Genomic DNA, 54920 nt, shown 5'->3' with positions numbered 1-54920 from the left:
GTTTCATCCTGACGGTTCGGGTTCACGACGGCCACACAGTCGGGCAGGGTCTCGCCGCCCAAATGGTGATCCAGAACAATGACTTCGGCCCCTTTGGCTGCCGCGATAGGCCCGTGGGACAGCGTCCCGCAATCCACGCAGACGATCAGGTCGTGATCCCGCGCAAGCGCCTCCATCGCGGGCTCGTTGGGGCCATAGCCTTCATCTATCCGGTCCGGAACATAGAGCGTGGCCTGACGCCCGATCTGCCGCAACCAGTCCAGCAACAGCGCGGCCGAGCTGCCCCCGTCCACGTCGTAATCGGCGAACACCGCGATCCGCTCCCGACCGCGCGCTGCCTTAAGAAACCGCGCTGCGGCGGTCTCCATGTCCTTCAATTTGTGCGGATCGGGCAACAAGTCGCGCAGCTGAGGCTCCAGAAACCCCACCGCCTCATGCGCCGGCACCCCGCGCCGCGCCAGCACGTTGCACAGGGGCGCGGGCAGGCCGGTCTGTTGCGCCATCGCCTCGGCCATCCGCGATACGGCGGGGTCGGGCCCCACCCAGCGACGGCCGCTTGCCGATGTCTCTACGCCCAGAAAGGCCATGCTCCCTCCTGCTTCTTTCTGACCGAAATACTCCCGCCGGAGGCGTGCTCCGTCGCCGCACTCGCTGCCGTCAGACGGTCTCGATGCGCAGCGCCACGGGCGCTTCGGTTACCACGTCGGTTTTCTCGATCCCGGTCAGGGCCACGTCCAGCTCGGCCCGGGTGGTCTTGTGCGTCACCAGCAGGACCGGAGCAATATCGTTCACATGGTCGTACTGGCGCATCCGGTGGATCGACACGCCTGCCTCTCCCAGGATCGAGGCGATCTTGGCCAGTGCGCCGGGTTTGTCACGCAGTGACAGGCGGATGTAGTAGGGGGCGGCCAGAACCGATTGTGCGCGCTGTGCGGCCACAAGGCTGGTCGCAGGCTGTCCGAACACCGGATAGCGATAGCCGCGTGCGATGTCGCAGATGTCGCCCAGAACCGCGCTGGCGGTCGGGCCTTCGCCCGCTCCGGCGCCACGCAGGACGATCTGGCCGACGCTGTCGCCCTCGATCACCACCATGTTGGTGCCGCCTTCCAGCTGGCCCAGCGGGCTGTTGGCGGGCACGAGGCACGGCGACATGCGCTGTTCCAGCCCGCGATCGGTCATCTGGGCGACACCCAGCAGCTTGATGCGATAGCCCATGTCGGCGGCCTGACGGATGTCCTCCAGCGCGATGCGTTGGATGCCTTCCAGCTCTACGCCGTCGAAATCGACCTGAGTGCCAAAAGCCAGAGCCGACAGCAGCGACAGCTTATGCCCGGCGTCGATGCCGCCCACGTCGAGGTTGGGGTCGGCCTCAAGATAGCCCAGCTTGTTGGCCTCATCGAACAGGGCGTTATAGCCTTGGCCGGTGGCCTCCATCCGGGTCAGGATGTAGTTGCAGGTGCCATTCATCACGCCCATGACGCGGCTGATCTTGTTGCCTGCCAGCCCTTCGGCCAACGCCTTGATGACGGGGATGCCCCCGGCGACGGCGGCCTCGTAGCGGATCACGGAACCGGCGGCCTCGGCCTTTTCGGCCAGCATCTGGCCGTGCAGAGCCAGCAGCGCCTTATTGGCGGTGACTACGTCCTTGCCCGCATCCAGTGCGGCCTGGATCGAGGCTTTGGCGGGCCCGTTTGAGCCGCCCATCAGTTCGACATAGACATCCACGTCATCGCGGCGGGCCAGGGCGACGGGGTCGTCCTCCCAGCCATAGCCGGACAGATCGACGCCGCGGTCTTTCTTGCGGGTGCGCGCCGAGATGGCCGAGATGGTGATCTCGCGCCCGGTGCGCATGGTCAGGAGGGTCGCCTGCTGTTGAATGATCTTCACGACACCGGCACCCACGGTACCCAGCCCGGCAATGCCCAGACGCAAGGGTTGGCTCATCGAAGCCTCCTGACACTTGTTGTTATTCGACCGGGATGTACCGTGACTGACGGACCCATGCAACGCGGCAATTCACGATTTGCCGGGCGGAACGGGGCTATGAGCACTATTCGGGCGACTTATTCCTGCGACTCGTCCTGCATCTGGCGGGCGCGGGCGCGCAGGGCCGCGGCGCGGGCTTGCAGGGCGGCGTCCGTGGTGGTGATCCTGGTGCCGTCCGCCTCGTCCAGCAGCGGGCCAAGGGGAACCAACGCGGGGAAGGGGGCTGCCTTGGCCGCAGGGGTGATGTGCTCGTCCAGCTCGGGCGGGCGGGCGCAGGCAGCGCAGAGCAGCAAGGGCAGAAGTAGGAAACGCATCCGGCACCGTTGGTTGACACCCCTTCTATCTGCCCTGAAATGGTATCATTGTGCAAGCATCGGGCGGTTCGCTATATGCCGTCGCCAAACCGGCGGTTTCGCTTGGATATGAACGGATGTTCATATAGAACGGGCGCATGGCTAGAACTGCGGGTTCACACTCTGAAATCACCGGACCGCGTGTTTTGCAGGCGGCGCTGACGCTGTTTGCGCGGCACGGGTTTGCAGCCGTCTCGATGCGGCAGATCGCGGCCGAGGTCGGGGTGCAGGCGGGGGCCTTGTACAATTACACGCCCGACAAACAGACGCTGCTGTTCGACCTGATGCGCACGCATATGGAGGGGCTGCTGGAGGCGTGGGAGGCCGAGAAATCTGACGGCGACGCGACCGAGCGCCTGCGCCGTTTCACCCGGTTCCACATCACCTATCACCTAGAGCGTCCGGACGAGGTGTTCATCTCGTACATGGAACTGCGCAACCTGACGCCCGAGAATTTCCGCGAGATCGAGGCGCTGCGTCGCAAGTATGAGACCGAGTTGGAAAAAATCCTGCGCGATGGTCTGGCCGAGGGCGTGTTCAACGTGCCCGATCCGCGCGTTGTAACGATGGCGGTGATCGCGATGGTGACGGGTGTGACGACATGGTATCGCACCGCCGGTCGCCTGTCAGTCGAGGCCGTGCAGGACATCTATTGGCAGATGGTGCAGCGGGCGGTTTCTGCCTGACCCCTCGCCAAAGCTGCGAATTGGCGCTAAGTCCGGCTAAACACATCCGGAGGATCCCATGCAGACCGCAAAATCACCCATGGCCAGCGTTACGGCCTCTGTTCCGCGCCGTTGGTTGGGGATCGGGATGTTGGCCTTTCTGGGCGGGATGCTGCTGTACATCGCCTTTGCCACGCCGCCGCAGCTGATGTGGCAGGGGTTTCTGGTGGCGCTAGGGCTGGCCGCCCTTTGGCTGGCCGAGAAGATGCGCCGCGCGACCGAGTTGACCATTCACCTGACCGAAGACGGGCTGTTCGACAGCACAGGCGCCTGCATCGCGGAAATCGGTGCAATCAAACGGGTCGAGCGGGGAACCTTTGCGATGAAGCCGTCGAACGGGTTCATGCTGCGGCTGGATACCCCCGGCCACCGCGCGTGGAACCCGGGTATCTGGTGGCGTATGGGCAAGCGTGTGGGCATCGGTGGCGTCATGCCGGGCGCGCAGACGAAAATCATGGCGGACATGCTGGACGCCATGGTCGCGGATCGTCAGGCGCGCTGACGCTTAGCCGTTCGACCAGGGCAACAGCGGCGAGAAACGCGGGCTGGTGAAGACGAAGTTGTACATGTCCCGTTCGGCCAGACCGACGTTGAACGGCGGGGTGTAGTGGCTCCAGGTTTCGACCAGGATCAGGCGCTCGTTGTCGGCCATGATCGGAAGATCATTCGTCAACGCTGCAAGATCGTTGTTCGTCAGTTCGGTCACACCACCGCGCGTCTTCGACCAATCGCGGATATAGGCGTCGTCCTCTTCGTCCCATTGCAGCACCGTCACGCGCATCTTGGTGTTGCGCGCGGGACCGGCCAGATAGTCGAACAGGCTTTTCATGCCATCCAGATAGTCGCCGTCGATCGAGTTCGTTTCACGGGACAGCATGTCGCCGACGGTGTAGGCGGCCTTGATGTTGATGCTGTTCTGCCGGTAGGCGTCAAAAAACACGAAGGACGCCAGAAAGGCCCAGAACAGGATCGGCAGGGCGATCACGGCCTCGATGGCAACGGTGCCCTCGGTTTCGCCGGCAAAGCGGGCGATGCGGTTCTTGAATGCGGCTTTGAGCTTGGACATTAGTTCGGCTCCTGCACGAAGGCGGCTTTGGCGACCAGAGCGGCCATGCCAGCGGCGTCTTTGCTGAGAGTCTTGCCCAGTCCGGCGCCCGGGAACACCGGTTCGAACTTGGCACAGGCCCGCAGCAGCATCAGTTCGTTTTCCATACCGTTGACGAAGTTGCGCACCGGCTGAACGTCTTCGGACTGGTCGGTGCAGTCAAACTCGTCCTCGGGGTCGTTCCAAGCGCGAGGGTCGATCACCAGCATTTCCAGACGCAGGTTGGTTTCGCAGTCCGGAATGACCGGAGCGCGGGAACAGACGCGGGCCTTGATCTCGTCATGCTGCGGTGCACTGCCGGTTTCCAGGCGGATTTCGCGCACGGTCAGGTCCAGCGCGCGCTCCAGCATGGTTTCGCGCATGGTGATCAGCGACAGTTCGAACGCCGACAGCAGAACCCCCAGAAAGAAGGGGAACACGATGACGAATTCCACCGTTGCCGTGCCGGAGTCTCCGTGCGTGAAGCGCCGAGCAAAGGACTTGATGCGTGTCATTGGACCAGCCTCAGCTTGCGGATGGAGGATGCGATGGACGAGAAGGCGTCTTCGATTTCCAGCCCGTCCACGTCAAAGAAATGCCCGTCCGAGCTGGCGCAATCCTGCAGCACCCTCTGCCCGGCATTGGGGGCTTCGAATCCGATCGTGTAGACGATGATACCTTCGTCCTTGGCGGCGTCGCAGATGTGTTTGGTGCGCTGGTTCTTGACGGTCGAGTTGATCGAGCTGAACGCAGCCTGGTACCAGGTGGCCCATGCGTTGCTCATGTCGGCGTAGTTGTAGGTGGCGTTCCAGGCCAGCGACACGCGGTTGAACAGCTCGGGGAAGGTCAGGCGAACGGCGGTGCCGGGTTCTTCGGTTTCGACACAGGTCGTGGTGGTGCTGCCTTTATTGCCCTTTTTGCGATAGTCGCGCTGACCGTAGACCGTGGTGCATTCCTCGTACGTGCCATTGCCATACGGGTGGTCGAACCATTCGTTCAGGTGCGGCCAGTAATAGCTTTCGTCCGAGTTCGAGTTGTTCGCGTTGCCAGAGGATTGGTAGACCGAATAAACGTCTTCCTCTGCGTTGTAATAGACCGGCGAGTTGCCCGTGCGCATGGACGGGTTCAGCAGATACTGGTCGGTGTTCTGACCGTCGGTCATCAGCACGATGATCTTCATGATGTTGCTGGAATAGGCCGTCGGGCGACCTTCGAAGGCCGAGCTGACAACGCCGTCTTCGATCAGTTCGCTGACAAGGTCATCCATGCTGGGGTCCAGCAGCAGCGTGCCCCACTTCATACCGATGTCGATCGAGGTGTTCCCGATTGCATCGAGGTTGTCGATATAAGTGGTCAACGCATCCACATCCGAGGACAGCGGCATGATTTCGCGCGACGGGTCCACCGGGCAGACCGGCTGCTCGATCGGATCCTCGGTATAGGTGAACGGGTCGAAATGGGCGGTGCGTTCCAGCACACCTTCGTCATGCAGTTCGGTTCTGCTGAACTCGTCCGCGTTGAAGTTGACGCAGTGGGAATAGGAATGTTCGTTCGAGACGTTCAGGTGGTCCAGGATCTGGGCACCGGCGCTGACCTGGGTCGCGTAGGGAATGATCGAGATCGACACATTACCGATGTCGGACGAGGTCAGCAGCGTTTCGACGAATTCGGTCGCCGCAGGCTTGAGGTTCGCCAGACGCGAGTTGCTGTTCATGGAGCCCGAAACGTCCAGGATCAGCGACACTTCGAGGCCATCGATGCTCTCCATGGCGGCGCCATTGGCGGCGGCCGTCAGCGTCTCGATGCCCAGCATCTTCAGGAAGAAGGTGTTGAAGGTGGTTTCAGCCGTTGCTGCCACCCGCTTTGAGCCGATCGAGCTGGTGATCGTGACGCCGGTCAGGTATTCGGACAGGCCGGCCTTGTCGAAATAGTCGTTCACCACGACCTTGGCGTCCAGCGATTGGTCAAGGTCCGCCGCGGCCAGAACAGCGCGGTCCAGAGTGTTTTGAAGCCGCGAGCGGTCCATCTCGAAGCGCATGATGTCGATACCGACACCACCGATCATCAGCATCAGGATCAGCATCATCAGGGCGAAGGCAACCATCACGCCGCTTTCGTCGTCGCGGAAACGCTTCAGATGCTGAAAGCCCGCCTTGCCGGCCAGACGGGGCCAAGCCATTTGGTGATTTTTCTGCTTCTTCGTCTGCATGATCTGCTTCCACGTTGTCTGCCTTCGCAACGCCGGGGCGTAAAAAGACTCGGACTTCATCAGACAAATGTATTGCTAACCAACGTGGCACAAATGAGGCGTGAACCGGGCATTGCTGGACGATTGTCCTAGCCTTTTCCGATATTTACACAGGTTCCACAGGAATTGTTTCCGTCCGCCGGCCAATCATTACGTGTTTCATGTCTGTTTCGGTTACTGCTATTCTGCGCCGCAGTATGGTGTAGGAGCTGTGGAAATGTCGGAAAATGGCTTGGAATTAGGCTGTTCCTGCGGCGCGGTTGCGCTGCGACTGGAGCCGAAGGGCGTGGCCACTGGCTCGCGGCTCAGATGCTATTGTATCGATTGCCAGACCGCTGCGCGCTATCTGGGCTATGCGTTGCCAGCCCATGGCGGCACGGAGTTGATCCAGAGCACGCCGGATCGCGTCTCGGTCCTCAAGGGGCAGGACAAGCTGGGCATCCTGCGCCTCAGCCCGAACGGGTTGATCCGGTGGTACGCGACCTGCTGCAACACCCCGATGCTGAACATGATCCGCAAGCCGGGGCTGCCTTTCGTCGGCTTGGTTCTGCACGACGCAGAACTGCAACAGGCCGATAGACAGATGGGCCCCAACCGTGGCCATGTGTTCACTAAACACGCCCGCAAAGGGCAGGGCGCGCCCGCGAAGGACGTGAATTTCAACAGCATCGGGCTGAATATCGTCAAGCGGATGTTGGGCGCCTACCTGACGGGGCGGCACCGCAAGAACCCGTTCGTCAGCCCCACCGGAGGCTGGCCGGTGACGCCGAAAGTCCTGACCATCGAGGAACGCGCCGCCGCTTCCAAAGCCGTTGGCACTGGCTAGGCGGCTCTGTCCGTGCCCCTTGCGCTGGTCCGGTGTGGCTGGCATCTAGGGGCATAGAGTTTCGGAGGAGCCCTCATGCGACAAATCCTGCCCATTACCCTTGCCGGTTTGATGGCGCTGTTGCCGGTGGCGGTGCTGGCGGAGTCCAAGGCTGAGAAAACCGAGCGGTGCTCGATCCAGGCGGGGATCGTCGAGGCCGCGATCTCGCACCGTCAGGCCAACCGCAACCAGAACCGCGCCACGCGCAAGATCATGAATGCGGACCCGATCAAGGGAACTAAGTACGAAGCGAATGTCGACGTTCTGGTGGCGTGGATCTATTCCCTGCCTCAGGCGCAACTGACGCCCGATACCACGGCGACCTTCGAGAAAGCCTGCCTGGACTACAAATCCTGATCCCGCATCGGCGGCGTTTGCAAGCTGCCGTCAGAGGTCTATATTCGCCCCATGAGCCTCCCGCCCGGATTCTTGGATGAACTGCGCAACCGCATCAGCCTGTCTCAGGTGGTGGGGCGCAAGGTCATGTGGGATGCGCGCAAGTCCAATCAGGGCAAGGGCGACATGTGGGCGCCGTGCCCGTTCCACCACGAAAAAACCGCGTCTTTTCATGTGGATGACCGCAAAGGTTATTACTATTGCTTTGGCTGCCACGCCAAGGGGGACGCGATTTCCTTCGTGCAGGAGACCGAGAATGTCGGCTTCATGGAGGCGATCGAGATTCTGGCCCGCGAGGCCGGGATGTCGGTGCCCAAGGCCGACCCCAAGGCGCAGCAGAAGGCCGATCGCCGCAGTCAGCTTGCCGAGGTGATGGAACAGGCGGTGCAATTCTACCGCCTTCAGCTGAAACGCGGCGTGGCCGAGGATGCGCGGGCCTATCTGGCGCGGCGCGGTCTGGCCGAAGCGACGCAGGACCGGTTCGAGATCGGCTTTGCCCCCGATGGCTGGCAGGCACTGTGGGATCATCTGGCGGGCAAAGGCGTGGCGGAGGAGCTGATCCTGGGGGCAGGGCTGGCGAAACCCTCGACCAAGGGCAAGCGGCCCTATGACGTGTTCCGCAACCGCATCATGTTCCCGATCCGCGACCCGCGCGGGCGCTGCATCGCGTTCGGTGGGCGGGCGATGGACCCGAATGACAACGCCAAGTACCTGAACTCGCCCGAGACCGAGCTGTTCGACAAGGGGCACAGCCTCTATAACCACGGACCCGCGCGCGAGGCGGCGGGCAAGGGCCAGCCGTTGCTGGTCGCCGAAGGGTATATGGATGTGATTGCGCTGTCCGAGGCGGGGTTCGGCGCGACCGTCGCCCCGCTGGGGACGGCGATCACTGACAACCAGCTGCAACTGCTGTGGCGGATTTCGTCCGAGCCGGTGATCGCGCTGGATGGCGACACGGCGGGACTGCGGGCGGCGATGCGGGTGATCGACCTGGCGCTGCCGCTGCTGGAGGCCGGCAAATCGTTGCGCTTTGCCCTGATGCCCGAAGGCATGGACCCGGACGATCTGATCCGCGCCAAGGGGGCAGAGGCCGTCCAAAATGTGCTGAACGCCGCGATCCCGATGGTGGACCTGCTGTGGCGGCGCGAAACCGAAGGACGCGTTTTCGACAGCCCCGAACGCCGGGCCGCGCTGGACAAGGCGCTGCGCGAGAAGATCAAGCTGATCCGCGACCCCTCGATCCGCGCGCATTACGGCGAGGCGATCAAACAGCTGCGCTGGGAGCTGTTCGGACAGTCCCGCAAGAAACCGGGGGCGCCGCGGCGCGACTGGCGGTTGCCACCCATTCCGGTGCCGGTGCAGTCGACGCGCAACTCTTTGCTGGTGGCTGCGGGTGAGCGGGCCGAGGAACGCGTCCGCGAGGCGGTGATCCTGGCGACGCTGATCCGCAATCCGTCGCTGCTGCGCGAGTTCGAGGCGCAGATCGAAACGATGGCCTGCGCAGAGCAGGATCACGCGCTGATCCGCGATACTCTGCTGCGCGAGGCGCATCGCGACGGACCGGACGATCTGGAAACGCGGATTTCGCAGGCAATGGGGCCGGGAGGGCTTGAAACCTTGTTTGCGCTGCCCCATGTCGCCATAACGCCGGCCTTGCGCCGGGTCGGGGATGAGGAAGCCGCGCGCCTGACCGTGGCCGAGGAACTGGCCAAACTGAAGGCGCAGCGCGGCCTGACCGAGGAGATCGCCGAAGCCATCGAGGAAATGTCCGGCGTGGCAGACGAAGCCGTGACATGGCGGCTGGGACAGGCGACCGAGGCGCGAAACCGTGCCCTGCGCAGCCAGAACGAGGACAAGGCGGAATACGATGTCGGAGAGAACGGCGCGCGAATCAACCGCTCGGAGCGGGCCGCGCTGGACGATCTGATCAGCAAGATTTCCCTCACGAAGCGGCACTGACATGCGTTTCGACGGGGAAAAGGAAAGAAAATCAGGTATGACGGGTGTCCGAATCACCCGGACGCGTTATTGATTCGGGTCAGCGAATCACTTGACCAGACAAACGCCGCAAGCATTCGCACCGTGCAGGAGTAACAGATGGCCGTAAAAGAAACCGACGACGACAAGCCCGAAGATCAGGAAGCCGAGGTTTCCCTGGACATGAGCCAGGCCGCGGTCAAGAAGATGATCGCCGAGGCGCGCGAGCGTGGGTACATCACCTATGACCAGCTGAACCAGGTCCTGCCGCCGGACCAGGTGTCCTCGGAACAGATCGAGGACGTGATGTCGATGCTGTCCGAAATGGGCATCAACATCATCGAAGATGACGAAGTCGAAGAAGAAGAGGCCAAGTCGACCGCGGTTGTGGACGTGTCCTCGAACCGGGGCGAGGTTGCCCTGTCTTCCGGCACGACCGAGAAACTGGACCGCACCGACGACCCAGTACGCATGTACCTGCGCGAGATGGGCAGCGTCGAACTGCTGAGCCGCGAGGGCGAGATCGCCATCGCCAAGCGGATCGAAGCCGGGCGCAACACCATGATCGCGGGCCTGTGCGAAAGCCCGCTGACCTTTCAGGCGATCACCATCTGGCACGAGGAACTTCTGTCCGAAGACATCCTGCTGCGCGACGTGATCGACCTCGAAGCGACCTTTGGCAACCAGATGGGTGACGAAGAAGACGATACGCCGGTGATGGACGCGGCCAACGTTTCTTCGGCTCCGAAAAAGACCAACAGCGACGAACCCGAACTGGACGCCGACGGCAACCCGATCCGCAGCGATGACGACGACGACGACGACGACCAGACCTCGATGTCGCTGGCTGCGATGGAATCCGCGCTGAAGCCCAAGGTTCTGGCGACGCTGAGCCGAATTTCCGAGGATTTCGAAAACCTGTCGGAAATGCAGGACAGTCGGATTTCGGCCACGCTGAACGAGGACGGTTCGTTCTCGGATCAGGACGAGGCGGTGTATCAGAAACTGCGCGCCGAAATCGTCGAGCTGGTGAACGAACTGCACCTGCACAACAACCGGATCGAGGCGCTGATCGACCAGCTGTATGGCATCAACAAGCGCGTCATGCAGATCGACGGCGCGATGGTCAAACTGGCCGACCAGGCCCGCATCAACCGCCGCGAATTCATCGACGAATACCGGGGCCGCGAACTGGACCCGAACTGGCTGGAAGACATGTCCCAGAAATCGGGGCGTGGCTGGCAGATGCTGATGGAACGCTCCTCGGACAAGATCGAGGAGCTGCGCAACGACATGGCGCAGGTCGGTCAATACGTCGGTCTAGACATCAGCGAATTCCGCCGCATCGTGCAACAGGTCCAGAAGGGCGAGAAAGAAGCCCGCCAGGCCAAGAAGGAAATGGTCGAGGCGAACCTGCGTCTGGTGATCTCGATCGCCAAGAAATACACCAACCGCGGCCTGCAATTCCTGGACCTGATCCAAGAGGGCAACATTGGCCTGATGAAGGCCGTCGACAAGTTCGAATACCGCCGTGGCTACAAGTTCTCGACCTACGCGACCTGGTGGATCCGTCAGGCGATCACGCGCTCGATCGCGGATCAGGCCCGCACGATCCGTATCCCGGTCCATATGATCGAAACGATCAACAAGCTGGTCCGCACCGGCCGCCAGATGCTGCACGAGATCGGCCGCGAGCCGACCCCGGAAGAGCTGGCCGAAAAGCTGCAAATGCCGCTGGAGAAGGTCCGCAAGGTGATGAAGATCGCCAAGGAGCCGATCAGCCTGGAGACGCCGATCGGGGACGAGGAAGACAGCCAGCTGGGCGATTTCATCGAGGACAAGAACGCGGTTCTGCCGCTGGACTCGGCCATTCAGGAGAACCTGAAAGAGACGACGACCCGCGTTCTGGCCTCGCTGACCCCGCGCGAGGAACGCGTGCTGCGGATGCGTTTTGGCATCGGCATGAACACCGACCACACGCTGGAGGAAGTCGGCCAACAGTTCAGTGTGACCCGCGAACGTATCCGTCAGATCGAGGCCAAGGCCCTGCGGAAACTCAAGCACCCCAGCCGCAGCCGCAAGCTGCGCAGCTTCTTGGATCAGTAAGAAAAGGCGCCCTTCGGGGCGCTTTTTTCATCGCGCCAGCCCCGCATGATCACACGCAACTGTGAGCGCGGATACGTTGGCCATTGGGCGTTTCCGGGCTATGCTTTGACACGTCCCCTAATGACCGGAGCAAACCCATGATGTCCCGTCTTGCCCTTGCTGCGACCGTTGCGATGCTGATGGCCCCTGCGGCACAAGCACGCAACATGGAGGACTTCATGACCGTCAAGGAATTGCCGGGCGGGCAGGAGTTTGAGGTGCTCAACCGCCCCGGTGCGGGGCCCGCGCATTTCTGGTGCGCGGCGGGCGCACATGCGCAGCGTGATCTGGGGTTGGGGCCGTTGGCGCGAGTCTATCTGGTGCAGGGCCGCGCGCCCTCGACGATGCAGCCGGGCTGGCAGGCGGTAACCTTTACCGTCAATCCCACGCACGCGGTCGTCGCGATGCTGCCCGATGGCGGTGCGTCGGATCTGGTGCTATCGCTGAAAAAGCAGGGCTATGCGCTGTCGACGGACTCGGCTCGGCAATATTGCTTTGACGGTCCTGATATCAAACTCCCCTGACATCGGGCTGCCCGGCGTGGTATCCCGCCGCAGGAGGTGCCGATGCAAACCGTTTTCGAGATCGCGACGCGCGGGCAGGGCCTGTATGAATTCACCCGTGATGTCACCCGTTGGTGTGCGGGTAATGGCGACGGGTTACTGACGCTGTTCGTGCGGCATACCTCGTGCAGTCTGCTGATCCAGGAAAATGCCGACCCCGAAGTAAAAACCGACCTGCGCGCGTTCTTTGCGCGACTGGTGCCTCCGACGACGGACCCGTCGATGGCCTATCTGACCCACACTTACGAAGGCCCCGACGATATGCCCGCCCATATCAAGGCGGCGATGATGCCGGTGTCACTGTCGATCCCGGTGGCGAATGGGCGGCCGGTGCTGGGCACTTGGCAGGGCATTTACCTGTTCGAGCACCGCGACCGTTCCCACACAAGACAGGTCGCGGCGCATCTGTCTTGACGCTGTCCATCTGCCCTGGGCCTGACCGCGAAACCGCCCTTCGGGGCGGTTTTTTCGTTGGGCAGCCCACGGTTTAGCGGTGCAAATTCCCCTCTACCCAAATCCTAGAGGCTCCCCTATAGTGGCTGTGGATAAGTTGGGAAAATACCCAACATCAAAGAGGCGGTGAATTAGAAGGGGGCCGGCAATGCGTTGCCCGTTTTGCGGAAATATCGATACCCAGGTGAAGGATTCACGACCGGCCGAGGATCATGTCTCGATCCGGCGGCGGCGGTTCTGTCCGGCCTGCGGTGGGCGTTTTACGACCTATGAGCGCGTACAGCTGCGTGATCTGGTGGTGATCAAATCCAATGGCCGTCGCGAGGATTTCGACCGCGACAAGCTGGAACGATCGATCCGGATCTCGATGCAGAAACGCCCGGTGGACCCCGAGCGGATCGACCAGATGATCAGCGGCATCGTGCGGCGTCTGGAAAGCATGGGCGAGACGGATATCTCCTCGAAGGTGATCGGCGAGATCGTGATGGAGGCTCTGCACCGGATCGACACCGTGGCCTATGTGCGTTTTGCCAGCGTTTACAAGAACTTCCAGGCAGCCGACGATTTCGACAAATTCGTCGCGGAGTTGCGCCCCAGCGGTCATAGCGAAGAGTGAGCGACGATCTGCGCTACATGCGGTTGGCCCTGAGTTTGGGCCGACGCGGGCAGGGTAACACCTGGCCGAACCCCGCTGTGGGCTGTGTAATCGTGCGTGATGACCGCATCGTCGGGCGCGGATGGACCCAACCCGGCGGGCGGCCTCATGCCGAAACGCAGGCATTGGCGCAGGCGGGTCAGTTGGCGCACGGGGCCACGGCCTATGTCACTTTGGAGCCTTGCGCCCATCACGGGCAGACGCCCCCTTGCGCTTCGGCGTTGATCGAGGCCGGGGTGGCGCGGGTCGTCTCGCCCATCGCGGACAATGACCCGCGGGTTTCGGGGCAAGGGTTTGCCATGCTGCGCGCGGCAGGGATCGCTGTCGAAACCGGGCTGCTGGAGGCCGAAGCCGCCCAGGATCACGCCGGATTTTTCCAACGCAATGAACAAGGTCGCCCGTGGCTGACGCTAAAGCTCGCCAGCAGTTTTGACGGGCGGATTGCAACGGCCAGCGGGGAAAGCCAGTGGATCACCGGCCCGTCGGCCCGCCATCTGGTGCAGGGGCAACGGGCGCGGCACGACGCCGTGATGGTCGGGGCCGGGACGGCGCGGGCGGATGACCCCTCGTTGACGGTGCGGGATTTCACGCCCAGCCGTCAGCCAGTGCGCGTCATCGTCTCGCGCCATCTGGATTTGCCGCTGATGGGGCAGCTTGCCCGAACCGCGCGCGAGGTGCCGGTGTGGATTTGCCACGGGCCGCATCCCGATCCGCTGCTGTACGATACCTGGGCCGGTCTAGGCGCGACGCTGCTGGAATGCGACCTAGTGGGGCGCCAGATTGACCCCTCTTCGGCCCTTCGGCAGTTGGGCAAGCAGGGGCTGACCCGTGTGTTTTGCGAAGGCGGCGGGATGCTGGCGGCGTCGCTATTGTCCGCAGGTCTGGTGGACGAGCTGATCGGGTTCACGGCAGGGGTCGCGCTGGGGGCTGAGGGCCGTCCGGCCATCGGTGCGCTGGGGTTGGATCACCTGTCGCAGGCCCCGCGCTTTTCGCTGGCCGAAAGCCGTGTGATCGGGAACGATATCCTGCACCGCTGGGTTCGCGCGCACCGCTGACGGCAGGCCGACTAGCGCCAGAGATGCGCAAATCCGGCGAAAATCCCTTGAAGTTTGGCCAGAATCCGCAGGCTGGGTGTGCTTGGGGCGTAGCCGTCGCTCAGGCGGTCCACGATCACCTCTACGGGGCAGGGAAGGCCGGTTTTCGGATCGCGGTAGCGCGGATAATCCACCAGAACGGCGTGCACCAATCCTTCGAGTGACACGTTGAGACGCCGCCACGGGGGAATAGGGGCCAGATCCCGGGTCAGTCCCCAGCCGGCATAAAACGGCGTGCCGAGGGTGACCACCTCGACCCCTCGCAGCAATGCTTCGAACCCGAGGGTCGAGGTCATCGTCCAGACCGCATCGACCTGGGGCAGGATCGCGCCGGGGTCCGTGTGGGACAAGACGCAATCGGCCAGCCCGTCGGAGTCGATTTCCCCGGGGCGCAGGCCTGCTTCGACATCGGGGTGGGGTTTGAACAGGATAACGGCGTCGGGGTTGGCGTTCCGGGCGGCCTGAAGCAGGGCCAGGTTGGTCTTCACACTGCTTGCGCCCAACAGGATCGAGGCGTCATCCTCGACCTGCCCAGGCACAAGAATGCGCCGTCCGGGGGGCAACTCGGGCAGGGTGCCGCCTTGGTTGTACTTGCTCAGGCCGCGCGCGGTGATCCGCTCGATCAGGTCGCGGGCGCGGTCGGCCTGATCACCACGCAGCTTGGCCCGCGCGGCAATGTAGCGGTCCAGACGGCTTTCGCGCGACGGATCGTAGTAGATGCCCAGATCGTCACAAACCAGGCTGAGGGGAGGCACCAGTTGCGCCCCCAGCCCCTGCGAGCGGAGGAAGCCGTCCTCGACCCGAACCGCACCGGGTGCGTTGTCCGACTGATTGGCCCAGACCATGTGCCGCCGCCCATCCCGGGGGGCGCGATTGGAAAACCGCACGGCCCGTTCAGACCCGAAAAATCCGTTGATCGCGCTGCGTTTCCACAGGCGCATTCCGGTGGCCTGCCAGCCATGGCGATCCTCTTGCCAGGCGCGAACGCGCGCCTCCAGCCCGTCGATGACCTCTTCCAGCTCGCACAGGCAGTCGCGGTAGGGGTCGTACCAGATCGGATACAGGATCATCGCCGCCGCAAACAGCTGGGCGCGGGTCAAGGTGCGGGTGCGGCGGGGGATTTCGTGCAGGTCGTCGCTAAGCCCCCAGCCCGCGTAGAACGGTTTGCCAAAGACGCGGGGGCGGTGGCCTGCCAGAATGGCCTCGAACCCCATCTGCGAGGAGACGACGTACACCTTCACTGCCCCCGCCAGCAGTCGCCAGGGGCTGACCGGGGCGTCACAGACAGTGATGCCGTCGCGCAGATCATTGGCCGAGAAATACCCCGGGCGAAAACCCTGCGCCGTTTCCGGGTGGGTCTTGATGACGATGGGCGCGCCGGGGTTTTCCTCTTGCGCGTAGTACAGCATCTCGCGGAAGGCATTGGCGTCCGCCCCGCCTTGCGTCACGCTGGCGTCGCCCTTGGTCTGGTCGATCACCAGCACATAGCCGGGGGCGGGCAGAGGTGCGTCGGGGTCGTGGGCGGAATATTTGCTGAGGTCCGCCTCTTGCAGGCGTTCGATACAGGCGCGGGCGCGGTTCAGCAGGTGCGTGTCATCCAGCGGATGGGTGGCCAGCAGAGTTTCCAGCTCGGACGGCTGCCGGGGATCGTAGTGCATCCCTTGACGGTCGATCAGCAGGCCAATGGGTGGCTCGCCCGCGCGGCCGGGGCGGAGCGAGCGCAGGAAGGCGTCCTCGATCCGTACCAATGCGGCGCCGGTTTCGGCGGCTACGGCCTCTCCTCGCTCGGCATAGCGTGTATGGCCCCATACCCCGATCTGATCCTGCGCGCCGGGTTTGAACAGCGTCAGGTCGTAGCCCGCCAGCGCCAGAATAAGCCTTATCCGGGTTTGCGTCAGGAAACCGGCGTTGAAATAGGCAAGCCGCCGCTGGGTTTCCCCGGCGACGGCCTGAGTTTTTGTGTCAGAAGACGGCGGCATCAGCCACCGATCGTACGGACCGAGCTGACGGTGTTCAGCGAGCCGAACAGCGCAGAAATCGTCTTGTCCCACTGGGTGAACGGCGCTTCGGTGACGTAGATGGTGTCGCCGTCGCGAACCGCGAAGTCACGTGCCATGAACATGCCGTTGGGCTTGGTCAGGTCCAGAACGTAGACCATGCGTTGCTCGCCCACCAGATCGCTGCGGCCCATGACCTGGTTCGCGATTTCCGCAGGCTCATTGCGCAGCACGAAAACGCCGGTCGGGTCGGCGGCGGTCGGCACAAGGCCGCCCACTTGCGCGATGGCCTCGATCGCCGACACGGTCTGGCTTTCGAAATTCACACGGCTTTGGCTGCCGGTGGCGCCAAGCGCGGTGAACGAGCGGGTGTCGCCCTCGACCAGGATGCGATCCCCGCCGCGCAGGGCGATGTCGAGTTCGGGATGTTCGTACAGGTCCTGCAGCCAGATTTTGCCGCGTTCCTTGCCCCGGATCACGGTGATCTGGGCGATTTCGGGCTCGATGGTGACGCCGCCGGCACGGGCCAGCATGGTGGCCAGGGTACGGGTGGGGCGTTCGATGGCGAACACGCCCTGCGCACCGACCGCACCGACCAGCGACACGGTCGAGCCGTCACCGGCCAGGCGGCGCACCTGAACCTGCGGGTCCGGGGTCTGGTCTTCCAGCTTGCGGGTGATGATCTGGCGCAGCGCCTCGGGCGAGTTGCCGGCAGCGCGGATGCGGCCGGCATAGGGTACGAAGATAAAGCCCGAGCCGTCCACCTGCACCTCTTCCAGCGAAGTGGAGTTGGATGCCGCGCCGGACAGCAGCCCGTCTTCGACGTTTTCCCAGATGGTCAGGCCCAGCGTGTCGCCGGGGCGGATGATGTCCGACCCCAGTTGCGCGGCGCGCACGAAGTTGTTCGAGAACCCAAGTGCCGGAACCACCGACGTGGCCCGGGTCACACGATCATTGACCGAGACGACAAAAGCGTCGCCCTCGCGCTGGACCGAGCCGGCATAGATTTCGCGTTTCGTGGGGCCGGTCCGGGGCAGGCCGCAGGCGGCCACGACGGCCACCAAAGCCAAAAGGGCGACAGATTTCGCCCGTCGGTTCGCTAGGGATTTCACTGCTTGGTCTCCTCGACCTGTTTTCTGCCTCAATTATTGCCTTCAACCTACCGGAATCCGTGTGAAAAATCCAGCGCTACAGGTTGTGTTGTTCATTGCACCAGGCGCAACTGTTGCCGTGGGGCCGCTGTTCCTGTCTTCAGTGCTTCGTACGGGTCATGGGGTGCCAGCATCATGTCGACCACCTGACGCAGCAATTGGCGGCGCCCCCGCGCCGAGTAGAACCCACCTGCCACCTGACTGGTTTCCAGCAGGTAACGGCGGAAGTCGCGGTAGGCGGCCAGATCGGGGCGGCTGGGGTGGGCAAAGAATTCGGGCAGGGGCTGGGTCGAGACGAACTCGGGCTTGTCATAGACCGCCCGTCCGAACGCCTTCAGCGGGATGCCCCGCCACAGCACCTGCTGTGCGGCGGTGGAATTCACGGTGACAGCCGTGCGCGCATCGTTCAGCAGCCTTGCCAGTTTGCCGCCGCGCACAAAATGAACGCGGTCGGCGATGCCCAACGCCTGCGCCAGACGGCGGATTTCGCGGTGCAGCGGCAGTTGGCCGTTTTCCAGCGGATGGGCCTTGATCACCAGATGATGATGGCGCGGTGCCCCTTCGGCAAAGCCGCGCAGGACCATCTCCAGAAACTCGGTCATCGTGGCGAAGGGCGAATGCATTCGGAAGGAGCTGTCATGCTCCAGCTGCAACAGCACCAGATGATAGGGAAAGCCGCCGTTGCGGATGCGCCATGTGGCCAGACCACGCTCGACCGCTTGGGCGGGCATCAGCAGCAACCGTTTGAGATACAGCTGGAACTCGCGCCGGACGGACAGGTCGCGATGGGTACGAAAGCGCGGGTAATCTCCGTTCCGGAACATCACGAACCAATGGTACAGAGCGCCGTAGAACACGTGCTGACGCATGTCCCCCCAGCGGGCCGGGGGCATCGGCGTGTCGGGCGCGTATTGCTCCAATGCGCTGCGCATCTCGTCCACGCTCATGTCCATCAGGCGGGAATGCCCGTTCGAGCCGCCACGTTCGTAACTGACCCAGAAGGGACGCAGGTAGCCCTCTTCGAAGACGTGGATCTTCAGGCCAAGCCTTTGAGCATGCTCGATTGCCTGCGCGTGGATCGCGCGGGTGTCGCCGTACAGCACGATGTCGGTGACGCTTTTTTCGGTGACCAGATCAGCAAAGCGTTGCGGCCAGTCCTGCAATTCGGCGTCAAAGGGGATGTACCCCTCGCCGCCGAACCAGAACGCCCGGTCGCCGGCATTGAACCCGACCCGCCAGACCGTGGCCCCGGCCTTGCGCAGCATTTGCCCCAGCCCATGGAAAAACGGCCCATGCGGACCCTGTAGAAACAGGAATACCCGGTTATTTTCCGCGCTGTTCGGCATGGATGCGTGTCTTTGTTTTGCTCGTCCCTAGCTTCTTAGCTTGGGATCTCGGCAAAAATAAGCATTTTTCGCGCCGATGCTTGCCTTGCTTCCATCTGAACGGAAGGCTAGGGATTTGGCACTATTGGCATCAAGAGGCAATGACATGTTCACCGGCATCATCACCGACATTGGCCAAATCGCAGAGCTGGAGCAGCGCGGCGACCTGCGGGCGCGGATCAAGACGCGTTACGATATGGACTCGGTGGATCTGGGGGCGTCCATCGCCTCGGACGGCGTGTGCCTGACCGTGATCGAAAAGGGTGCGGATTGGTACGATGTCGAGATTTCGGCCGAGACTGTCTCGAAGACCAATCTGGGTGGCTGGACTGTGGGCCGGCGCGTCAATCTGGAACGTGCGCTGAAGGTCGGGGACGAGCTGGGCGGCCACATCGTGTCGGGCCATGTGGATGGCGTGGCACAGATCGTGGCGATGCAGGATCAGGGCGACAGCACCCGCGTCACTCTGCGCGCGCCCGAGGCACTGGCGCGCTATATCGCGCCCAAGGGCTCGGTCGCGCTGAACGGCACGTCGTTGACGGTGAACGAGGTGAACGGCTGCGATTTCGGCATCAACTTCATCCCGCACACCAAGGAAATGACGACCTGGGGCGGGGCGGCGGTTGGCGATCTGGTCAATCTGGAGATCGATACCCTGGCGCGCTATGTCGCCCGTCTGCGCGAGTTCGACTGACCCCACAATCAACCAATGAAAAAGGCGCCCCATGGGGCGCCTTTCGCGTTTCAGGCTTCGCGTGGATCAGGTTTTGAACACGCGGTAGATCGCCGGGATGACCAGCACCGTCAGCAGGGTCGAGGTCAGCAGCCCGAACAGCAGCGAGATCGCAAGCCCCTGGAAGATCGGGTCGGCCAGGATCACCACCGCGCCGATCATGGCGGCAATGGCGGTCAGCAGGATCGGCTTAAACCGGATCGCGCCTGCGTCGATCAGCACTTGGATCTTGCCGCGGCTTTCATCGGCATGGCGGATGAAGTCCACCAGTAGGATCGAGTTCCGCACGATGATCCCCGCCAGCGCGATGAAGCCGATCATCGAGGTGGCCGAGAACGGCGCGCCGAACAGCCAGTGACCGAAGATGATCCCGAGGAAGGTCAGCGGGATCGGCGTCAGGATCACCAGCGGCAGGCGGAACGAGCCGAACTGCGCCACCACCAGGATGTAGATGCCCAGCAGCGCCACGCCGAAGGCCGCCCCCATGTCACGGAAGGTGACATAGGTGACCTCCCACTCGCCGTCCCACAGCAGGGTGGTGTGGGCTTCGTCGTCGGGCTGGCCGTAGAAGCTGATCTCGGGCTTCTTGCCCTCGTCCCATTGCAGGGCGTCCAGCTTGTTGGCGACCTCGATCATACCGTAGAGCGGGGCTTCGAAATCGCCGGCCAGTTCGGCGGTGACCATCTCGGCAAAGCGGCCGTTGTGGCGGAAGATCGGGAAGCTGGCCTTCTCTTCATTCACCTCAATCACGTCGCCCAGTTCGACCACACCGCGCGCGCCCGGCAGGACGTTGGCGGGGATCGGCGTGGTGAGGAAACTTTCGTCCATCACCCGCTCACCCTTTTCGCGTTTCACGATGATCGGGATCGGATGACGCCCCTCGCCGCGATGGGAATAGCCGACGGTGGACCCGTGGTTCAGGATCGCGATCGTGTCGAACACGTCGGATTCCTGCACCTGGAAGAAGTCCAGATTGTCGGTGTTCACCGTCGCCCGCAGGCGGCGCGGTTGCACGCCGAAACTGTCGTCCACGTCCACCACGAAGGGGATGCTTTCAAAGGTCTCGCGGATCTTCGTGGCGGCCTCGCGGCGGGTTTCCGGGTCGGGTCCGTAGACCTCGGCCAGCAGGGTCGCGATGACCGGCGGGCCGGGGGGCGGTTCGACGGTTTTCACGTTGGTGCCCGCGGGCAGGTCCAGCTGGCCAATCATCTCGCGGATGACCAGAGCCAGGTCGTGGCTGGTGCGCTCGCGCTCGGTTTTGGGGGTCAGGTTGATCTGCACGTCCCCCATATGGGCGCGTTCACGCAGATAGTAGTGCCGAACCAGACCGTTGAAGTTGAACGGCGCTGCAGCCCCCGCATGGGTCTGGGCCGAGATCACCTCGGGCAGGTCCATCACCTTGCGGGCCACGGCCTGGGCAACGGCGTCGGTTTGCTCGACCGAGGTGCCCTCGGGCATGTCGATCACCACCGACAGTTCGGACTTGTTGTCGAAGGGCAGCAGTTTGACGGTGACGTCCTTGGTATACAGTGCGCCCAGCGAGCCGAAGGACAGCACCGCCGTGATCAGCAGGAAGGCCAGAGCGCCGGATTTCGACTTCAGCACCGGGCGCGCGACGATGGCGTAAACCTTGCCCAGCCGTCCGCCATGATCGTGCCCGCCGCCGTCCCCGTGCCCATGCGTCGGGGCCTTGCCAGCGATCTTCAGCATCAGCCAGGGCGTGATCATCACCGCCACGAAGAACGAGAAGATCATCGCCGCCGAGGCGTTCGACGGAATGGGTGACATGTACGGCCCCATCAGGCCCGACACGAACAGCATCGGCAGCAGGGCGGCAACCACGGTCAGCGTGGCGACGATGGTGGGGTTGCCCACCTCGGCCACCGCATCAATCGCGGCTTGTTTGCGGTCGCGGCCGTCTTTCATGGCCCAGTGACGGGCGATGTTCTCGATCACCACGATGGCGTCGTCCACCAAGATACCGATCGAGAAGATCAGCGCGAACAGCGACACCCGGTTCAGCGTGTAGCCCATGATCCAGGCGGCAAACAGCGTCAGCAGGATGGTGACCGGAATGACGATGGCCACCACGATGGATTCGCGCCAGCCAATGGCCAGCAGCACCAGCCCGATGATCGAGACAGTGGCAAGCCCAAGGTGGAACAGCAGCTCGTTCGCCTTTTCGTTGGCGGTTTCGCCGTAATCGCGGGTGATTTCCACGGCAACCGAGTCGGGGATGATCCGGCCCTCGGCCATGTGGACCTTGTGCAGGATTTCCTCGGCCACGACGACGGCGTTGGCGCCCGCACGCTTGGCGACGGCCAACGTCACGGCGGGAGTGCGGACAATCTGGTCGCCGTCCTTGGTGACGTTGGCGACGATCTGGTCGGCGGTGTTCGAGACGAACTCCACATCCGCCACGTCGCTGACATAGACGGGACGCCCGTCGCGGGTGGTCAGCAGCAGGCTGGCGATCTCGGCGGGGCTGGTCAATGTTTCGCCAGCCACCAGATCAATCATCTGCCCACCATCGCGCAGCGCGCCGGTGTTGAGCGACTGGTTGGCGCTTTGCACCTTGCCGGCCAGCTGTTGCAGCGTCACGCCGTACAGCGCCAGACGGTCGGGATCGGGGTTCACGCGGATCGCTTCGGGGGCTTCGCCAACCAGATAGGACAGGCCGACATCGCCGATCTTGGCCACTTCGGCGCGCAATTCGCGGGCGATGCGGGTCAGGTCGTTGGCGGTGACATTGTCATGTCCGGGCTTGGGCGACAGGGTCAGCGAGACGATGGCCACGTCGTCGATCCCACGCCCGACGATCAGGGGCTCGTTGATGCCGACAGGGATGCGATCCATGTTGGCGCGCACCTTGTCGTGCACCCGCAGGATGGCCGCATCGGCCGAGGTGCCAACCACAAAGCGGGCCGTGACCATCGCGTAATCGTCCGAGGTTTGCGAGTAGACGTGCTCGACCCCGTTGATGCCTTTGACGATGGTCTCCATCGGTTCGGTCACCAGTTTCACGGCGTCGGGGGCCTTCAGGCCGGGAGCCTGAATGTGGATATCCACCAGCGGGACAGAGATTTGCGGCTCTTCCTCGCGCGGCAGGCTGATCAGGGCGACCAGACCGACGGCGAGAGCCGCGATGATGAAAAGCGGTGTCAGAGGAGACTTGATGAAGGCGCGCGTCAGCCCGCCCGCGATCCCCAGCTTGGCAGGGGCCTGGTTACTCATGGGATGCCCCTTCATAGCCGGTGACGACCACGTCGCCCGCGTTCAGGCCGGTCAGGATTTCGACTTTGCCGTCATGCGCGTCGCCGGGAACGACGGTGCGCAGGCTGGTTTCGCCATCGGCCTTTACGGCCACGAAATCCAGACCCGAGCGGGTCAGCAACGCCTCGGCCGGGATGACCAGCGCGTCGCGGGTGCCAACGGGGATGCGCACCAGCACGCGGGCATCAACGAAGGCGTCCGACAGGCCGGTCACTTCGACATCGGCCACGACGCGGCCGTTTTCGATTTGCGGATAGATGCGGACCAGCGTGCCCTTTTCGCCTGCATCACCGGCTTCGATCTCGATCTCGGCGCCTTGGGTCAGGGCCGTGGCGTGACGCTCGGGGATGGCCAGCCGCAGAAAGAAGCCGCCACCGCCGACGGTCGCCACAGCCTCGCCGGGCATCAGGACGGCACCTTTGGTCACCGGCACGTCCAGCACGCGCCCTGCGGCGGGGGCCAGAACGGTGCCTTCGGCGGTTTGTTGTTCAACGACGCGGCGGTTGGCCTGGGTTGCCTCGATCTGGCCCTCAAGCACGTCGACCTGAGTGCGCAGCGCGTCCATCCTCTGGACGGTGGTGACGCCGCGCGCCAGCAGTTCCTCGCCGCGCTTCAGCTCGGTCTTGGCGTTTTCCAGCTGCGAGTTCAGCGACAGCAACTGCGCATCAATCGCGCTCAGCTGAAAGGTCAGCTTTTCATCCACGATCACCGCCAAGGCCTGACCGGCGCTCACCAGATCGCCCTCGGACACGTTCAGTTCGGTCAGCGTGCCGCCGATGCGCGCGCGGGCCGGAACGCGGTCGCGTGCTTCGATGCGTCCGTACACGGCCTTCCATTCGGTCTGGGGGGTGGGTTGCAGGACGAATTCGGTTTCACCGAAGGCGGCCAGGGGCAGCAGGCCAAGGGCAGCAGCGGTCAACAGGCGTTTCATGGATGGGGTCCTTTCGGCGCGAAAGCCAATGTATTCACATTCTGAATGTGGAATATGACTTCCAGAGGATGATTTCAAGTGCCAAGATCAGTCAGGGACAATCTATTTGTCTCACTGTTGCCGGATTCGAGCTTTGATTGAAGTCAACACAGCCAATGAGGCGCAAAAACAGCCCGAAAGCGCGGCAAGAAGGCTTCCCCCTCTGATCGGATCGGGGCATGGTTGGCCCGAAAAACCAAAGCAGACCCGGAGGGATTGGGATGAAGATGACGAAACTGGCGGCACTGACCGCTGCGACGATGCTGGCCGGTCTGCCGGTGATGGCTGAAGGCGTGAAGGTGGGCATGATCACCACCCTGTCCGGCGGCGGGGCCGGTCTGGGCATCGACGCGCGCGACGGGTTCATGCTGGCGGTCAAGCAGGCGGGGCGCAGCGATCTGGAGGTCGTGATCGAGGATGACCAGCGCAAGCCCGAGGTCGCGGTGCAGCTGGCGGACAAGATGATCCAGTCCGACAAGGTGGACGTGCTGACCGGCATCATCTGGTCGAACTTGGCGATGGCCGTGGTGCCTGCGGCCGTGGCGCAGGGCAAGTTCTACCTGTCGGTCAACGCAGCACCCTCCGCACTGGCGGGCAAGGGCTGCAACCCGAACTATTTCTCGGTGGCCTATCAGAACGACAACCTGCACGAGGCTGCGGGCGCGTATCTGGCCAAGTCGGGCTTCAAGAAGCCGTTCATTCTGGCGCCGAACTATCCGGCGGGGCAGGACTCGCTGACCGGGTTCAAACGCTTCTACACTGGCGAACTAGCGGGCGAGATCTACACCAAGCTGGGCCAGACCGACTATGCGGCCGAAATCGCGCAGATCCGTGCCTCGGGGGCGGATAGCGTGTTCTTCTTCCTGCCCGGCGGGATGGGGATTTCCTTTACCAAACAATATGCTGACAGCGGCGTTGGCCTGCCCGTGGTTGGCCCGGCCTTCAGCTTTGACCAAGGCATTCTGGGCGCCGTGGGCGAGGCCGCGCTGGGTGTGAAGAACACCAGCCAATGGTCCAAGGACATCGACAACGACGCCAACAAGGCCTTCGTCGCGGGGTTTGAGGCCGAGTATGGCCGTCTGCCCTCGCTCTATGCCGCGCAGGGTTTTGACACGGCGAACCTGCTGATCTCGGCCATCAACAAGGCGGATGTGGCCGACGCCGCCGCCTTCCGCGACGCGCTGAAAGCGGCAGATTTCGCCAGCGTGCGCGGCAAATTCTCGTTCGCGTCGAACAATCACCCGATCCAGGACATTTATGTCCGCGAAGTCGTGAAAGAAGGTGACGTGATCACCAACAAGATCGTCGGCGTGGCAATGGAAGACCGCTCGAACGCCTACGTGGACGAGTGCAAGATGTAAGACAGGCGGGCCCCGGAACACCGGGGCCTGACCGACCGGGGGCAGGGGCATGAGCGGGTTGCTGTTGATCGAGCAAGTCCTGAACGGGCTGCAATCGGGTGTGATGCTGTTCCTGATGGCCGCCGGATTGACGCTGGTATTCGGCGTCATGGGGCTGATCAATCTGGCGCATGGCTCGCTGTATATGGTGGGGGCCTTTGCTGCTGCGGCCGTTGCGGCGGCGACGGGCTCTTTCCTGCTGGCATTGATCGCGGCATTGGCAGCCGCGGCGGCCGCCGGCGCGCTGATCGAGCTTCTGGTGATCCGCCGCCTCTATGCGCGCGACCACCTGGATCAGGTGCTGGCCACCTTCGCGCTGATCCTGATCCTGTCCGAGGGGACGCGCTGGCTGTTCGGCTCGTTCCCGCTGTACCTGGACGTGCCGTCCTGGCTGTCGGGGCCGGTCAGTCTGGGGCCGATACAGTACCCGCTGTACCGACTGGCAATCATCGTGGTCGGGCTGGCCGTTGCGGGGGGTTTGGGCCTGCTGATCGCCCGCACCCGGCTGGGCATCCGCATCCGCGCGGGCGAGGCGGACCGAGAGATGATCGCCGCCTTAGGTGTTGATATTTCGAAACTTTACACGATGGTTTTCGCCCTTGGCGCTGCGCTGGCAGGTCTGGCCGGTGCCTTGGTCGGCGCGATCCAGTCGGTGCAGGTCGGCATGGGAGAGCCGGTGCTGATCCTGGCCTTCGTGGTGATCGTGATTGGGGGCATCGGCTCGATCAAGGGCGCGTTCATCGGCGCGCTGCTGGTCGGCCTGACCGACACGCTGGGTGGTGTGCTGCTGCCACAAGCCTTCGGTCTGTTCATGGAGCCATCAGCAGCCACCACGGTCGGTGCCTCTCTGGCGTCGATGGCGATCTACATCCTGATGGCAGGCGTGCTGATCTGGCGCCCGTCGGGTCTGTTCGGGGCGCGCGCATGAGCCGGGAAAGCCTGATCAACCTACTGATATTGCTGGCAATGCTGGTCGTCCCCGCTTGGGCCGTCTGGGCGGACGAACCCTTTATCCTGACGCTGGCGACCAAGGTTGCGATCCTTGCGCTGGCAGGCGTCGGGCTGAACGTCGCGCTGGGGCTGGGCGGGCTGGTCAGCTTTGGCCACGCCGCGTTTTTCGGGATCGGCGGCTATGCGATGGGCATTCTGGCCAGCCACGCGCAAAGCTACACCGCGCTGATGGAGTGGCCGGTGCTGATCGAGGGCACCAAGTCCATGCCGGTGATCTGGCTAGTGGCGGTTGTCGCCAGCGGGTTCGCGGCGCTGCTGATCGGGGCGCTTAGCCTGCGAACCTCGGGCGTGTATTTCATCATGATCACGCTCGCCTTTGGCCAGATGCTTTACTATTTCGCCATCTCCTGGCCCGCTTATGGCGGCGAGGATGGCCTGTCGATCTACGTCCGAAATGGCTTTCCAGGGCTGCACACGCTGGACCCGCTGCAGTTTCTGGCCCTCAGCTATGGCGTTCTTTTTGCGGTACTTTTTCTGGTGTCTAGGGTCGAAAACTCAGCCTTCGGGCTGGCGCTCGACGCCGCGCGGCAGAACTCGGACCGGGTGCAGGCCGTGGGCATCGCGCCCTACCGGCTGCGCCTGATCGCTTTTGTCCTGTCGGGCATGATCACCGGGCTGGCCGGGGCGCTTTATGCCGATCTGAACCGCTTTGTCAGCCCGACGATGTTCAGCTGGCACCTGAGCGGCGAGATCATGGTGTTCGTCATCCTCGGCGGCGTGGCGCGGCTGTTCGGGCCGGTTGCCGGGGCCGCGCTGTTCATCGGGATGGAGCATTTTCTGGGCGGGATCAGCGAATTTTGGCAGGTTTTTCTGGGACTTGTCCTGTTGTCGGTGGTTCTGTTCGCCCGTGGCGGATTGATCGGCGTTCTGGCCCCGAAAGGAGCGCGCCATGACTGAGCCGGTCCTGTTCACCCGCAATCTGTGCAAACGGTTCGGCGCGCTGGAGGCCAGTTCCGACGTCAGTCTTGACCTGCGCCCCGGGGAAATCCACGCGCTGATCGGGCCTAATGGTGCGGGAAAATCCACGCTTATCAAGCAGTTGGCCGGAAATATATCGCCAGATTCCGGCTCTGTCTGGTTTCACGGGCAGGACGTGACAGGGCTGGATACGATAGCGCGGGCGCGGCTTGGGCTGGCGCGGACGTTCCAGATTTCGGCGCTGGCGATGCAGCATACGGTGCTGCAAAACGTGATCCTTGGAGCGTTGGGGCAACGGCAGGCGGCGTTACGGTTTTTCGGAAACATCATGAAAAACAAGGCGTTGCGGGCGGAGTCCGAACAAGTTTTGGACCGGGTGGGCCTGTTGGAGCACGCCTCGACCCTGACCGGAGAGTTGTCGCATGGCCAACGCCGCCTTCTGGAGGTTGCGGTTGCGCTGTCCTTGCGGCCCAAGGCGTTCCTGATGGACGAGCCGATGGCGGGGCTGGGGGCGGACGGGTCGGCGCGGATGACGGGGTTTCTGGACGGCCTGCGGCGCGAGGCTCCGATCCTGCTGGTCGAGCATGACATGGACGCGGTCTTTACGCTGGCCGACCGGATTTCGGTGCTGGTCTACGGGCAGATCATCGCCACGGGCACCGTGTCTGAAATCCGGGAAAATCCAGAAGTTCAAAGGGCTTACCTGGGTGATGGGGGGCTGGAATGAGCCTGTTGCGTGTGCGGAATTTGCAGGTCAATTACGGCGCCTCGCAGGCCCTGTTCGGGGTGGAGCTGGACGTGGCCGAGGGCGAGGTCGTGGCGCTGTTGGGGCGCAACGGGATGGGCAAGACCACCACGATTCATGCGCTTTGCCGGATGATCCCGAGCGTAGGAGAGGTTGTTTTTGCAGGGAAAAACCTGCTGGGGATGCCGTCGCACCGGGCTGCGAACCTCGGGTTGGGGCTGGTGCCTGAGGGGCGCCGATGTTTTGGGCCGCTCAGTGTGACCGAAAATCTGGTCGCGGCGGCGCGTCCCGGTGACTGGGATTTGTCCAGCGTTTTCAATATGTTCCCGCGTCTAAAAGACCGCAAGACCCAGCTTGCGGGATCGTTGTCGGGGGGCGAGCAGCAGATGCTGGCGATTGGGCGGGCGCTGATGACGAACCCGCGCCTGCTGCTGCTGGACGAAGCCACCGAGGGCCTGGCCCCCGTGGTGCGCAATGAAATCTGGGCGGCGATCAGAAGTTTGAAACAAAACAAGGGCTTGTCCATCATCCTGGTGGATAAATCCCTGCGCGAGATGGCCTCGGTCGCGGATCGCGCGGTGATTTTGGAGCGCGGAAAATCCGTCTGGACCGGCCAAATGGCCGACCTGACCGAGGACCGCGCGGCGCGTTATCTGGGCGTTTAGGCCGCGAATCGTAAGATTTTGGCCGAAAACCGTACGCTGATTTCGCCGGGTTTTCGGCTCAGAGATGCGGCTCGAAATCGAACTCGGGCAGGCGGGTGAACGCCTCGCGCAGGGCGACGCCCCAACCGTTCGAGATTTCCAGGAAATAGGGGTCGTCCGCTTGGATGCGGAAGGTCCGGCCGGTTCTGAGGCTGTCCTTTTCGTAGACATGCACATCCAGCGGCGGGCTGACCGACAGGTTCGCCTTGATGGTCGAGTCAAAGCTGACCAGCAGCAGCTTGATCGCTTCCTCGAAGGTCATGTCGGATTCGTAGGCGCGCAGGATGATCGGGCGGCCGTACTTGGTTTCGCCGATCTGGAAGAAGGGCGTGTCGGTGCTGGCCTCGATGAAGTTGCCCTCGGGGTAGATCAGGAACAGGCGCATTTCGCCGTCACCGACCTGACCGCCAACCAGCAGCGTCGCGTTAAAGGCGCTGTCGGCGCGCTGGCCGCTTTGGGCGTTCGAGGCGATGACCTCTTTCAGGGTGCGGCCAACGAGGGTGGCAACCTGGAACATCGACTTGGCCGACAGGATGTCGGGGTCGCGATCGGCGACCTCTTTCGAGCGTTCCTCGAGGATGCTGACGACGGCCTGGGTGGTGGCCAGGTTTCCCGCGCTCATGATGGTGATCGAGCGATCGCCGGGGATTTCCCAGGTCGACATTTTCTTGAAGGTCGAGATGTTGTCGACACCCGCATTCGTGCGGGTATCGGACATGAAAACCATCCCCTGGTTCAGGCACAGGCCAACGCAATACGTCATAACAGATATCCGATTCGCGGAAGATGTCCCTATTGACCAGTCTGGCTTTGAACTTTCAAGGTGACGGTTAGGTCTTCGGTGCCGTGGCCCTGACGAATTCCGTGCACGGGCGCGGCGTCCTTGTAATCGCAGCCAACGGCGACGCGGACATAGCGGTCATCGGGGCAGATTTCGTTGGCCGGATCAAAGCCGATCCAACCCAGCCGCTCGACCCAGACCTCGGCCCATGCGTGGGCGGCGTCCTGATCTTCGCGGTCGGCCATCAGCAGGTAGCCCGAGATGTAGCGCGCCGGGATGCCCAGCAGGCGGGCGGTGGCGATCATCACATGCGCGAAGTCCTGACAGACGCCGTGACCGGCGCTGAGGGCCTCTTCGGCGGTGGTGGTGGCGTCGGTGCGGCCGGTTTCATAGCGCATCTGCGCGGTGATCGCGGCAGAGAGGCGGTGCATCCGGGCCAGCTGGTCCTCGTCGGGCAGCGGTTTCATCTGGGCGGCCAGCTTGCGCAGCGCCTTGCCGGGCGCGGTCATGGCGGTGGGCGCCTCGTAAAGCCAGAGCGGGGTGAAGGCCTTATGCTCGCCGACGACGCCGGCGCGGTCCTCGACCTCGACCACGCCGGAGGAGGCGATGCTGAGCTCGGTGGTGTCGGGGTCAACGAGGATCAGCTCGACATGGTTGCCGTGCTCGTCATCGAAGCGGCCCTGCGTGGTGCCGCCGGTGACGGTTGTGGACCAGTCAACGACGCGCTGGCCGTGGCCGTCGCGGGGTTTGAGCCGCAGTTGCAGCAGCGCGTAGGCGTCGGGGCTGTCGTAGGTATAGGTGGTCTGGTGGGAAATCGTCAGTCGCATGTCATCACCCGTAGAACCGGAAGTCGCGTTCGATCTGGCTGGCCAGAAGGGCGGTATCCTGAATCGCGCGTTCCAGGAATTCGTGCAGGCCCTCTTCGAGGATCTCGGCCACTTTGCGGTTGCGATAGCGCGCCGAGGTGGCCTGCGCCATGTCCTGGCAGGGCAGCTGCTGGCCGTAGTCGCCTTGCAGGTGGTCCAGGTTTTCCAGGATCTTGGCGTGGCAGAAGGCCAGGCTGCGGGGCATCCGACGGTCGAGGATCAGGAAGTCGGCGATGGCCGATGGGGTGATCTCGCCGCCGTAAAGCCAGCCGAAGGAACGGTCGGCGGACACCGAGCGCAGGATGTTTTCCCACTGGGTGTTGTCCATCGACGAGCCGACATACGAGGCCGAGGGCAGCAGGACGTAGTATTTCACGTCCAGAATGCGGGCGGTGTTGTCGGCGCGTTCCACGAAGGTGCCCAGACGGCAGAAGTTGTAGATGTCGTTGCGCAGCATGGTGCCGTGCAGCGTGCCGCGCACGATGGCGGTGCGGTTGCGGATCTCGGACAGCACGGCGGCCAGCGTCTTTTCGGTGACGGGGCGGGCCAGCGCGGCCTTCATCGCCATCCAGTATTCGTTGATCGCCTCCCAGACCTCGGAGGACAGGGCGGTGCGCACCAGACGCGCGTTCGAGCGCGCGACCGAGATCGCCGACAATACCGAGGACGGATTCTCGGCATCGCGCAGCAGGAAGTTGATGACGTGTGCGGCGTCGACCTCGGGGTATTTCTGATCGTAGAAATTCCGGATCCCGGCCGTGTTCAGCACGCTTTCCCATTCCCCGGCCGTATCGCCCGAGCGGGTCAGCGCGATGCGCCAGCCCGCTTCGAGCAGGCGCGCCGTGTTTTCGCAGCGTTCAAGGTAGCGGAACATCCAGAACAGGCCGCCAGCGGTTTTTCCCAGCATTGTCTTAGTCCCCCAGCACCCAGGTATCCTTGGTCCCGCCGCCCTGCGACGAGTTCACGACCAGCGAGCCTTCTTTCAGCGCCACGCGGGTCAGACCGCCGGGCGTGATGCGGATCTTGTCGGGCGAGACCAGCACGAAGGGACGCAGATCGACATGGCGGGGGGCAAGACCCTTTTTCACCATGATCGGGACGGTGGACAGCGCCAGCGTGGGCTGGGCGATGTAGTTCGACGGGCGCGCGCGCAGTTTCTTTTCGAACCGGGCGAGTTCGCGTTTACTGGCGGCGGGGCCGACCAGCATGCCGTAGCCGCCCGAGCCGTGGACCTCTTTCACGACCAGTTCGGACAGGTGATCCAGCACGTATTTCAGGCTGTCGGGTTCCGAGCAGCGCCATGTCGGTACGTTTTGCAGGATCGCCTTTTCGCCGGTGTAGAATTCGACGATGTCGGGCATGTACGAATACAGCGCCTTGTCATCGGCGATGCCGGTGCCCGGCGCGTTGGCGATGGTGATGCCCCCGGCCCGGTAGACGTCCATGATGCCGGGTACACCCAGCATGGATTCCGGCTTGAAGTTCAGCGGGTCCAGATAGTCGTCATCGACCCGGCGATAGAGCACGTCGATCGCCTTGTAGCCTTGGGTCGTGCGCATGCAGACGCGGCCATCGACGATGCGCAGATCGTGGGATTCCACCAGCTCGGCGCCCATCTGGTCGGCGAGGAAGGCGTGCTCGAAATAGGCGGAGTTGTAGATGCCAGGCGTCAGCACCGCGATTTCGGGCTTGTCGCCGTTGAAGGCGGGCGGCGCGCAATCGGCCAGCGAGCGGCGCAGGTTCTGCGGGTAATGCGAAACCGGGCGGACCTTGAGCTTGGTGAACAGCTCGGGGAACATCTGCAGCATCGTCTCGCGGTTTTCCAGCATGTAGCTGACGCCAGAGGGGGTGCGGGCGTTGTCCTCGAGGACGTAGAACTCATCCTCGCCGGTGCGGACCAGATCGGTGCCGACGATATGGGTGTAGACGCCGCCGGGCGGGTTGACGCCGATCATCTTGGACAGGAACGCCTCGTTCCGGGCGATGATTTCCTTGGGCAGGCGGCCAGCGCGCAGGATTTCCTGGCGGTGGTAGATGTCATAGAGGAAGGCGTTGATGGCGCGGACGCGCTGTTCGATCCCCTGTTCCAGACGCGCCCATTCACGGGCCGAGATAATGCGCGGCACGATGTCGAAGGGGATTAATCGCTCGTCGGCTTCCTGTTGGCCATAGACGTTGAAGGTAATGCCGATCCGGCGGAAGAAGGCTTCGGCGTCCTGAGATTTCTGGCGCAGATGCTTGATATCTTCCTGACCGAACCAGTCGCTATAGAGCCTGTAGGGGTCCCGGGGCGCACCCGAGGCGTCGTACATCTCGTCGAAAAAGCGTGGTTTTGTGTCCATTGTCCCGCTGTGTGTCGAGCGTTGCATTCTGTTTCTGATTTGATGCGTTCTTGCGCGAATGCACAAGGGACCAGCCAGAATTCGCCAAAAATACGAAAAAAACCGCCTAAAATTTAATCATTTGGTGTCTGCGGCCCGGTGAAACAGTTTCGTGAAGTTTTCGAGCGACGTCGGGGCGGTCCTTGACCGAAAGGGGGCCGGAGCGCAGGTATGGCGCAAAGGAGAGCGCGATGGACAACCCGTTCGACATGGTGGTGATCGGTGGCGGCGTGAACGGCTGCGGCATCGCCCGCGATTCGGCGGGACGGGGCCTGCGGGTGGCGCTGGTCGAGAAGGGCGATATCGGGGGGGCGACGTCCTCGGCCTCGACCAAGCTGTTTCACGGCGGGCTGCGCTACCTGGAATATTTCGAGATCCGCCTGGTCCGCGAGGCCCTGAAAGAGCGCGAGGTGCTGCTGCGCGCGATGCCGCATATCGCATGGCCGATGCGGTTCGTGCTGCCCTATCACCGGGACATGCGGTTCGAGGGGGAAACGCCCGCGTCGCGGCTGCTGTCGCTGGTCATGCCCTGGCTGAAGGGGCGCAGGCCCGGCTGGGTGATCCGGCTGGGGTTGTTCCTGTACGACCATCTGGGCGGGCGGTATCTGTTGCCGGGTACGCGGGCGGTTTCGCTGGCGCAGGACGAGGCGGGCGCGGCGCTGCGTCCGGAATTTCGCAAGGCGTACGAGTATTCGGACGTCTGGGTGCAGGATTCGCGGCTGGTCTCGCTGACCGCGCGGGATGCGGCGGAACGCGGGGCGCAGATTATGGTGCGCGCGGAAATGGTGCAGGCGCAGCGGGTGGACGGGCTGTGGCACGTCACGCTGGCGGATGGCCGCGTGCTGCGCGCGCGGGTGCTGGTCAACGCGGCGGGGCCGTGGGTGCAGCAGGTGCTGGGCGCGACGGGGGCGGCCAAACAGGCCAAGGTGCGGCTGGTGCGAGGCAGTCATATCGTGGTGCCGCGGATGTTCGGCCATGAGCGCTGCTATTTCCTGCAAGGCACTGACGGGCGTATCATTTTCGCGATCCCGTACGAGCAGGATTTCACCCTGATCGGCACCACCGATGTGGACCACGCAGGCCCTGACGTGCCGCCCGAGGCGACCGAGGCCGAGCGCGACTATCTGATCGCCTTTGCCAACCGCTATTTCCGCCAGCCCCTGACCGCGGACGATGTGGTCTGGAGCTTTTCCGGCGTGCGGCCGCTGTATGATGACGGGGCCGGGGACGCGCGGGCGGCGACGCGGGATTACGTGCTGGCGCTGGACACGGATGGGCCGCCGCTGCTGTCGGTCTTTGGCGGCAAGATCACCACGTTCCGCAAACTGGCCGAGCATGCGTTGGAAAAGCTCGCCCCCTATCTGCCGGCGATGGGGCCGGACTGGACGGCGGGCGCGGCGCTGCCCGGGGGCGATTTCCCGGCAACCGAGGTGGCCCAGCGGTTGGCTGCCCTGCGCGCGGCGCTGCCGTTTCTGCCCGACGCACAGGTGCTGCGGCTGTTCCGCTGTTACGGCTCTGAGGTGGCGCAGGTTCTGGGGAACCCCGCCAGCGGCGCCGATCTGGGGCGCGATTTCGGCGCGGGCCTGTCCGAGGCCGAGTTGCGCTGGCTGATGCGCCACGAATTCGCCCGCAGCGCCGAGGATGTCGTCTGGCGGCGCACCCGTCTGGGCCTGCACCTGAGCACCGAGCAGATCGACAGGATTGACGACTGGATGCGGGAAGCCTTGGCAACGGGTTGATTTCCGGGGCAGATTGGTCGCCAAACCGGGAGGCACGCATGACATATATTCTGGCGCTGGATCAGGGCACCACCTCGAGCCGGGCGATCGTGTTCGACGCGGATATGCAGGTGGTCGCGGTCGGGCAAGAGGAGTTCGCGCAGCATTTTCCGGCCTCGGGCTGGGTGGAACACGCCCCCGAGGACTTGTGGCAAACGACCCTGCGATCGGCCCGGCGCGCGCTGGACAAGGCGGGGCTGAGCGCGTCGGACATCGTGGGGATCGGCATCACCAACCAGCGCGAAACCACGCTGCTGTGGGACGCCGAGACCGGGCAATGCCTGCACAACGCCATCGTCTGGCAGGACCGCCGGACCGCCGCGATGTGTGACGCCCTGCGTGCGCGGGGGTTGGAGGACACGATCCGCGCCCGCACCGGCCTGCTGCTGGACCCGTATTTTTCGGCGACCAAGCTGGCCTGGCTGTTGGACAACGTCCCCGGCGCGCGTGAGCGGGCCAAGGCGGGCACGCTGCGCTTTGGCACGGTGGACAGTTTCCTGATCTGGCGGCTGACCGGCGGCGCGGTGCATGCAACCGACGCCACGAACGCGGCGCGGACCATGCTGTATGACATCCACGCGGGCGCGTGGAGCGCCGAGATTTGCGCCGCGCTGGACATTCCGATGACGCTGCTGCCGCAGGTGCATGACTGCGCCTCGGACTTCGGGGTCAGCGATGTGCTGGGCGCGCCCATCCCCATTCTGGGCGTCGCAGGCGATCAGCAGGCGGCGACGATCGGGCAGGCGTGCTTTGCCCCGGGAATGATGAAATCGACCTATGGCACCGGCTGCTTTGCCCTGCTGAACACCGGCCCGACCGCCGTGATGTCGCAAAACCGGCTGCTGACCACCGTGGCCTACCAGCTGGACGGGCAACGCACCTATGCGCTGGAGGGCGCGATCTTCATCGCGGGCGCGGTGGTGCAATGGTTGCGCGACGGGCTGAAGATCATCGGCTCGGCCTCGGAAACCGGGCCGTTGGCCGAGGCGGCGGATGATGCGCAGGATCTGGTGATGGTGCCGGCCTTCACCGGGCTGGGCGCGCCCTATTGGGCCCCGCAGGCGCGCGGTGCGGTGTTCGGGCTGACGCGCAACTCGGGCCCGGCAGAGTTCGCCCGCGCCGCGCTGCAAAGCGTCGGATTGCAGACCCGCGACCTGCTGGAGGCGATGCAGGCCGACTGGCCCGGTGCCGCCGATACGGTGTTGCGGGTCGATGGGGGCATGGCGGCCTCGGGCTGGACGATGCAATTCCTGGCCGACATCCTGGGCGCGCCGGTGGATCGGCCGACAGTGCTGGAAACGACGGCCCTGGGCGCGGCCTGGCTGGCGGGGATGCGGGCGGGGATCTACCCCGATCAGGCAGGGTTCGCGGCGACATGGGCGGCCGAGCGGCGCTTCACCCCGCAGATGCCCGAACCGACCCGCGCCGCGCATTACGCGCGCTGGCAACGGGCTGTGCAGGCGGTGCTGACGGTCTGAAGGCTCGACAGGGGCGGGGAATGCGCCCATAAGGCGGGCAACCATCCAAGGAGTTTCCCATGACCTGCGCCATTTGCGGGGCCGACGCGGCCGCCGACTACACCGTTGCCCCGCGCGACGAAACCATCCTGCTGTGCGACACCTGCCGCGCCGGGGCCGAGGGCTCGCCCGAGGATGCGCCGCACTGGAAATGCCTGAACGACGCGATCTGGAGCCCGGAACCGGCGGTGCAGGTCGTGGCGTTCCGTTTGCTGCACAAACTGGACGCGGCCTGGGCGACCGAGCTGCTGGAGATCGCCTATCTCGAAGAAGACACCCTGGCCTGGGCCGAAGCGGGCCTCAGCGAAGACAGCGACGTGGTGCACAAGGACAGCAACGGCGCGGTGCTGAGCAATGGCGACACGGTGGTGCTGATCAAGGACCTGCCGGTGAAAGGCGCGGGCTTCACCGCCAAGCGCGGCACGGCGGTGCGCAATATCTCTCTGGTGCCCGACAACGCGGGTCATATCGAAGGCCGCGTCGAAGGCCAGCGGATCGTGATCCTGACCCAGTTCGTTAAGAAATCCTGATCCCATTGAGCGCGCAAGCGCGCACAGGATATCTCGGCCTTGCGGCCTCGGGACTTGGGGCGCTGCCCCAAACCCCGGAGTATTTCTGATCAGAAAGAAGCAGGCTTCTTCTTTTTGAAAATATCCCGGGGGTGAGGCCGCAGGCCGAGGGGGCAGAGCCCCCTTTCTTATCCCTCAGATCATCAACTCGATCAGGCTGGGCCCCGGGGTGGCGTTGGCGCGGTTGATCTGGTCCACGAGGGTTTCGATATCCGTGGCTTGCGTGGCCGGGATGCCGAAACCTTTGGCCAGCGCCTGCCAGTCGGTGGCGGGGCGGTCGAGGTTGAACAGCTCTTGCGCCGCGGGGCCGAGGTTGGCGCCGACGGCGGTCATTTCGCCTTGCAGGATGGCGTAGCGGCGGTTTGACAGGATGATGGTGGTGACGTTGAGGCCCTCGCGGGCCTGGGTCCACAGGCCCTGTACGGTGTAGAGCGCGGAGCCGTCTGCCTGCAGCGCCACGACGCGGCGGTCGGGGCAGGCCACCGCGGCACCGGTGGCCATGGGGATGCCCAGACCGATGGAGCCGCCGTTCAGGTGCAGGTAATCATGCGGGGCCGCCGTCCAGAACGAGGGCAGCAGGGCGCGGCCGTAGCTGACGCTTTCGTCGACGATGATGGCGTTCTCGGGCAGGGTCTGATTGATCACGGCGCCCAGCAGTTCGGGCGTGGGGGTGCCGGACAGCGTGCCGTAGTCGGGGCGCTGGGGCCGGGGGGCGGCATCATGAGCGCCGACGGCTTGGGCGATCGCATCCAGTGCCATCAGGTGGTCCTGATCGGGGCGGGTGACCATCAGGCATTCGCAGCCGTCTTGCATCGGCACGTTCGGCTTGTCGGGGTAGGCGAAGAAGTTCACCGGTTCGCGTGCACCGATCTGGATGATCTGCTCGACCCCGGCCAGGGCCTTGATCGAGAGGTCGACGTTGTAGGGGATGCGCTCGATCGGCTGGCGGCCCTGACCCGCTTGCAGGCGGGGGATTTGCGACAGGGTCATCAGGCGCGCGCCGGTTTTGTGGGCGATGCGTCCCGCGATCCCCAACGGGGCCTCGCGCAGGGCGCGGTTGGACAGCAGCAGCACGGTTTTCTTGCCGTTGCGCAGCATGGCGGCGGCGCGGTCCACGGCCAGACCGGTGGGGCCGGTCGGCGCGGCCGGGGGCAGGTAGGGGGCGATCTGGCCGCCCTCGGTCCAAGCGGCGTCAGAGGGCAGGATCAGCGAGGCGACGCCGGGCCCTTCCATGCTTGCACGTACGCCCTCCATTGCGTCGGCGGCGACGCGGGCGGGGTCGTTGCTGCGGCGGGTCCAGACCGACAGGGTGCGGGCCAGCGCGGTGGTGTCGGCGGTCAGCGGCGGATCGAGCGCGACGATGCTGTCGGCCTGATCGCCGATCAGGTTCAGCACGGGGGTGTTGGCGCGGCGGGCGTTGTGCAGGTTGGCCATGCCGTTGGTCAGGCCGGGGCCGCAATGCAGCAGGGTTACCGCCGGTTTGTCCATCATGCGGCCGTAGCCGTCGGCGGCGCCGGTCACGACGCCCTCGAACAGGCCCAGCACGCAGCGCATGCCCGGGTGGCGGTCCAGTGCGGACACGAAATGCATCTCGGACGTGCCGGGGTTGGCAAAACAGGTATCGATGCCCGCGGCCAACAGGCTTTGGACCAGGCTTTCAGCGCCGTTCATGAAAAACTCCCTCTCGCTTCCGAGAGGGAGTTTGCATGTTTCCGGGCCGAGGCCAAGGGTGTCAGGTGCGGATACCCGCGAAACGCTGCTGCCATTCCTCGCGTTGTTCGTCCGCGATCTTGGTGAACAGAACGTCCGGCACGGTAAAGGCGTGACCGGCGGGCAGGGCGGCCAGTGCGGCGGGGACGTCGTCGGGCCATGCGTCATCGGTGGTCTGCATCGCGGCCAGCATCGAGGCCGAGGCATCCGGGATGAAGGGCGAGGACAGCACCGCGTAAAGGCGGATCAGGTTCAGGCCCAGACGGACCTGTGCGGCGGCCTGTTCGGGGTCGGTCTTGAAGGTGGTCCAGGGCGCGGCGGATTGCAGGTATTCGTTCCCTGCGACCCAGATCGCGCGCAGCTCTTGCGCGGCTTTGCGGACCTCTTTTTCCTCCATGAACTGCTGGTAGGCAGCGATCTTGGCGGTCAGGTCGGCGATCAGGGCCTGCTCGGTCTCGCCGTAGGTGCCGCCCTCGGGGACGACTTCGCCGAATTTCGCGCGGCAGAACTTGGTGATGCGGCTGACGAAGTTGCCAAGCACGTCGGCCAGATCCTTGTTCACCGAGGCCTGGAAGTTTTCCCAGGTGAATTCGCTGTCCGAGGATTCCGGCGCGTGGCTGAGCAGCCACCAGCGCCAGTAATCGGCGGGCAGGATTTCCAGCGCCTGATCCATGAACACGCCGCGCCCGCGCGAGGTAGAGAACTGGCCGCCGTCATAGTTCAGGTAGTTGAACGACTTGATGTAATCGACCATCTTCCACGGCTCGCCGCAGCCCAGCATGGTGGCGGGGAAGCTAAGCGTATGGAACGGCACGTTATCCTTGCCCATGAACTGGGTATAGGTCACGTCATCGGCGCCCTTGTCGGTGCGCCACCAGCGGGCCCAGTCGTCGCCCTTGCCCGCGTTCACCCATTCCTGGGCGCAGGCGATGTATTCGATGGGGGCGTCGAACCAGACGTAGAACACCTTGCCTTCCATGCCGGGCCAGTCTTCCTCGCCCTTTTTCACGGGAATGCCCCAGTCCAGATCGCGGGTGATGCCGCGATCCTGCAGGCCGTCGCCGTCGTTCAGCCATTTCTTGGCGATCGAGGTGGTCAGCACGGGCCAGTCGGTCTTGGAGTCGATCCATGCCTCTAGCTGGTCCTTCATCTGGCTTTGGCGCAGGTAAAGGTGCTTGGTCTCGCGCATTTCCAGGTCGGTCGAGCCAGAGATGGTGGAATGCGGATTGATCAGATCGACCGGGTCCAGCTGCTTGGTGCAGTTGTCGCACTGATCGCCACGGGCCGAGTCGAAGCCGCAGTTCGGGCAGGTGCCCTCGATATAGCGGTCGGGCAGGAAGCGGCCGTCGGCCTTGGAATACATCTGCTTTTCGCTGACTTCGCGGATCAGGCCAGCCTCGGCCAGTTTGCCAGCCAGGTGCTGGGTCAGCTTGTGGTTCTCAGCGCTGGAGGAGCGGCCGAAATGGTCGAACGACAGGCGGAAGCCCTTGGCGATCTCGGCCTGCACGTCATGCATGCGCGCGCAGTATTCGGCGACGGGTTCACCGGCCTTGGCGGCGGCCAGCTCGGCCGGGGTGCCGTGTTCGTCGGTCGAGCACAGGAATAGCACCTCGTTGCCGCGCGCACGCTGGTAGCGGGCGAACAGGTCCGCAGGCAGCTGACTGCCCACCAGGTTGCCCAGGTGCTTGATCCCGTTGATATAGGGAATTGCCGAGGTGATCAGATGCCGTGCCATGCCGCGTGCCCTTCGTCCGTTTCCTGCCCCCTTTAGCGCATGGGGCGCGCGGGTTCCAGCACCGTTAATCGTCGCGCGACCGGCTGGTCAGACGCCCGATCAGGAACGAGGTGCGCGGCGACCAGACATAGCGCGTACGCCGCCGCGTCGGACGGGCGCGCATTCGGATCAGGCCGAACACGATCAGCACCGCATGGCCCACGGCGATCATGACGAACATGGCGGGGGGGCCGTATGCCTCGATCAGCCACGAGGCCAGCAAGGGCGCGGCAATGGCACCGACCGCAAAGTAGAACATCAGCGCGGCGGACAGCTCGATCCGTTCGTGATCTTCGGCGAAATCATGGGCATGGGCGGCCGAGACGGAATAAATCGGAAAGGTCGTCAGCCCAAAGAAAGAGGCGGTCAGCAGAATGCCCGCGGGGCTGAGGCTGTGGGTCAACGCCGTGACAGCGCAGGACACCACGGCAGCCACCGACATCCAGATCAGCACCCAGCGCCGGTCGAACTTGTCCGCCAGCCAGCCCACGGGATATTGCGCGATCGCCCCCCCGGCGACAAAGGCCGCCAGGAACCACGCGATCTGATCGGCAGGCAGGCCGACCTTCTGGCCATAAACCGGCCCCACCATCCGGAACGAGGCGCTGGACAGCGCCGCCACCACCACCCCAGCCGCCGCCAGGGGCGAGCGCCTGACCGGCAGCATCGGGCGCAGGCGCGGGGCATCGGGGGTCTCGGGCTGCTCGGCCCGGGTCAGGGTCAGCGGCACCAGGGCCGCGCAACACAGTATGGCCAGCAGGTTGTAAGACACATAACTTGCCGGTGCCAAAACCGAGATCAACATCTGCGATACCAGCGATCCGCCCATGTCCACGACGCGGTAAACGCCCATCGCCCGCCCGCGCGTCTCGTTCGTGACCTTGGCCTGCAACCAGGCCTCGATGATCGTGTAACAGCCCGCCACGCACAGCCCCGTCGCCGCCCGCATGATCGCCCATTCCAGCGGCCCGACCAGCATCATATGCGCCATCAGCCCGATCGCCCCGGCGGCGGTAAACGCCGCAAACGCCCGCGAATGCCCGACGCTTCCCATCAGGCGCGGCGCCCACCAGCAGCCCAGGAAAAACCCCAGGAAATGCGACGAGCCCAGCAAACCGATCTGCCCCGTGCTGAACCCCAAAGCCGAGCCCGAAAGCGCATCCAACGGCCCCACGCCGCCCGAAGACAGCTGCAACAGGATCACGGACAGGAACAGGGCGGCAAAGGAAATCATCAGGCGCATGTCATCAACCCTGACCCATTGCGCGCCGAAGGCAAGGATTTTCCACGCCGCCCCACCCACGCCGCGCCTTTGCGCTTCTTTCTGACCGAAATACTCCGGGGGCGGCGCCAAAGGCGCCGGTGGGGGCAGCGCCCCCTGCGCGGCCAGTCCGCAAAAAATCCCGGTGACATATTCCGGAATCCGCGTATCGTAACCCCATGCGAATAGGGAGGAATCCGCATGAAAAAACTCATTTTGGCGGCCGTTCTGGCCGGTGCCCCGGTTTTTGCCTGGGCCGAAGGCGTGATGCACAAGATCGCCGTTCACGTGAACAGCGGTGACGCACAGGTGATGAACATCGCACTGAACAATATCGAGAACGTCGTCTCCTACTACAAATCCAAGGGTGATGACGTCACGGTCGAGCTGGTCGCCTACGGCCCCGGCCTGATCATGCTGATGCCGGGCCAAAGCCCGGTCGAGGAGCGCGTGAAAACCATGCATCTGGGGCTGGATCACCTGCAATTCTCGGCCTGCGGCAACACGTTGGCCAAGATGAGCAAGAAAGCCGGCAAGGAGCTGTCGGTGATGGAAGAGGCGCAGGTCGTGCCCTCGGGCGTGGTGCGCCTGGTCGAACTGCAAGAGGACGGCTACGCCTACGTCAAACCGTAAAAACCCGGCCCCGGCTGGTCTTTTCGATCAGCCGGGGTATGTTCCCGGGCAGTGAACCGACGGGAGCAACACAATGAAGACCAGACCGCTGGGCCGCACGGGCCTGGATGTGACCGACCTTTGCCTTGGCACCATGACCTTTGGCACCCAGACCACCGAAGCGGTGGGCCATGCGCAGATCGACATGGCGCTGGCGCGGGGGATCAACTTCATCGACACCGCCGAGATGTATCCGGTGAACCCGGTGTCCAAGGAAACCGTGGGCCGGACCGAGGAAATCATCGGCACCTGGAACGCTGCCAACCGCGCGCGGCGGGGCGATTTCATTCTGGCCACCAAGCATTCGGGCGAGGGGCTGGCGGCTGTGCGCGATGGCGCGCCGATCACCTCGGCCACCATTCCGGGCGCGATCGAAGGGTCGCTGAAGCGGCTGCAGACCGACTATATCGACCTCTATCAATTCCACTGGCCCAATCGCGGCAGCTACATGTTCCGCAAGAACTGGGGCTATGACGCGTCGGGGCAGGACCGCGCTACCACCATCGCCCATATGGAGGACGCGCTGGACGCGCTGCAGCGTCAGGTCGAAAAGGGCAATATCCGCCATTTCGGCCTGTCGAACGAAAGCGCCTGGGGCTGCACGATGTGGGCGAACGTGGCCGAGCGTGTCGGCGGGCCTCGCGTTGCCTCGGTGCAGAACGAATACTCGCTGATGTGCCGTCTGTTCGACACCGATCTGGCCGAGGTGGCCGCGAATGAAGACATCGGCCTGCTGGCCTATTCGCCGCTGGCGGTGGGCCTGCTGACCGGGAAATACCAGCACAACCACGTCCCCGAAGGCTCGCGCATGTCGCTGGTGCCGGGGTTGGGCGGGCGCAAGACCGACCGGGTGTTCGCCGCCGTCGACGCCTATCTGGCGATCGCCGCCCGCCACGGGCTGGACCCGGTGCATATGGCGCTGGCCTGGGCGGCGGGGCGGCCGTTCATGACCTCGGTCATCTTCGGGGCGACCACGCTTGAACAGCTGGACCACGCGCTGAAAGCGGCCGATGTCACCCTGTCCGACGAGGTCCTGAAGGAGCTGGACGAGGCGCACAAGTCGCACCCCATGCCGTTCTGAAACTGTTTACTCTGGGCCCGGCAGGCGTAAGCTGGGCCCGGACAGAACAGCCAATGGAGGGGCAAAATGAAGAAATTCATGCTGGTTCTGGGGGTGTTGGCGCTGGCAGGCTGCCTGCCGCAAGACGACCCGCCGGGCCCCAAATCGATCCCCGCAAAGAAAGCCGCGTGCGAGGCCGCTGGCGGCACCTATGCGCCGGGGGGCATCTTCTCGCCGGAATATATCTGCTTTACCGAGAACCCGGACGCCGGCAAATCCTGCCGCAAGGCTACCGATTGTACGGACACCTGTCTGGCGGACACGCGGACCTGCAACAAGGTGTCCCCGATGTTCGGCTGCTACAGCTACCTGGACGAAAAGGGCAAGAAGGTCGAGATCTGCGTCGATTGACGCGGCCCGCCCGGACATGCCAAAGCCGGAGCATGCAAGTGCTCCGGTAAAGGGTAGGTCATGGCCTGGGTTCTGATTTCCATCGCGGCGGCGGCGTTCCAGACTCTGCGCTTCATGCTGCAAAAGATGCTGGCGATGGGGACGCTGTCGGCGGGGGGCGCGACGCTTGCGCGGTTCCTGTTCTCGGCCCCGTTCGTGGTGACGATTGCGGTGGGCTACGTCAGCTGGCGCGGGCAGGGGGTGCCTGCGGTCGGGCCGATGTTCCTGACCTACGCATGGAGCGGCGCGCTGGCACAGGTGCTGGCGACATGGTGCGTGGTGGCGCTGTTCGCGCGGCGCAATTTCGCGGTGGGGATCACCTTCAAGAAAACCGAGGTCGTGCAGACCGCGCTGGTGGGCTTTGTCGTGCTGGGCGACACGGTGTCATTGGGTGGGATGGTGGCGATCCTTTTGGGGCTGGTCGGCGTTCTGGTGCTGTCGGACGTGCCCGGGGGCGCCGCCGGCTGGCGCAGGTTCTGGAACCGCAGCGCGGGGCTGGGGCTGCTGTCGGGGGCGTTTTTCGCGGTCTCGGCGGTGGGCTATCGTGGTGCCACGCTGGAGGTGGCCAGCGACGACCCGTTGATGCGGGCGCTGGCGTCCTTGGCGGTGGTGACGACCTCTCAGGCGCTGGGGCTGAGCCTGTGGATCGGCTGGCGCGAGCCGGGTCAATTGGCCAAGGTCTTGGGGTCGTGGCGAAAATCCGTGTGGATGGGGCTGGCCAGTCTGGGTGGCAGCCTTGGCTGGTTCACCGCCTTTACGCTGATGAACGCGGCCTATGTCTTTGCTGTGGGGCAGGTCGAGGTGATCTTTTCGATCGCCGCCTCGGTGCTGGTCTTCAAAGAGAAGATCACCCGGCGCGAAGGCGCCGGGATCGCGCTTATCAGCGCTTCTGTCCTGTCATTGGTCCTACTCCTTTAAGGCGCAGGAACAGGTTTGCCTCTTCGTTGTTCTTGAAGAACGGCACCGAATCCGGCGGCGTCAGGTCGTGGGCGCGCTTGGCGACTTCGGCCAGGACGACCTCGGTGATGAAGGGCAGGTCGAACTCGCGCACCTTGGGCAGCGGGATCCATTGCAGGTGCGAAAGCTCGTCACAGGCGGCGTCGAAATCGTCCAGATCGCTGGCGATTTCGTCGGCGTCGATCATGAAGAAACGCGCATCGAACCGGCGCGGCCGACCCGGAGGGGTGATGGCGCGGAACACGAATTGCAGCGGATGCGCCGAAGGCACGTGGCCGGTGGCGGCGAAGCTGACCCAATCCTCGGGCGGAGTGCCGTCCCAGGCACCGCGCTGACCCAGGATCAGGCCGGTTTCTTCCCACAGCTCGCGGATCGCGGCGACGGACAGGGCGTGCGTCAGGTCACGCTCGGTGTCTTCGAGCAGGCGGTCACGGCAGACATGCGGCATCTGGGTGGCCAGCGGAACATCGGCGTCGGCCTTGTCCACGGCACCCCCCGGAAACACGAACTTGTTGGGCATGAACGCGGCTTGGGCACCGCGTTGGCCCATCAAAACATGTGGGTCATTCAGTCTGTCGCGCAGCACGATCACCGTGGCGGCGTCGCGGATCGCGGTCTTGTCTATGGTCATGTATCCTCCCTCGCGGGGGGTTATCCGGCACGCCCGAACCCGTGCATGCCACGCGCCCACTGGAACCCGATCAACGCCCCCTTCAACCGAGGAAGAAGGTAGAGCGACAGCGCGACCGTGCCAATGGCGAAAATGGTGAACAGCACCAGCGGTTCCGGCCGCCAGGTTTCAAACACCAGCAACAGCAGGGGCGCCATCAGGTGGCCCACGATCAGAATCGTCAGGTAGGCCGGGCCGTCATCGGCGCGGTGATGGTGGAATTCCTCTTTGCAGACCGGGCAGGCCTTGCGCACGGACAGATAGCCCTTGAGCATCGGCCCGCTGCCGCAGGACGGGCATTTTCGCCTCCAGCCGTTCACGATTGCCGGCCAGGTTTCGCGTTCCTCGATGTGAACGGTGTCGGACATGGGTTCCCTCGCGTTTCCCTCAAGCCGTGCAAATTGGTGCATCAGAGATGGAATATAAAGGGTGCGCAGTGTCCTTGCGTCCCGATGTCGCAAAACCCCGTTCACCCCCATGTCACGGATGCGTGAGTTGGAATATTTTTTACGTTTCAGGGCGACGGAATGGGCAACGGGCCGCGTTTAGTGATCAGAAAACGAGCTGAGAGGCCGGTTTCGACACAACTCAGAAAACGGAGAACCGCACATGAAACGCGCAATTCTGATCTCGACTGTCGCCGCCCTGACCCTGACCGCTGGCGCAGGCGCCGCATTTGCCTGGGGCAAAGAGCACCGCATGGGCGGGTTCGACGGCCCGCGCGGCCAGATGTTCACCTTTGAAGAGGTGGACGCCGACAAGGACGGCAAGATCACCGAGGCCGAGATCGCGGCCCACTTCAAGGCCAAGTTCGACGCCGCTGACGCCGACAAGGATGGCAGCCTGAGCGCCGAGGAAATGGCGGCCCAGATGCAGGCCAAGATGGCCGAGCGCATGACCAACCGCGCCAAGCACATGATCGTGGACCGCGACGCCAATGACGACGGCAAGCTGAGCTACGAGGAAATGCAACCCAAGAACAAGGGCATGATGCTGCAGCGCCTGGACAAGGACGGCGACGGGGCGATCTCGACCGAGGAATTCGCCCAGATGCAGGACCGCATGGAGCAGCGCGGCTTTGGCCCCGGCAAGGGCGACCACAACGGCCGGATGATGCGTGACGGCGATCACGATGGCCGCATGATGCGCCATGGCGACCATGACGGCCGCGGCATGGGCATGGGCAAAGGCATGGGTGGCAACGGCGATTGCCCGATGCAGCCCAAGCAATAAGACGAGCCGGTGCGGGGGCGGGCGACCGCCCCCGGCCCGAATGGGGGGCTGACGATTGCCCTCGGGCTGCCAAAAGGATACGGCAAAAGGACGATGAGTATGCCCTTTGATGCCTATGCGGATGTGTCGGACGAAGCCCTGCTGGTGCTCTATGCCAATGGGGACGGCGACGCTGCGCGCAGTCTGAACGTCCGGATGACGCCGCGGGCCTTTGGACAGGCGATGCGCATGCTGGGCGACCGCGCCGAGGCCGAGGACATCGCGCAAGAGGCGATGCTGCGGCTGTGGAAGATCGCGCCGGACTGGCGGCAGGGCGAGGCCAAGGTCACGACCTGGCTGTACCGCGTGGTGGCCAACCTGTGCACCGACCGGCTAAGGCGGTCGCGCAGCGTGGATCTGGACTCGGTCCCCGAGCCAGAGGACGACCGCCCGGACGTCGCCGGGGAAATGCAGCAGGCCGCACGGATGACCGCGTTGCAGGACGCGCTTGCCCAGCTGCCCGAGCGGCAGCGTCAGGCGGTGGTGCTGCGCCATATCGAAGGGTTGGGAAACCCCGAGATCGCGGAGATACTGGAGATCAGCACCGAGGCGGTCGAAAGTCTGACCGCACGGGGCAAACGCGCGTTGACCGCCATTCTGGCCGGCCGGCGCGAAGAATTGGGGTATACGGATGACTGACATGGACAAGAAACCCGCAGAATTCGATCTGGACGCCCTGTTCGCCGAGGCACGGGGGCAGGCGGCTGATCCCTCGCCCGAGCTGATGGCGCGGGTGATGGCGGATGCGATCGCGATGCAGCCTGCGCCGATGCGAGCCGCGCCGCCGCGCCGAACCTCGCGCCTGCGGCAGTTCCTGAATGCCGTCGGGGGCTGGCCCGCAGTGGCCGGGCTGGCGACGGCGGGCGTGGCCGGTCTGTGGATTGGGGTGAACCCGCCCGATGCCGTGGCAACAACGGCCGAGACCTTGCTGGGCACCAGCACCGACCTGTACCTGGTCGACCTGATGCCCGGCTATGACCTGACTTTTGCGGAGGGGTAAGCGATGAGCGAAACCGTGCAAACGCCCGAAAAGAAACCGGCCGGGATGCGTCCGTGGCTGAAGGTGGTGCTGTTTACCTCGTTGGCGCTGAACCTGGCTGTGGCTGGGGTGATGATCGGCGCGGTCGTCCGGTTCGGCCCGTTCGACGGCGGGCGTCCGCCGCGACTGGACATGGTCGTCGGGCCCTACACCCACGCGCTGAGCCACCGGGACCGCCGCGAAATCGGCGAACGTCTGCGCGATGACTACCGCGCGGCCCGCCCCTCGCGCGAACAGGTGCGCGCCGAGTTTGCCGAGGTTCTGACCGCGCTGCGGGCGAAACCCTATGACGGCGACAAGGTCGAAGCGATCCTGATGCGGCAGATGAAAATCGGCACCGAGCGGCAGGAACGCGGGCAGCACCTGCTGATCGAACGGCTGGAGCAGATGAGCGACACCGAGCGCGCGGAATTTGCCGACCGTCTGGAGGAAGGCCTGAACCGGCACCGCCCGTTCAAGCCCGACCGCGACTGAGGCGCGGCGAGAGAGTTCAGGCGGCGGGTCGAACCTGGTTTCGGCCCGCCGCTTTTGCGATGTAAAGCGCCTGATCGGCCTGTGCCAGAAGCCCCGCGGCCAGCGATTGCGACCCTTCGACCTTGGTAGGTCCGGGGGTCAGCATCGCCATGCCGATCGAAATCGTGATCCGCGTGCGCGAGACACCATCGGGCAGCAGGTAAGGGGCCGATCCGACGGTGGCACACAGCCGGTCTGCGGTTTCATGGGCGATCTGGTCGGACATGCCGGGCAGGGCGATCAGGAACTCTTCGCCACCGAAGCGGGCCAGCAGATCCTCGGGGCCGAGGGCGTCGCGCAGGCGGCGAGAGACCTCGGTCAGGACCTTGTCACCGGCGCCGTGGCCGAAGGTGTCGTTCAGCCGTTTGAAGTGATCCAGATCGGCCACCATGACAGCCAGACCCGAGCGCGTGTGAACCGCGCGCTCGACCAGGCGGTGCAGCTCGGGCAGGGCGAAGCGGCGGTTGTGCAGGCCGGTCAGCGGGTCGATCAGGGCGGCGCGCAGGCCGTTTTGCAGGGTTTCGTGCAGATGATCGGCGCGCGCCTTGCGGCGCAGCAGCTGGTCGATGCGCAGGGCGGCCTCCTCGGCATCGAAGGGGCCGGTCATCAGGTCATGCGCGCCCAGATCCAGCAATTGGGCGGCGGGTTCGGGGCGGGCATCAGGCAGGGCGACCAGGAATTTGCAGCGCCGGAACCCCGGCTGAGACCCGAGCGCGGCCAGCAGGGCGGCACCGAAATCGGGTTCGTCCCCGCAACCGCCCGAAACGATGATGACGTCCGGCACGCCGTCCCCGCCGAAATCCAGCGACAGCGCGCGGGGGGAATGCAGGGTGAAGCGATAGGGGCGCTGGGCCTGCAGGCGGTTGCGCCAGTTCAGGTTGCGCCCGGCGTCTTCACCCACCAGCGCGATATGCGGCTGATGCGCGAACATCGGCGCGGGTTCGGCAAAGCCAGCCGAGGCGCGGGCGCTGGTGTGCAGGTTGCGATCCTCGCGCGAGGTGACGCCGCGCAACAGGCTGCGCAGGCGGGCCAGCAGCAGGCGCGGCTCGGCATGGCGGTCCAGCGCGTCATCTGCCCCCGCCTCGAGCGCGGCAAGGCGGCGGGCGCGGTCGGGGCAGGTGTCCAGCACGATCACGGGCAGGTCGCTGAATTCGGGATTGGCGCGCAGATCCTTGCACAGATCGCAGGCCGTCATATCCGGCAGGGTCGAGGAAATCAGCACCAGATCCGGGCGTTGCGAGGTCAGAAGCGCCAGCCCCTCGCCGCCCGAGGCGGCCTGCGACACCTCGTAATAGGCCGCACTCAGCCGCGCGCGCAATCCGATGCGGTTGGTGGCTATGCCGTCGATGATCAATACCTTGCCGGGCATCAGGGGGCCTTGGTTGATTTGACAGCCCTTCGGCTGCACCTCTTTTTACACCTGCTACTTTCCTTCCGATTGGTTAAGAAAGGGTAACCAGTTTGTTAAGAGGACGCGCGCACATGGCCATTACGCAGGAAAACGCCGAGACTTTGGCCCTGTCTGCCCTGACATGGCTGGTCGGCAATGACGAATTGCTGCCGGTGTTTCTGGGCGCGTCCGGTGCAGGGATCGACGATCTGAAGGCAGGCGCCAGCGATCCGGCGTTCCTGGGCTCGGTGCTGGATTTCCTGCTGATGGACGACGCTTGGGTGATCGCGTTTTGCGACAGCTGTTCGCTGCCGTACGAGCGGCTGATGCAGGCGCGGATGGCGCTGCCCGGCGGGGCGCAGATGCACTGGACCTGATTACAGGGTCTTCAGCAGACCATCACCCGCGCGGCGCAGCTTGGTCAGCAGGCGCTTCAGCTCGGCCTCTTCCTCGGGGGCGAGGGATTCGGACATGATCTCGGCGTTTTCGCGGGCGAAGGGCGTGGCGCGGGTGATCGCGTTGCAGCCCTTGGCGGTCAGCTCGACCCGGCGGGTGCGACGATCCTCGGTGCCCGAGGAGCGGGCGAGCAGGCCCTCGTCCTCCATATGGCGCAGGGCGCGGCTGGTGGCGGTGCGGTCGATGCCGACGAAATCCGCGATGTCCGAGGGTTGCGACAGCCCCTCGTTCCCGACGGCCAGCAGGATACACCAGGTCGTGCGCGTCAGCCCCAGCGTTTTCAACTGGTCATCCAGCCGCCGTTCCTGAAGGCGGGCGGCGATGGACAGGTGATAGCCAAGCGAGGTGTGCAGGCGATAGGGGGGCTCTTTTTCCATGCGCGCCAAAGCATCGCAAGCGCGACAGAAAGTCAATGCGCCCCAACGCCCCGGCGGGGTTGCCAATTGTCACGGGGGCGGGCAGTTTGGGCGCATAAGAACCACGAAAACAGGCAGGGCAGGCATGCAGATCAAGGGGATATTGTTCGACAAGGACGGCACCCTGTTCGATTTCCGCGCCACCTGGGATGTCTGGGCCGGCCGCATGATCCACGAACTGGCGGGCGGCGATTCCGTACTGTCGGGCAAGGTGGCCACGGCGGTCGGCTATGACCTGAGCACCAACGGATTTCGGGATGACAGCCCGTTCATCGCGGGCTCGAACGGCGAGGTGGCCGAGGCGCTGGTGCGCGTGCTGCCGCAGTATTCCACCGGGCAACTGGAGCATTTCCTGAGCGTGCGCGCGATGGAGGCGACGCTGGCCCCGGCCGTCGATCTGGCCCCCTACCTGACGGGGCTGGCCGCGCGCGGGCTGGCGCTGGGGGTGATGACCAACGATTCCGAATACAGCGCCCGCAACCACCTGTCCGAGGTGGGCGTCGAGGGGCATTTCCACTTCATCGCCGGGTTTGACAGCGGGTTCGGGGCCAAGCCATCGCCTCGGCCGCTGCTGGCCTTTGCCGATCATCTGGGGCTGGAGCCGGACACCGTGGTCATGGTGGGCGACAGCACCCATGACTTGCTGGCAGGGCGGCGCGCGGGGATGCGGACGATCGGCGTGCTGACGGGCACCGCACCCGCGTCGGAACTGGCGCCTTTGGCAGATGCTGTGCTGCCGGATATCGGGCATATCCCGGCCTGGCTGGACGCTGCGGCCAGCTGAACCCGCTTTGCGCGCCTTGGTGCATGCGGTAGCCTGAGGCCAACCGCACTTGGCAAGGGGCCCCATCATGACTGATCGCCAGAACACCGACTGGACGCGCACGCGCATCGCGATGACTCTGGTCGGCATGGCAGGCGGGGCGGCCCTTTATGCCTTGATCGATATTTTGCCCGAACTGGTCCGGAACGAGCGAATCCTGATGTTCATCAGTATCGTCATCGTCGGGTTCTTTCAGGTTTTGCTGGCGATGACCGGGCCGGTGTCCCTGGCCCGCGCGGCGTTGCCGTCGTTGGGCTGGGCAACCGGAGTGGGCGGACTGTTCCTGTGGGCCAGTTTCCGGTTTGACAAGTTGGACGACTTCGTCGATTCCGGCCACCCGATTGCGGCCCCCATGATGCTGTACTTGGTCGGCACGCCGTTCCTGACGGTGATCCTGATCGACGGACCGCGTGGCTGGCGCGACTATGCGGCGCTGTTCCAGACCGCGTGGACGGTGCTGGTGCGCTTTGCTGCGGCGGGGCTGTTCACGGGGCTGGTCTGGGGGGTGCTGTTCCTGAGCAACGCCCTGCTGGAACTGGTCGGCATCGACCTGATCGAACGTATTCTGGAGCTGGACCCGGTGCCCTTCCTGATCACCGGCGGGGTGTTTGGTCTGGCGCTGGCGGTGGCGCATGAGTGGCGCGATTATGTCTCGCCGCACCTGCTGTTGCGGCTGCTGCGCCTGCTGGTGCCGCTGGTCGTGCCGGTGCTGGCGCTGTTCCTGATCGCCGTGCTCCTGAGCGGGATGAACGAGGTGCTGTTCCTGTTCTCGGAAACGGCGATGCTGCTCAGCGTGGCCATCGGGGCGATCACGCTGGTCACGGTTTCGGTCGATCGGGACGAGGCCCATCAGGTGCAGGCCCGGCTGATGCGTGGGGCTGTGCGGGCGCTGGCGGTGATGCTGCTGCCGCTGGCCGCGCTGGCCGTCTGGGGCATCGCGCAGCGGGTCATGCAATATGGCTGGACCCCGGATCGCGTGCTGGCGGGGCTGTGTGCGGGAATGGTGGCGCTGTACGGCGTGGCCTATTCCGCCTCGGCGCTGTGGCGCGGCGATTTTGGCGGGCGTATCCGGGCCATCAATATCCGTCTGGCGCTGCTGTCGCTGGCCTTGGCCGCGCTGTGGCTGACCCCAGTGCTGAATGCCGAACGGATCTCGGCCGGCTCGCAACTGGCGCGTATCGTCGAGGGGCGCGTGAGCCCGGATGCCGCGCCGATCTGGGAACTGGCCAAGCGATGGGGCCAGCCGGGGCGCGCCGCGATCTACGAGCTGCGTCAGCGCGAAGGTTATCCGCAGCGGGAAGAGGTCGTGAAACTGGCCGATGCGGCCGAGGCGGCAGACACGCGCAGTGATTTCATCGACACCGAGAACGGCGAGACCCCGAAGGACCGCGCCGAAAAGCTGGCCGCGCTTCTGCCGCTGCGCCCCGAAGGCACCGAACTGCCCGCCAAGGCGCTGGAGGGCCTGTCCGACTGGCACCTGAGAGAGGCGCTGGACGCCTGCCGCCGCAGCTTTGACGACGGGCGGCCCGGCTGCGTCTATCTGGAGGTCACGTTCAACCCCGCGCGGCAGGGGCGACAGGGCGTTCTGGTGCTGCGCCAATCGGATAACCGCGCCTCGGCCTGGGGCACGCTGATCGGCGATAGCGGGATGGAACGGACCGGAGAGTTGATGGACCTGGCGCAGGACCGCTGGCCGCGACTGGACGCCTCGATCATCACTCAGATCATGGAAGGCGCGTATTCCATCGCCCCGGCCGGTCTGAACGCCCTGAATGTCGGCGGAATGTCGCTTTTTCCCGACAATTGAAAATGTTGAATAATTGTTAACGGGTGCGCGCGCAGATTGTGTGATACTTTCTGCGAAACGGTGAGTGGTATGCACGGGTTGGTGAACCGCGCGATACAATGTTTTGTGCGCGATACCTATGGAAACGAAATCTGGTTGGATGTGGCACGGGGGGCCGCCCTGGAAGGAGCGACTTTCGAAGCCATGCTTTTTTATGACGACAAGGTCACGGACCATGTTCTGGAACGCACCGTTGCGGTGCTGAACAAACCGCGTGACCAGGTGTTGGAGGATATCGGGATCTACCTCGTGTCGCACCCCAAGGTCGAGGCGCTGCGCCGGTTGCTGCGCTTTGGTGGCGTGGATTTCACGGATTTCCTGCATTCACTGGATGACTTGCCCGATCGCGCCCGCATGGCGGTGTCGGACCTGGAATTGCCCCAGCTGGAGCTGATCGCCATCGACCCCAATCGCATGAGCCTGCATGTCCGCGCCCCCCACGATGGGTTCGGCCCGGTGATGCTGGGCGTGCTGCGCACGATGGCCGACGATTACGGCGCGCTGGTGTTTCTGGACCTGCGCCATCTGGGGGCCGGGGACGACGTGATCGACATCGCGCTGGTCGAGGCGTCGTTCGCCGAGGGGCGCAGCTTCACTCTGACCGCGGGGAAAGGGTGATGGAAAACGTAAGCTTACAAGACCTGAGCGGGCTGTTGGACACCCTGTGCCCGATGCATCTGGTGCTGGATTCCGACGGGATCATCGTGGGTGCCGGCCCGACCTTGCTCAAGTTGCGGCCCGATCACGCGCTGGTTGGCCAGCCGCTGCTGACCCGGTTCGAATTGACGCGCCCGCGGCTGACCAGTCTAGGGGCTTTGTGGGACCGTCAGGGGAAAAAGCTGCACCTGCAATTTCGCGACGCGCCGCAGACCGCGCTGAAGGGCGTGCTGATGCGCTGCGGGCCGGTCTGGGTGCTGAACCTGTCCTTTGGCATCTCGGTTCTGGACAGCATCCGTGACTACGACCTGACGAATGCCGATTTCGCCGCGACCGACCTGATCATCGAAATGCTCTACCTGATCGAGGCGAAATCCGCCGCGATGGAGGCCAGCCGCAAGCTGAACATGCGCCTGCAAGGGGCCAAGATCGCCGCCGAGGAACAGGCCTTTACCGACACGCTGACGGGCCTGAAAAACCGCCGCGCGATGGATCACGTACTGACCCGGCTGATCGGCGTGGGGCAGGTGTTCGCGCTGATGCATGTGGATCTGGATTTCTTCAAGCAGGTGAATGACACGATGGGCCACGCGGCGGGCGACCATGTTCTGCAACGCGCCGCGATGATCATGGTCGAGGAGGTGCGCAAGGATGACACCGTTGCGCGCGTCGGGGGCGACGAGTTCGTGCTGATCCTGAGGGGGATCCAGAACCGCGAAACCCTGTCCCGCATCGCAGCGCGGCTGATCGACCGGCTGGAACAGCCCGTGCCGTACGAAGGAAAGGAGTGCCGGATTTCCGCCAGTCTGGGGATCGTGCTGTCGGTGGATTACGATACGCCGTCACCGCGCCAGATGTTGGAGGATGCGGATCAGGCGCTGTATGCGTCAAAACGGCGGGGGCGGGCCTGCCACAGTTTCCACGTGGAATGAAAAACCCCGGACGATGCCGGGGTTTTCGTGGGGTTCTTATCCGGCCGCGCGGGCGTCCGGCTTGAAGCCGATCAGGTCGTCGTCGACGGTGAACCGCCCGCCTTTCAGCTTTTCGATCTTGCCCTGGCGCAGCAGCTGGCCGAACGAGCGCAGGCCATCTTCGCGGCTGAACTGGTATTCCTCGACCTGGCGGGCCTTGTTCATCAGCTGCGGCCGCGAGAATTTCTGGCGCCCCTCCACATACGACATGTAGCTGGCGGCGGCTTCCATCAGCTCGGACAGGTTCTTGACGCCGACCT

55 protein-coding genes (2 of these 55 running past the window's edge) are annotated in these 54920 nt (G+C 64.3%); 32 read left to right on the top strand and 23 right to left on the bottom strand.

Annotated elements, in window-relative coordinates:
* From recJ to E7681_RS04505, 3 genes are all read right to left on the bottom strand, one after another.
* Positions 1–587, bottom strand: partial view of a single-stranded-DNA-specific exonuclease RecJ gene (gene recJ, locus E7681_RS04515; RefSeq protein ID WP_136338087.1) — the beginning only. It extends 1153 nt beyond the left edge of the window; only the first 587 of its 1740 coding nucleotides appear in the window; its start codon is at positions 585–587; its stop codon lies beyond the left edge, outside the window.
* A 70-nt stretch (positions 588–657) separates the two neighbouring features.
* Positions 658–1944: a homoserine dehydrogenase gene (locus tag E7681_RS04510; protein ID WP_136338086.1), complete on the bottom strand. Its 1287-nt coding sequence runs from the start codon at positions 1942–1944 to the stop codon at positions 658–660.
* A gap of 119 nt (positions 1945–2063) precedes the next feature.
* Complete coding sequence (locus tag E7681_RS04505) at positions 2064–2300, bottom strand: hypothetical protein (protein WP_136338085.1); 237 nt, start codon at positions 2298–2300, stop codon at positions 2064–2066.
* Between the two features lie 137 nt (positions 2301–2437).
* Between E7681_RS04505 and E7681_RS04500 the strand changes: the two genes are divergently transcribed.
* Positions 2438–3025, top strand: a complete 588-nt coding sequence (locus tag E7681_RS04500; RefSeq protein ID WP_136338084.1) for a TetR/AcrR family transcriptional regulator — start codon at positions 2438–2440, stop codon at positions 3023–3025.
* A gap of 58 nt (positions 3026–3083) precedes the next feature.
* The gene (locus tag E7681_RS04495) at positions 3084–3566 is read left to right on the top strand and encodes a hypothetical protein (protein WP_136338083.1); all 483 of its coding nucleotides are present in this window, start codon (positions 3084–3086) and stop codon (positions 3564–3566) included.
* A gap of 3 nt (positions 3567–3569) precedes the next feature.
* Here the strand turns inward: E7681_RS04495 and E7681_RS04490 are convergent, their stop codons facing one another.
* Genes E7681_RS04490 through E7681_RS04480 form a run of 3 tightly spaced genes read right to left on the bottom strand, consistent with a single transcriptional unit; the run spans position 3570 to position 6327 of the window.
* Positions 3570–4130, bottom strand: a complete 561-nt coding sequence (locus E7681_RS04490; RefSeq protein ID WP_136338082.1) for a TadE/TadG family type IV pilus assembly protein — start codon at positions 4128–4130, stop codon at positions 3570–3572.
* Positions 4130–4663, bottom strand: coding sequence for a TadE/TadG family type IV pilus assembly protein (locus E7681_RS04485; RefSeq protein ID WP_136338081.1), 534 nt, complete (start codon positions 4661–4663; stop codon positions 4130–4132). The genes E7681_RS04490 and E7681_RS04485 overlap by 1 nt, the downstream gene beginning before the upstream one ends.
* The gene (locus E7681_RS04480; protein ID WP_136338080.1) at positions 4660–6327 is read right to left on the bottom strand and encodes a TadE/TadG family type IV pilus assembly protein; all 1668 of its coding nucleotides are present in this window, start codon (positions 6325–6327) and stop codon (positions 4660–4662) included. Before E7681_RS04480 ends, E7681_RS04485 begins: the two co-directional genes overlap by 4 nt.
* Positions 6328–6613: 286 nt before the next feature.
* Between E7681_RS04480 and E7681_RS04475 the strand changes: the two genes are divergently transcribed.
* The 8 genes from E7681_RS04475 to ribD all read left to right on the top strand — a co-directional run bounded on the left by E7681_RS04475 (position 6614) and on the right by ribD (position 14505).
* Entirely contained in the window at positions 6614–7222 is a 609-nt protein-coding gene (locus tag E7681_RS04475; protein ID WP_136338079.1) for a DUF6151 family protein, read from the top strand.
* Positions 7223–7297: 75 nt separating this feature from the next.
* Positions 7298–7618: a hypothetical protein gene (locus tag E7681_RS04470; protein WP_136338078.1), complete on the top strand. Its 321-nt coding sequence runs from the start codon at positions 7298–7300 to the stop codon at positions 7616–7618.
* 51 nt (positions 7619–7669) lie between these two features.
* Entirely contained in the window at positions 7670–9616 is a 1947-nt protein-coding gene (gene dnaG / locus E7681_RS04465; RefSeq protein WP_136338077.1) for a DNA primase, read from the top strand.
* A gap of 138 nt (positions 9617–9754) precedes the next feature.
* Positions 9755–11740 carry an RNA polymerase sigma factor RpoD gene (rpoD, locus tag E7681_RS04460; protein WP_136338076.1) on the top strand — a complete coding sequence of 662 codons (1986 nt, stop codon included), beginning with the start codon at positions 9755–9757 and terminating at the stop codon, positions 11738–11740.
* A gap of 140 nt (positions 11741–11880) precedes the next feature.
* On the top strand, positions 11881–12303 hold the full coding sequence (locus E7681_RS04455; RefSeq protein ID WP_211089765.1) for a hypothetical protein: 423 nt from the start codon (positions 11881–11883) through the stop codon (positions 12301–12303).
* Between the two features lie 42 nt (positions 12304–12345).
* A complete protein-coding gene (locus tag E7681_RS04450) occupies positions 12346–12756 on the top strand; it encodes a secondary thiamine-phosphate synthase enzyme YjbQ (RefSeq protein WP_136338074.1) in 411 nt (136 codons plus the stop codon).
* 187 nt (positions 12757–12943) lie between these two features.
* On the top strand, positions 12944–13411 hold the full coding sequence (gene nrdR / locus E7681_RS04445) for a transcriptional regulator NrdR (RefSeq protein WP_136338073.1): 468 nt from the start codon (positions 12944–12946) through the stop codon (positions 13409–13411).
* The gene (gene ribD / locus E7681_RS04440) at positions 13408–14505 is read left to right on the top strand and encodes a bifunctional diaminohydroxyphosphoribosylaminopyrimidine deaminase/5-amino-6-(5-phosphoribosylamino)uracil reductase RibD (protein ID WP_281277645.1); all 1098 of its coding nucleotides are present in this window, start codon (positions 13408–13410) and stop codon (positions 14503–14505) included. The genes nrdR and ribD overlap by 4 nt, the downstream gene beginning before the upstream one ends.
* An 11-nt stretch (positions 14506–14516) precedes the next feature.
* On the opposite strand, the gene E7681_RS04435 is transcribed toward ribD, so the two are convergent.
* The 3 genes from E7681_RS04435 to E7681_RS04425 all read right to left on the bottom strand — a co-directional run bounded on the left by E7681_RS04435 (position 14517) and on the right by E7681_RS04425 (position 19038).
* On the bottom strand, positions 14517–16523 hold the full coding sequence (locus E7681_RS04435) for a capsular polysaccharide biosynthesis protein (RefSeq protein WP_136338072.1): 2007 nt from the start codon (positions 16521–16523) through the stop codon (positions 14517–14519).
* Positions 16523–17653, bottom strand: coding sequence for a polysaccharide biosynthesis/export family protein (locus tag E7681_RS04430; protein ID WP_136338071.1), 1131 nt, complete (start codon positions 17651–17653; stop codon positions 16523–16525). The genes E7681_RS04435 and E7681_RS04430 overlap by 1 nt, the downstream gene beginning before the upstream one ends.
* Before the next feature lie 92 nt (positions 17654–17745).
* The gene (locus E7681_RS04425) at positions 17746–19038 is read right to left on the bottom strand and encodes a capsule biosynthesis protein (protein WP_136338070.1); all 1293 of its coding nucleotides are present in this window, start codon (positions 19036–19038) and stop codon (positions 17746–17748) included.
* A 145-nt stretch (positions 19039–19183) separates the two neighbouring features.
* On the opposite strand from E7681_RS04425, the gene E7681_RS04420 reads away from it, so the two are divergent.
* Entirely contained in the window at positions 19184–19771 is a 588-nt protein-coding gene (locus E7681_RS04420) for a riboflavin synthase (RefSeq protein ID WP_136338069.1), read from the top strand.
* 66 nt (positions 19772–19837) lie between these two features.
* Here E7681_RS04420 and E7681_RS04415 read toward each other — a convergent pair whose 3' ends face one another.
* Together E7681_RS04415 and E7681_RS04410 are read right to left on the bottom strand one after the other, a co-directional pair.
* Positions 19838–23044, bottom strand: coding sequence for an efflux RND transporter permease subunit (locus E7681_RS04415; protein WP_136338068.1), 3207 nt, complete (start codon positions 23042–23044; stop codon positions 19838–19840).
* Positions 23037–24014 (bottom strand): efflux RND transporter periplasmic adaptor subunit, encoded by a 978-nt coding sequence (locus E7681_RS04410; protein ID WP_136338067.1) that lies wholly within the window; start codon positions 24012–24014, stop codon positions 23037–23039. Before E7681_RS04410 ends, E7681_RS04415 begins: the two co-directional genes overlap by 8 nt.
* A gap of 266 nt (positions 24015–24280) precedes the next feature.
* On the opposite strand from E7681_RS04410, the gene E7681_RS04405 reads away from it, so the two are divergent.
* The 5 genes from E7681_RS04405 to E7681_RS04385 are packed head-to-tail and all read left to right on the top strand — an operon-like array spanning position 24281 to position 28792.
* Positions 24281–25414 (top strand): ABC transporter substrate-binding protein, encoded by a 1134-nt coding sequence (locus E7681_RS04405; RefSeq protein ID WP_136338451.1) that lies wholly within the window; start codon positions 24281–24283, stop codon positions 25412–25414.
* Between the two features lie 49 nt (positions 25415–25463).
* Positions 25464–26381 carry a branched-chain amino acid ABC transporter permease gene (locus tag E7681_RS04400; protein WP_136338066.1) on the top strand — a complete coding sequence of 306 codons (918 nt, stop codon included), beginning with the start codon at positions 25464–25466 and terminating at the stop codon, positions 26379–26381.
* On the top strand, positions 26378–27361 hold the full coding sequence (locus E7681_RS04395; protein ID WP_136338065.1) for a branched-chain amino acid ABC transporter permease: 984 nt from the start codon (positions 26378–26380) through the stop codon (positions 27359–27361). Before E7681_RS04400 ends, E7681_RS04395 begins: the two co-directional genes overlap by 4 nt.
* Complete coding sequence (locus E7681_RS04390; protein ID WP_136338064.1) at positions 27354–28109, top strand: ABC transporter ATP-binding protein; 756 nt, start codon at positions 27354–27356, stop codon at positions 28107–28109. Before E7681_RS04395 ends, E7681_RS04390 begins: the two co-directional genes overlap by 8 nt.
* A complete protein-coding gene (locus E7681_RS04385) occupies positions 28106–28792 on the top strand; it encodes an ABC transporter ATP-binding protein (protein ID WP_136338063.1) in 687 nt (228 codons plus the stop codon). The genes E7681_RS04390 and E7681_RS04385 overlap by 4 nt, the downstream gene beginning before the upstream one ends.
* A gap of 58 nt (positions 28793–28850) precedes the next feature.
* Here the strand turns inward: E7681_RS04385 and E7681_RS04380 are convergent, their stop codons facing one another.
* Genes E7681_RS04380 through E7681_RS04365 form a run of 4 tightly spaced genes read right to left on the bottom strand, consistent with a single transcriptional unit; the run spans position 28851 to position 32820 of the window.
* Positions 28851–29594 carry a proteasome-type protease gene (locus E7681_RS04380; RefSeq protein WP_136338062.1) on the bottom strand — a complete coding sequence of 248 codons (744 nt, stop codon included), beginning with the start codon at positions 29592–29594 and terminating at the stop codon, positions 28851–28853.
* A gap of 29 nt (positions 29595–29623) precedes the next feature.
* Positions 29624–30439 carry a transglutaminase family protein gene (locus E7681_RS04375; RefSeq protein ID WP_136338061.1) on the bottom strand — a complete coding sequence of 272 codons (816 nt, stop codon included), beginning with the start codon at positions 30437–30439 and terminating at the stop codon, positions 29624–29626.
* 4 nt (positions 30440–30443) lie between these two features.
* Complete coding sequence (locus tag E7681_RS04370) at positions 30444–31385, bottom strand: alpha-E domain-containing protein (RefSeq protein ID WP_136338060.1); 942 nt, start codon at positions 31383–31385, stop codon at positions 30444–30446.
* Between the two features lie 4 nt (positions 31386–31389).
* Positions 31390–32820 carry a circularly permuted type 2 ATP-grasp protein gene (locus tag E7681_RS04365; protein ID WP_136338059.1) on the bottom strand — a complete coding sequence of 477 codons (1431 nt, stop codon included), beginning with the start codon at positions 32818–32820 and terminating at the stop codon, positions 31390–31392.
* Positions 32821–33050: 230 nt separating this feature from the next.
* On the opposite strand from E7681_RS04365, the gene glpD reads away from it, so the two are divergent.
* The 3 genes from glpD (at position 33051) to E7681_RS04350 (ending at position 36684) form a co-directional block, all read left to right on the top strand.
* Positions 33051–34598, top strand: coding sequence for a glycerol-3-phosphate dehydrogenase (gene glpD / locus E7681_RS04360; RefSeq protein WP_136338058.1), 1548 nt, complete (start codon positions 33051–33053; stop codon positions 34596–34598).
* 38 nt (positions 34599–34636) lie between these two features.
* The gene (gene glpK, locus E7681_RS04355; protein WP_136338057.1) at positions 34637–36115 is read left to right on the top strand and encodes a glycerol kinase GlpK; all 1479 of its coding nucleotides are present in this window, start codon (positions 34637–34639) and stop codon (positions 36113–36115) included.
* Between the two features lie 227 nt (positions 36116–36342).
* Complete coding sequence (locus E7681_RS04350; RefSeq protein ID WP_425471374.1) at positions 36343–36684, top strand: alkylphosphonate utilization protein; 342 nt, start codon at positions 36343–36345, stop codon at positions 36682–36684.
* Positions 36685–36858: 174 nt separating this feature from the next.
* Here the strand turns inward: E7681_RS04350 and E7681_RS04345 are convergent, their stop codons facing one another.
* From E7681_RS04345 to E7681_RS04335, 3 genes are all read right to left on the bottom strand, one after another.
* Complete coding sequence (locus E7681_RS04345; protein WP_136338055.1) at positions 36859–38394, bottom strand: acetolactate synthase large subunit; 1536 nt, start codon at positions 38392–38394, stop codon at positions 36859–36861.
* 61 nt (positions 38395–38455) lie between these two features.
* The gene (gene metG, locus E7681_RS04340; protein ID WP_136338054.1) at positions 38456–40168 is read right to left on the bottom strand and encodes a methionine--tRNA ligase; all 1713 of its coding nucleotides are present in this window, start codon (positions 40166–40168) and stop codon (positions 38456–38458) included.
* 64 nt (positions 40169–40232) lie between these two features.
* Complete coding sequence (locus tag E7681_RS04335; RefSeq protein ID WP_136338450.1) at positions 40233–41450, bottom strand: MFS transporter; 1218 nt, start codon at positions 41448–41450, stop codon at positions 40233–40235.
* Between the two features lie 219 nt (positions 41451–41669).
* On the opposite strand from E7681_RS04335, the gene E7681_RS04330 reads away from it, so the two are divergent.
* The 4 genes from E7681_RS04330 to E7681_RS04315 all read left to right on the top strand — a co-directional run bounded on the left by E7681_RS04330 (position 41670) and on the right by E7681_RS04315 (position 44568).
* Positions 41670–42101 (top strand): DsrE family protein, encoded by a 432-nt coding sequence (locus E7681_RS04330; protein WP_136338053.1) that lies wholly within the window; start codon positions 41670–41672, stop codon positions 42099–42101.
* A gap of 73 nt (positions 42102–42174) precedes the next feature.
* Complete coding sequence (locus tag E7681_RS04325) at positions 42175–43221, top strand: aldo/keto reductase (protein WP_136338052.1); 1047 nt, start codon at positions 42175–42177, stop codon at positions 43219–43221.
* Positions 43222–43287: 66 nt separating this feature from the next.
* A complete protein-coding gene (locus E7681_RS04320; RefSeq protein WP_136338051.1) occupies positions 43288–43611 on the top strand; it encodes a hypothetical protein in 324 nt (107 codons plus the stop codon).
* A 60-nt stretch (positions 43612–43671) separates the two neighbouring features.
* Positions 43672–44568 (top strand): EamA family transporter, encoded by an 897-nt coding sequence (locus E7681_RS04315; RefSeq protein WP_136338050.1) that lies wholly within the window; start codon positions 43672–43674, stop codon positions 44566–44568.
* Here the strand turns inward: E7681_RS04315 and E7681_RS04310 are convergent.
* Together E7681_RS04310 and E7681_RS04305 are read right to left on the bottom strand one after the other, a co-directional pair.
* A complete protein-coding gene (locus E7681_RS04310; protein ID WP_136338049.1) occupies positions 44531–45238 on the bottom strand; it encodes an NUDIX hydrolase in 708 nt (235 codons plus the stop codon). The genes E7681_RS04315 and E7681_RS04310 overlap by 38 nt on opposite strands.
* A gap of 20 nt (positions 45239–45258) precedes the next feature.
* Positions 45259–45645 carry a DUF983 domain-containing protein gene (locus E7681_RS04305; protein WP_136338048.1) on the bottom strand — a complete coding sequence of 129 codons (387 nt, stop codon included), beginning with the start codon at positions 45643–45645 and terminating at the stop codon, positions 45259–45261.
* Positions 45646–45886: 241 nt separating this feature from the next.
* On the opposite strand from E7681_RS04305, the gene E7681_RS04300 reads away from it, so the two are divergent.
* The 4 genes from E7681_RS04300 (at position 45887) to E7681_RS04285 (ending at position 48062) form a co-directional block, all read left to right on the top strand.
* Positions 45887–46510, top strand: a complete 624-nt coding sequence (locus tag E7681_RS04300; protein ID WP_136338047.1) for an EF-hand domain-containing protein — start codon at positions 45887–45889, stop codon at positions 46508–46510.
* Between the two features lie 93 nt (positions 46511–46603).
* Positions 46604–47188, top strand: coding sequence for an RNA polymerase sigma factor (locus E7681_RS04295; RefSeq protein ID WP_136338046.1), 585 nt, complete (start codon positions 46604–46606; stop codon positions 47186–47188).
* 1 nt (position 47189) lies between these two features.
* Entirely contained in the window at positions 47190–47549 is a 360-nt protein-coding gene (locus tag E7681_RS04290) for a dihydroorotate dehydrogenase (protein ID WP_136338045.1), read from the top strand.
* Positions 47550–47552: 3 nt separating this feature from the next.
* Positions 47553–48062: a periplasmic heavy metal sensor gene (locus E7681_RS04285; RefSeq protein ID WP_136338044.1), complete on the top strand. Its 510-nt coding sequence runs from the start codon at positions 47553–47555 to the stop codon at positions 48060–48062.
* Positions 48063–48078: 16 nt separating this feature from the next.
* On the opposite strand, the gene E7681_RS04280 is transcribed toward E7681_RS04285, so the two are convergent.
* Positions 48079–49470 (bottom strand): diguanylate cyclase domain-containing protein, encoded by a 1392-nt coding sequence (locus tag E7681_RS04280; protein WP_136338043.1) that lies wholly within the window; start codon positions 49468–49470, stop codon positions 48079–48081.
* 113 nt (positions 49471–49583) lie between these two features.
* On the opposite strand from E7681_RS04280, the gene E7681_RS04275 reads away from it, so the two are divergent.
* Entirely contained in the window at positions 49584–49868 is a 285-nt protein-coding gene (locus E7681_RS04275; protein WP_136338042.1) for a DUF3572 domain-containing protein, read from the top strand.
* On the opposite strand, the gene E7681_RS04270 is transcribed toward E7681_RS04275, so the two are convergent.
* Positions 49869–50324 carry a MarR family winged helix-turn-helix transcriptional regulator gene (locus E7681_RS04270; RefSeq protein WP_136338041.1) on the bottom strand — a complete coding sequence of 152 codons (456 nt, stop codon included), beginning with the start codon at positions 50322–50324 and terminating at the stop codon, positions 49869–49871.
* A gap of 124 nt (positions 50325–50448) precedes the next feature.
* Between E7681_RS04270 and E7681_RS04265 the strand changes: the two genes are divergently transcribed.
* The 4 genes from E7681_RS04265 (at position 50449) to E7681_RS04250 (ending at position 54621) form a co-directional block, all read left to right on the top strand.
* Positions 50449–51147: an HAD family hydrolase gene (locus tag E7681_RS04265; protein ID WP_136338040.1), complete on the top strand. Its 699-nt coding sequence runs from the start codon at positions 50449–50451 to the stop codon at positions 51145–51147.
* 67 nt (positions 51148–51214) lie between these two features.
* Complete coding sequence (locus tag E7681_RS04260) at positions 51215–52993, top strand: DUF4153 domain-containing protein (RefSeq protein ID WP_136338039.1); 1779 nt, start codon at positions 51215–51217, stop codon at positions 52991–52993.
* A gap of 69 nt (positions 52994–53062) precedes the next feature.
* Positions 53063–53650 carry a heme NO-binding domain-containing protein gene (locus E7681_RS04255; RefSeq protein WP_136338038.1) on the top strand — a complete coding sequence of 196 codons (588 nt, stop codon included), beginning with the start codon at positions 53063–53065 and terminating at the stop codon, positions 53648–53650.
* Positions 53650–54621 (top strand): GGDEF domain-containing protein, encoded by a 972-nt coding sequence (locus E7681_RS04250; protein WP_136338037.1) that lies wholly within the window; start codon positions 53650–53652, stop codon positions 54619–54621. Before E7681_RS04255 ends, E7681_RS04250 begins: the two co-directional genes overlap by 1 nt.
* 36 nt (positions 54622–54657) lie before the next feature.
* Here the strand turns inward: E7681_RS04250 and E7681_RS04245 are convergent, their stop codons facing one another.
* On the bottom strand, positions 54658–54920 hold the 3' end of the coding sequence (locus tag E7681_RS04245; RefSeq protein WP_136338036.1) for a hypothetical protein. It continues 1459 nt past the right edge of the window; only the last 263 of its 1722 coding nucleotides appear in the window; the start codon falls outside the window, past its right edge; the stop codon is at positions 54658–54660.

This window comes from Thalassobius vesicularis (genome assembly GCF_004799325.1).
Taxonomy (GTDB): domain Bacteria; phylum Pseudomonadota; class Alphaproteobacteria; order Rhodobacterales; family Rhodobacteraceae; genus Thalassobius; species Thalassobius vesicularis.
This window is presented reverse-complemented; position numbering and strand designations above follow the sequence as displayed.

Excerpts from the sequence above, each read along its gene's own strand:
- E7681_RS04510 (WP_136338086.1), bottom strand. The coding sequence starts at position 1,944 with ATGAGCCAACCCTTGCGTCTGGGCATTGCCGGGCTGGGTACCGTGGGT.
- E7681_RS04455 (WP_211089765.1), top strand. The coding sequence starts at position 11,881 with ATGTCCCGTCTTGCCCTTGCTGCGACCGTTGCGATGCTGATGGCCCCT.
- E7681_RS04295 (WP_136338046.1), top strand. The coding sequence starts at position 46,604 with ATGAGTATGCCCTTTGATGCCTATGCGGATGTGTCGGACGAAGCCCTG.
- E7681_RS04255 (WP_136338038.1), top strand. The coding sequence starts at position 53,063 with ATGCACGGGTTGGTGAACCGCGCGATACAATGTTTTGTGCGCGATACC.
- E7681_RS04490 (WP_136338082.1), bottom strand. The coding sequence starts at position 4,130 with ATGTCCAAGCTCAAAGCCGCATTCAAGAACCGCATCGCCCGCTTTGCC.
- E7681_RS04305 (WP_136338048.1), bottom strand. The coding sequence starts at position 45,645 with ATGTCCGACACCGTTCACATCGAGGAACGCGAAACCTGGCCGGCAATC.
- glpD (WP_136338058.1), top strand. The coding sequence starts at position 33,051 with ATGGACAACCCGTTCGACATGGTGGTGATCGGTGGCGGCGTGAACGGC.
- E7681_RS04285 (WP_136338044.1), top strand. The coding sequence starts at position 47,553 with ATGAGCGAAACCGTGCAAACGCCCGAAAAGAAACCGGCCGGGATGCGT.
- E7681_RS04325 (WP_136338052.1), top strand. The coding sequence starts at position 42,175 with ATGAAGACCAGACCGCTGGGCCGCACGGGCCTGGATGTGACCGACCTT.
- E7681_RS04345 (WP_136338055.1), bottom strand. The coding sequence starts at position 38,394 with ATGAACGGCGCTGAAAGCCTGGTCCAAAGCCTGTTGGCCGCGGGCATC.
- E7681_RS04385 (WP_136338063.1), top strand. The coding sequence starts at position 28,106 with ATGAGCCTGTTGCGTGTGCGGAATTTGCAGGTCAATTACGGCGCCTCG.
- glpK (WP_136338057.1), top strand. The coding sequence starts at position 34,637 with ATGACATATATTCTGGCGCTGGATCAGGGCACCACCTCGAGCCGGGCG.
- E7681_RS04265 (WP_136338040.1), top strand. The coding sequence starts at position 50,449 with ATGCAGATCAAGGGGATATTGTTCGACAAGGACGGCACCCTGTTCGAT.
- E7681_RS04420 (WP_136338069.1), top strand. The coding sequence starts at position 19,184 with ATGTTCACCGGCATCATCACCGACATTGGCCAAATCGCAGAGCTGGAG.
- E7681_RS04380 (WP_136338062.1), bottom strand. The coding sequence starts at position 29,594 with ATGACGTATTGCGTTGGCCTGTGCCTGAACCAGGGGATGGTTTTCATG.
- E7681_RS04480 (WP_136338080.1), bottom strand. The coding sequence starts at position 6,327 with ATGGCTTGGCCCCGTCTGGCCGGCAAGGCGGGCTTTCAGCATCTGAAG.
- E7681_RS04400 (WP_136338066.1), top strand. The coding sequence starts at position 25,464 with ATGAGCGGGTTGCTGTTGATCGAGCAAGTCCTGAACGGGCTGCAATCG.
- E7681_RS04280 (WP_136338043.1), bottom strand. The coding sequence starts at position 49,470 with ATGCCCGGCAAGGTATTGATCATCGACGGCATAGCCACCAACCGCATC.
- dnaG (WP_136338077.1), top strand. The coding sequence starts at position 7,670 with ATGAGCCTCCCGCCCGGATTCTTGGATGAACTGCGCAACCGCATCAGC.
- E7681_RS04390 (WP_136338064.1), top strand. The coding sequence starts at position 27,354 with ATGACTGAGCCGGTCCTGTTCACCCGCAATCTGTGCAAACGGTTCGGC.
- E7681_RS04330 (WP_136338053.1), top strand. The coding sequence starts at position 41,670 with ATGAAAAAACTCATTTTGGCGGCCGTTCTGGCCGGTGCCCCGGTTTTT.
- rpoD (WP_136338076.1), top strand. The coding sequence starts at position 9,755 with ATGGCCGTAAAAGAAACCGACGACGACAAGCCCGAAGATCAGGAAGCC.
- E7681_RS04320 (WP_136338051.1), top strand. The coding sequence starts at position 43,288 with ATGAAGAAATTCATGCTGGTTCTGGGGGTGTTGGCGCTGGCAGGCTGC.
- E7681_RS04410 (WP_136338067.1), bottom strand. The coding sequence starts at position 24,014 with ATGAAACGCCTGTTGACCGCTGCTGCCCTTGGCCTGCTGCCCCTGGCC.
- E7681_RS04335 (WP_136338450.1), bottom strand. The coding sequence starts at position 41,450 with ATGCGCCTGATGATTTCCTTTGCCGCCCTGTTCCTGTCCGTGATCCTG.
- metG (WP_136338054.1), bottom strand. The coding sequence starts at position 40,168 with ATGGCACGGCATCTGATCACCTCGGCAATTCCCTATATCAACGGGATC.
- E7681_RS04495 (WP_136338083.1), top strand. The coding sequence starts at position 3,084 with ATGCAGACCGCAAAATCACCCATGGCCAGCGTTACGGCCTCTGTTCCG.
- E7681_RS04250 (WP_136338037.1), top strand. The coding sequence starts at position 53,650 with ATGGAAAACGTAAGCTTACAAGACCTGAGCGGGCTGTTGGACACCCTG.
- E7681_RS04395 (WP_136338065.1), top strand. The coding sequence starts at position 26,378 with ATGAGCCGGGAAAGCCTGATCAACCTACTGATATTGCTGGCAATGCTG.
- E7681_RS04270 (WP_136338041.1), bottom strand. The coding sequence starts at position 50,324 with ATGGAAAAAGAGCCCCCCTATCGCCTGCACACCTCGCTTGGCTATCAC.
- E7681_RS04475 (WP_136338079.1), top strand. The coding sequence starts at position 6,614 with ATGTCGGAAAATGGCTTGGAATTAGGCTGTTCCTGCGGCGCGGTTGCG.
- E7681_RS04425 (WP_136338070.1), bottom strand. The coding sequence starts at position 19,038 with ATGCCGAACAGCGCGGAAAATAACCGGGTATTCCTGTTTCTACAGGGT.
- E7681_RS04310 (WP_136338049.1), bottom strand. The coding sequence starts at position 45,238 with ATGACCATAGACAAGACCGCGATCCGCGACGCCGCCACGGTGATCGTG.
- E7681_RS04315 (WP_136338050.1), top strand. The coding sequence starts at position 43,672 with ATGGCCTGGGTTCTGATTTCCATCGCGGCGGCGGCGTTCCAGACTCTG.
- E7681_RS04290 (WP_136338045.1), top strand. The coding sequence starts at position 47,190 with ATGGACAAGAAACCCGCAGAATTCGATCTGGACGCCCTGTTCGCCGAG.
- E7681_RS04500 (WP_136338084.1), top strand. The coding sequence starts at position 2,438 with ATGGCTAGAACTGCGGGTTCACACTCTGAAATCACCGGACCGCGTGTT.
- E7681_RS04505 (WP_136338085.1), bottom strand. The coding sequence starts at position 2,300 with ATGCGTTTCCTACTTCTGCCCTTGCTGCTCTGCGCTGCCTGCGCCCGC.
- E7681_RS04435 (WP_136338072.1), bottom strand. The coding sequence starts at position 16,523 with ATGCCGCCGTCTTCTGACACAAAAACTCAGGCCGTCGCCGGGGAAACC.
- E7681_RS04485 (WP_136338081.1), bottom strand. The coding sequence starts at position 4,663 with ATGACACGCATCAAGTCCTTTGCTCGGCGCTTCACGCACGGAGACTCC.
- E7681_RS04370 (WP_136338060.1), bottom strand. The coding sequence starts at position 31,385 with ATGCTGGGAAAAACCGCTGGCGGCCTGTTCTGGATGTTCCGCTACCTT.
- E7681_RS04450 (WP_136338074.1), top strand. The coding sequence starts at position 12,346 with ATGCAAACCGTTTTCGAGATCGCGACGCGCGGGCAGGGCCTGTATGAA.
- E7681_RS04405 (WP_136338451.1), top strand. The coding sequence starts at position 24,281 with ATGACGAAACTGGCGGCACTGACCGCTGCGACGATGCTGGCCGGTCTG.
- E7681_RS04275 (WP_136338042.1), top strand. The coding sequence starts at position 49,584 with ATGGCCATTACGCAGGAAAACGCCGAGACTTTGGCCCTGTCTGCCCTG.
- nrdR (WP_136338073.1), top strand. The coding sequence starts at position 12,944 with ATGCGTTGCCCGTTTTGCGGAAATATCGATACCCAGGTGAAGGATTCA.
- E7681_RS04415 (WP_136338068.1), bottom strand. The coding sequence starts at position 23,044 with ATGAGTAACCAGGCCCCTGCCAAGCTGGGGATCGCGGGCGGGCTGACG.
- E7681_RS04365 (WP_136338059.1), bottom strand. The coding sequence starts at position 32,820 with ATGGACACAAAACCACGCTTTTTCGACGAGATGTACGACGCCTCGGGT.
- E7681_RS04375 (WP_136338061.1), bottom strand. The coding sequence starts at position 30,439 with ATGCGACTGACGATTTCCCACCAGACCACCTATACCTACGACAGCCCC.
- E7681_RS04470 (WP_136338078.1), top strand. The coding sequence starts at position 7,298 with ATGCGACAAATCCTGCCCATTACCCTTGCCGGTTTGATGGCGCTGTTG.
- E7681_RS04300 (WP_136338047.1), top strand. The coding sequence starts at position 45,887 with ATGAAACGCGCAATTCTGATCTCGACTGTCGCCGCCCTGACCCTGACC.
- E7681_RS04260 (WP_136338039.1), top strand. The coding sequence starts at position 51,215 with ATGACTGATCGCCAGAACACCGACTGGACGCGCACGCGCATCGCGATG.